Below are 57671 nucleotides of genomic sequence, written 5' to 3'. Positions count from 1 at the left end.
GGCGCCGGCGGCGACCTTGGCGACGCGCTGGCCGGCCGGGACCTTGACGAAGGTCTGGTACTGGCGGTGCAGGTTGGCCGCCTGCTCGGCGGTGAGGTTGCCGCCGCAGCCCCACATCTCGTTGCCGATGCCGAAGTAGGGCAGCTTCCAGGGCTGGTCGCGGCCGTTGCGGCGGCGCTCCTCGGCCAGCGAGGACTTGCCCTCGTAGGTCATGTACTCGACCCATTCGGCCATCTCCCGCGGCGAGCCGCTGCCGACGTTGCCGGATACGTAGGGATCGGTGCCGATCAGCTCGGCGAAGTCCATGAACTCGTGGGTGCCGAAGCTGTTGGGCTCGGTGACGCCGCCCCAGTGGGTGTTGATCTTGACCCTGCGGGTGGCGCGCGGGCCGACGCCGTCGCGCCAGTAGTACTCGTCGGCGAAGCAGCCGCCGGGCCAGCGCACCACCGGTACCTTGAGCGCGCGCAGGGCGGCGACCACGTCGTTGCGGTAGCCGCGGGTGTTGGGGATCTTCGAGTCCTCGCCGACCCAGATGCCGCCGTAGATGCCGTAGCCCAGGTGTTCGGCGAACTGGCCGAAGATGTTCCGGCTGACGGTGTCGCCAGGCTGGTCGGCGCGCAGGGTGGCTTTGGCCTGGACCCGGTCCTGGGCGCCGGCGATGCCGGCGGCGAGCAGGGCGGAGGTCAGCGCCAGCGTGCGCAGGGTCTGCTTCAGCATGTCTTGCCTCGGAGGTTGCGGAGCGGAGGTGGCCGAGCGGCAGTGCCCGGGCGCTCGGTGCGCCCGGGCCGGCGGCTCAGAAGCGGTAGCGCAGTCCCAGGGCGAAGGTCCGGCTGTACAGCGCGCTGCCGAAGTTGTGGGTGCCCGGGTACTGGTAATAGCTCTGGTACAGCTCGTTGGTCAGGTTGGTGGCGTCGAAGGTCACCGTCCAGTCGTCGCTGGCATCGTAGCTGAGCTGGAAGTCCATGCTGCTCTCGGCGTTGAAGTACACGCCCAGCGGGTTGGCGAACAGCGCCGCCTCGTAGTGGTGCAGGAAGTCGTCGCGCCAGACGTAGGACAGGCGGGCCGAGAAGCGGCTCTTCTCGTAGGCCAGGACCACGCTGTAGGAACTGTCGGAGATGCCGAACATCGGCGTGGACTGCGAGCCGACGACCTCGCCGGCGCTGTTGGTGACCGGGATGTCCTGGCTGGAGTCCAGCGCGGTGTAGCTGGCCTGCACGCCCAGGCCGTCGAGCAGGCCGGGCAGGTTCTCCGGGAAGTAGACCAGGCCCAGCTCCAGGCCCTCGAGCTTGCCGTCGGAGGCGTTGTCCGGCTGGGTCAGGATGTAGTCGTAGCCGTCCCAGGTCACCCGCCGGCGGAAGTCGCTGACCATGCCCTCGATGTCGCGCCGGAACAGGGTGCCGTAGATCGCGCTGCCCGGGGCGAAGTACCACTCCAGCGACAGGTCGTAGTTCTTCGACTCGGTCGGCTTGAGGTTCGGGTTGCCGCCGCTGGCGGTGCCGTAGCCGATGTTGGTCACGTCCTCGACGTAGATGATGTTGGGGTTGAGCTGGGCGAAGCCGGGGCGGCGCAGGGTCTGGCCGTAGGCCAGGCGCAGCATCAGGTCGGGGGTGAAGCTGTAGCGCAGCATCAGGCTGGGCAGCAGCTTGGAGGCGCTGGCCGAGGCACTGCCGGCGCCGAAGGTCATGTCGGTCTCGACGTTGACGTAGCGCAGGCCGACCTGGCCGTCCAGGCCGAACTCGGTGGCGAACTCGCCCTGCAGGTAGGCCGCGGTGGTGGCCTCGCCGACGTTGAAGTTCTCGGCCAGGACCAGCTGGTCGCTGGTGTCCAGGCCGTACAGCTCGCGGAAGGCGTCGGCGTTGGCCCGGATGTAGTGGCCGTTGGGCACGATCCACGAGGTCGGCACGTCGGAGCGGCCGTCGAAGAAGCCGCTGTTGACCCAGGCCAGGCCCGGGTTACCGGCGAAGGTGCAGGCGGCCAGGGCGCGGTCGCAGCCGCCGGCGTCGGCGGTGCGCTGGCCCTCGCTGGCGTTGCGGTCGTCGTGGCGCAGGCCGAAGGTGATCCGGTGCAGCGGACCCCACTCCGCGGCGTAGTCGCCGTCGAAGGTGAAGGTGGTGGCGTCGCCGCGCGAGTAGTTGGCGTTGTCGTAGAGCTGGGCGATGCCCCATTGCGCCGGGTCGGCGCTGTTGCTCTCGTCGATGTCCGGGGTGGCCGGGTCGTCGTTGAAGCCGAAGCCGGGCACGCCGCCGCCCTGGTTGAAGTCGACCCAGACCTCGCGGGTCACCCGGTCGGCGCGCATGGCGAAGAAGTCGGACTCGAAGTCGCTTTCCTGGTAGGTCAGCTCGGACTTGAGCTTGAGCCGGTCGCCCACCTCCCACTTGCCGCCCAGGGCGTAGAGGTAGCTGTCGGTCTTGCCGGTGGACAGGTCGCCGCTGGTGAAGTTGTAGGGGAAGCCGACGGTGCGCGACTTCATGATGTTGGTGCCGGGGATCAGCTCGATGCTCTGGGCCGGGTTGTCGCCCAGCGCGCCCCACCAGTCGACGAAGGAGAACAGCAGCGAGTTGAACGACTCGTTGCGGTAGCCGTTGTAGAAGGCCTCGAACAGGTACTCGGAGCGCTCGTTCGGCGCCCACTGAAAGGAGACGTTGGCCGCCGGACGCTCGCGCTTGCCGGTGAGGTCGCTGGCGAAGATCGCATCGCGCGACAGCAGGTATTCGTACTGCTCGCCGTTGACCGGCACTGTGGCGCCGGCGTTGTACGGCAGGCCCGAGACCAGGCCCGGCTGCCACACTTCCTGGCCGTTGATCGAGGTCGGGATGCGCTCGTACGGCACGAAGCCGGCCGGTGCCTCGGCGCCGAAGAACGGCACCATCGCGCCGGCGGTCACGCTCTGGTCGCGGTAGTGGGTCTCGGCATAGGAGATGTTGGCCAGGGCGCCGAAGCGGCCGTTGCCGGTGTTCCAAGTGTTGGAGAACAGGGCGCTGACGTTGGGGTCGGCCTTGCCGGCCTGCTCCTGGTAGATGGTGCGCGCGGCCAGCACGACCTTGCTGCCGTCGAAGTCGAACGGGCGGTGGGTATGGATGTCGATCACGCCGGCGATGCCGGTCTCGATCAGGTCGGCCGAGCGGGTCTTGTAGATCTCGGTGCTGGCCAGCAGGCTGGCCGGGATGTCGGCCAGCGCGACCGCGCGGCCGGAGGCGGTGAAGATGTTGCGGCCGTTGATGGTGGTGGTGACGTCGTTGAGGCCGCGGATCGAGACCGTGGTCACCTCGCCGCCGCCGCGGTCGGTGGTCTGCACGCCCATCACCCTCTGCAGGGCCTCGACCAGGTTGTTGTCCGGGAACTTGCCGATGTCCTCGGCGACGATCGCGTCGACCAGCTGCATCGAGCCCTGCTTGAGCGCCAGCGCGCTCATCATGCTGGCGCGCATGCCGCGGACCTCGACCTTGTCCAGCTCGGTGGCGTCGGCGTTCGCCGCCGGGCAGGGGGCTTGCGGGTCTTCCGCGGTGGGGCAGAGGCGGGGCGCCTGCTGGGCCAGGGCCGGTGCGGCGGCCAGGGCCATGGCCAGCGCCGCGGGCAGGGCGGCCAGGCGCAGGGAACGCGGGTTCGGACGGTTCATCGCAGGGACTCCAAAAGCGTTGGGTGGATGGAGACGTGCAGCCGGGACGATGCGTTGGCGGCACCGTGCGGGCGATGGCCGGCGATGCCCGCAGGCATGCGGCGCGGGCGCCCGGGGACGTGCGGAAGCGACGGGTCGGAACCCGGGAAAGGCATGGGAAGGGCATCCGCGCCAAGGGCGCGCGCCGGGAGCGGCAGGACGGACGGCAACAGTCCGCCAGCGCGGCATGCACGCATGCCGTCGTCTATGAGCGTCGTCAACTCAACCCCTCCCGGTCTACTGCAGACGCGATCAACCCGAGTTGTCGCCGGGCGCATGGATCATGGCCGGCGTGTCCATCCGTGAATCGACGCACGGATTCGGCGCGTACGGGGATGGAGCAGGGCCGAGCATAGTGGCGCGTTCTATAACCTTCCAATGAATTTACGGAAGGCAAGGATGCAGGAACGGATATCGTTATCTGCCGCTATCCCGGTGGACACGGCCACCGGCGCCGGGATGCATTCCGGCGCACCCGCGATGCCCGTGCCGGCATGGTTGCGGCGCGGCGTGCCGACTATCCTTCTGGCCGCCGGAAAGGCCGGCCAGCAGCGACGCGGAGCGGGAATGGAACGGATCCGGCCTTTCGGCCAGCTCGACGACGGCACCGCGGTGCACGCCTACCGGCTCGGCGACGGCGACGGCCTGTGCGCGCAGATCCTGGACCTGGGCGGGATCCTCGCCCGGCTGCAGTTGCCGGTGGCGGACCGCCGGATCGACCTGGTCCTGGGCCTGGCCGATGCGCGCGCCTACTTCGCCGATCCGGGGTACCTGGGGATCCTGGTCGGGCGCTACGGCAACCGCATCGGCGGTGCGGCGTTCGCACTGGATGGCCGCGATTACCAACTGGCGGCGAACGAAGGCCGCCACCACCTGCACGGCGGCCTGCTCGGCTTCGGCCGCAGGCTGTGGACGGTGCGCGAGCATCGCCGCGACCTGCTGGTGCTGCATTACCGCTCGCCGGATGGTGAGGAAGGCTACCCGGGCAACCTCGAGGTCACCGCCAGCTACCGCCTGCATCCGGACCGGCTCGACCTGCGCTTCGAGGCGCGGACCGATGCGGCCACGCCGTTCAATCCCACCCACCATCCCTATTTCAACCTCGCCGGCGATCCGGCGGTGCCGGCCGCGGCGCAGTGGCTGCAGGTGCCTGCCGCCGGCTACCTGCCGGTGGACGCCGCGCTGATCCCCACCGGCGCGGTGGCCGCCGTGGCCGGCACGCCGTTCGACTTCCGCCGCGCGGCCACGCTGCACGCGAACGCCGATCCGGCCGATCCGCAGCTGCGCGCCGGCGGCGGCTACGACCACTGCCTGGTGCTGGACCCCGGGCACGGCTACTGCGCCGCGCTGTATTCGCCGCACAGCGGAGTGGCGATGCGCATCGACTGCGATGCGCCGGCGTTGCAGCTGTACGGCGGCCACGGCCTGGACATCCAGCATCCGGGCCTTGGGCGCGGCCTGTGCCTGGAGCCGCAGGACTATCCGGATGCGCCGAACCGGCCGGCGTTCCCGCCGGCGATCCTGCGCCCGGGGCAGACGTACCGGCGCGACATCGGCTACCGTTTCGCGGTGCCGGGGCGCGACCGCGACTGGAAGGCGGTGGCCGCGGCGCTCGAACTGCCCTGAAGGAGGCGCGCCGCATGGCCACCGACCGCGATTTCGTCGACTACGTGAGCGAGCAGGCCGGGCTCGGCGCGCGCCTGTCCAGCCGCAGGATGTTCGGCGAATACGCGTTCTACCTGGACGGCAAGGTGGTGGCCTTCGCCTGCGACAACAGCCTGTTCGTCAAGCCTTCTGCGGCGGCCGAGGAGCTGGCGCCCGACCTGCCGCGAAGACCGCCGTATCCGGGCGCCAAGGACTATCCGGTCGCCGACGAGCTGCTGGACGACGGCGAGGCGCTGCGCCGATTGCTCCTGCGCACGGCCGAGCTGATGCCGGCACCGAAGCCGGCCAGGCCCAGGGCCAAGCCCGCCACCACCGGGCGCAAGCGCTGAAGGACGGCCGCTGCGGGCGCCGGCTCAGTTCACCCAGGGCCGGCCGATCGCCAGCTTGACCGCGCGCACGCCCGGCTGCGCGCGCAGGGCGTCGAGCAGCGGCGGCGCCACCCGCACCGAATTGGCGCCGTTGAGGTCGAGCACGCCGCTGGCGGCCTGGCCCTTGCGCCCGACCTGCAGGTGCAGGCGCAACGGGGTGGAACCGGGGCGGTGGCGGGCGAGCACCTCGTCGATCCTTTGCCAGGTGTGGGCGTCGCGCAGGTCCACCCGCAACGCCAGCCTCTGCGCGTGCTGGGCGCACAGCTGCTCGAAGTCCCAGGCCTGCTTCAGCCGCAGGCTGTAGCCGCCGTTGAACTCGTCCTCGCGCAGGCCGCCCTGCACGACCAGCACGCGGTCGCGCACCAGCAGGCTGGACAGCTCGGCGGCGGCCTCGGCGAACACCCCGCATTCCAGCCGGCCGCGGCCGTCCTCCAGCTGCACGAACACCTGGCTGTCGCCCTTGCGGCGCAGGCCGACCACCAGGCCGGCCACCACCACCTGCACTTCCGGCCGCCAGCTGCGCTTCTCGTTGGCGCCGCTGGTGCCGGCGGCCCAGAGCTTGTCCAGCTCGCCCAGGTCGTTGCCGACCAGGCCGCGCACTTCCTCGCGGTACGGGTCGAAGGGGTGGCCGCTGAGGTAGTGGCCGAGGGTCTCGCGCTCGCCGTCCAGCAGCTGGCGCAGGGGCCATTCGTCGCACTCGGGCAGATCGAGCTTCAGCGCCGGACCTTCGTCGGCCGAGGGCATGCCGAACAGCGAGACCTGGCCGGCCGCGGCCTCCTTGGCCATCTGGTCGGTGGCCTTCATCACCTCGGGCAGCTGCTGCATCAGGGTGGCGCGGTTGCGGCCCAGCGCGTCCAGCGCGCCGGCATTGACCATCGCCTCCAGGGCGCGGCGGTTGAGCTTGGTCGAGTCCACCCGCCGGCAGAAGTCGAGCAGGTCGCGGTAGTCGCCGCCCTGCTCGCGCTGGGCCACGATCGCCTCGCACAGGCCGCGGCCCACGCCCTTGATCGCGCCCAGGCCGTAGCGGATGGTGTCGGGGGCCACCGCCTCGAACATGTACGGCGAGTCGTTGACCGTCGGCGGCAGCACGGTCAGGCCGAGGCCGCGGGCCTCGTTGAGGAAGCCGACCACCTTGTCGGTGTTGTCCATGTCCGAGGACAGGGTCGCGGCCATGAACTCGGCCGGGTAGTGGCGCTTGAGCCAGGCGGTCTGGTAGCTGACCAGGGCGTAGGCGGCGGCGTGCGACTTGTTGAAGCCGTAGCCGGCGAACTTCTCCATCAGGTCGAAGATCTCGTCGGCCTTGGCCTCGCCGACCCCGCCCTTCGCCGCGCCCTCGCGGAAGATCTCGCGGTGCTTGGCCATCTCGGCCGGCACCTTCTTGCCCATCGCCCGGCGCAGCAGGTCGGCGCCGCCCAGCGAGTAGCCGCCGACGATCTGCGCCATCTGCATGACCTGTTCCTGGTAGACCATGATCCCGTAGGTCTCGCCCAGGATCGCCTCGGTGCGCGGGTCGGGATAGACGATCTCCTCCTGCCCGTGCTTGCGCGCGTTGAACGAGGGGATCAGGTCCATCGGCCCGGGGCGGTAGAGCGACACCAGCGCGATCAGGTCCTCGAAGCGGTCGGGGCGGGCGTCCTTGAGCAGCCGGCGCATGCCCGAGGATTCGAACTGGAACACCGCGCCGGTGTTGCCGTTGGCGAAGATGTCGGTGTAGGTCGGGGCGTCGTCCAGCTCCAGCGCGGCGATGTCCAGCGGCGGGATGCCGGCGCGGGCGTGGCGGACGTTGATCGCCTTCACCGCCCAGTCGATGATCGTCAGCGTGCGCAGGCCGAGGAAGTCGAACTTGACCAGGCCCACCGCCTCGACGTCGTCCTTGTCGAACTGGGTGACCGGGTTGCGGCCCAGGCCGTCGTGGTCGTGTTCGGCGAACAGCGGGCAGAAGGTGTGCAGCGGCGTGGGCGCGATCACCACGCCGCCGGCGTGCTTGCCGGCGTTGCGGGTCAGGTCCTCGAGCTGGCGGGCGAGGTCGATCAGGTCGCGCACGTCCTCCTCGGCGCCGTAGCGCTGGATCAGCTCGGCCGAGGCCATCTCGCTGTCCTTGCCTTCGCCCATCGCGTCCTTGAGCGTGATCCCGAGGATGTTGGGGATCAGCTTGGCGACCGAGTCGACGAAGCCGTAGGGGCAGCCGAGCACGCGCCCGGAGTCGCGCACCACCGCTTTGGCCGCCATGGTGCCGTAGGTGATGATCTGGCTGACCCGATCGCGCCCGTACTTGCGGGCGACGTAGTCGATCACCTCGTCGCGCCGGTCCATGCAGAAGTCGATGTCGAAGTCGGGCATCGACACGCGTTCCGGGTTGAGGAAGCGCTCGAACAGCAGGTTGTACGGCAGCGGGTCCAGGTCGGTGATCTGCAGCGCCCAGGCCACCAGCGAGCCGGCGCCGGAGCCGCGCCCCGGGCCGATCGGGATGCCGTGGTTCTTCCCCCACTGGATGAAGTCGGCCACGATCAGGAAGTAGCCGGGGAAGCCCATCTTGATGATGGTGTCGAGCTCGAAGTCCAGGCGCTCGATGTAGTCCTGGCGGGTCCTGCCGGGCGCCAGCGGGGTCTTCGCCAGGCGCGCTTCCAGGCCCTCGTGCGACTGCTTGCGGATCCAGCTGTCCAGGGTTTCATCGTCGGGCACCGGGTAGTCCGGCAGCGCGTACTTGCCCAGGGTCAGCTCGAGGTTGCAGCGGCGTGCCAGTTCCAGCGTGTTGGCGACCGCGTCGGGCACGTCGGCGAACAGCTCCGCCATTTCGGCGGCCGACTTCAGGTACTGCTCGGGGCTGTAGTCGCGCGGGCGCTTGGGGTCGTCCAGCACCCGCCCGGAGGCGATGCAGACGCGCGCCTCGTGCGCGTCGAAGCCGTCCTTGTCCAGGAAGCGCACGTCGTTGGAGGCCACCACCGGGATCCCGCGCGCGGCCGAGGCGTGCAGGGCGAAGGCGTTGAACGCCTCCTCGCCGTCGCGGCCGGTACGGGTCAGCTCCAGGCACAGGTTCTCGCCAAAGGCGCTGCGCCAGTCGGCCAGCTGCTGCTCGGCCAGGTCGTGGCGGTTCTCCGCGGCCAGGCGCCCGGCCAGGCTCTCGCGCCCGGCCAGCAGGACCAGGCCGGAGGCGCAGTCGCGCACCCATTCGGGCCGCACCGCCACCCCGCCCTCGGCGCGGTGGCCTTCCATCCAGGCGCGGGTCAGCAGCCGCGACAGGTTGAGGTAGCCGCCGTGGTCGCGCACCAGCGCGGTCAGCCGCCACGGCGCCTCGCCCGGGCCGCCGGCCACGGCCAGGTCGGCGCCGGCGATCGGCTTGACCCCCACCGCCTCGGCCGCCTTGTAGAACTTGATCAGGGCGAACAGGTTGTTGAGGTCGGTGACCGCCAGCGCCGGCAGGCCCAGCTCGACCGCGCGGCTGAGCAGGTTGGCCTGCTTGGCCTTGGCCGGGTCGGCCTGGTCCGGTTTCTCAGGCACGCGGATGGTCGAGTCCGCAAGCGAATACTCGGTGTGGACGTGGAGGTGGACGAACCCGGACATGCGCGGAGGAGGGTACCGGCGGGGGGGAGGGGGAACAAGGCTTGACGACGGCGCCGGGTGCCACCGGGGAGGCCGTCGTAGGCGGTGGCGGCCGGATCGGCCATCATGCCCGGCCCACGCAACGGAACCCCGCATGGCCCCCGCCACTCCCCTGCAGCCGGTCGCCCCCGGCGAGCGCGTCGCCACCCTCGATGCCCTGCGCGGCTTCGCCCTGCTCGGCATCCTGCTGATGAACATCGAGGGCTTCGTCGGGCCGATGCTGGCCTCGACCACCGGCATGGATCCGGCCCTGGCCGGCGCCGACCGGACGGTCGATGCGCTGGTCTACTTCTTCGTCCAGGGCAAGTTCTTCACCCTGTTCTCGCTGCTGTTCGGGATGGGCTTCGCGGTGATGTCGCACCGGGCCGAGGCTGCCGACCGGCCGTTCGGCGGGCTGTACTGGCGGCGCGCGCTGGTCCTGCTGGGCATCGGCATCGTCCACGGGGTGCTGGTGTGGTCGGGCGACATCCTGATGATCTATGCGCTGCTGTCGCTGTTCCTGCTGGCGTTCCGGCCGGCGCCGCCGAACTGGCTGGCCTGGCTGGGCGCGCTGGCGTTCCTGTTGGCGCCGGCGATGATCCTGGCATTCGGGGCGCTGGCCTGGCTGATGGCGCTGTCGCCGGAATCGGCGGCGGACTGGAACCGGGCCATCGCCGAACAGGGCGCGCGCATGGCCGCGCTGATCGAGGCCGGGCGCCAGGCCTACGGCTCGGGCAGCTATGCCGAGGCCACGGTGCAGCGCCTGCGAGACCTGGGCACGGTGCTGTCCGGGCTGCCGGTGCTGGGGGCGCTGGTGTTCGGGATGTTCCTGCTCGGGGCGGCGTTCATGGGCAGCGGCGCGATCGCCGCGCCGGCAAGGTTCCCGCGCCTGTTCGCGTGGCTGCGCTGGGGCGCCTTGCCGCTGGGCCTGGGGGCGATGGGACTGTCGTTCGCGCTGGAGCCGAGCGTGCCGCCGGATCGCTTCGACCTGGAGGTGGCGGTGGCCCAGGCCTTGTGGATGCTGGCCAGCGGATTGATGTGCCTGGGCTATCTGGGCTGGCTGGTGAGGGCGTTCGCGGGCGGTACGGGGGCGCGGCTGGCGGCTTGGCTGGCGCCGGCCGGGCGGATGGCGCTGAGCAACTACCTGCTGCAGTCGCTGGTGTGCACGGGAGTGTTCTACGGCTACGGGCTGGGGTTCTTCGAGCGCCTGCCGCGGGCGTGGCAGCCGCTGTTCGTGCTGGCGCTGTTCGTGGTCCAGGTGATGTTCAGCCACGCGTGGCTGGCGCGTTTCCGCTTCGGCCCGGCCGAATGGCTGTGGCGCTCGCTGACCTACCTCAAGCCGCAGCCGATGCGCCTGGCTCCCTTGTAGGAGCCGGCAAGACCCCTACAAAAATCGGCGGCAACGGCAACGCTTTCCGCTGCAACGACGTATGCCCTGGCCGACCGCACCGACGGGCCTGGCGCCGCCCTACAATTGCCGCGGTGAATTCCCCCCACGACGACGTCCTCATCCTCGGCGGCGGTGCCATCGGCCTGGCTACCGCGCTGGCCCTGCTCGAAGCCGGCCGCGGCGTGCGCGTGCTGGAAGCGGCCACCGTCGGCGGCGCCACTTCGCACGGCAACTGCGGCACGATCACCCCCAGCCACGCGCCGCCCCTGGCCGCGCCGGGCGTGCCGTGGCGGGCGCTGAAGTGGATGCTGACGCCGGATGCGCCGCTGTACCTCAAGCCGCGGATCGATCCGGCCCTGTGGCGCTGGCTGCTGGCCTTCGCCGGGCGCTGCAACGCGCGCGACTGGCGGACCAGCACCGCCGGCCGCGCGGCGATCCTCAACGATTCGCGGACGCGGCTGAAGGACTGGATCGGGCGCTACGGACTGCAGTGCGAGTTCGGCGAGACCGGGCTGGACTACGTGTTCCGCGAGCGCGGCAACTTCGAGCACTACGCGGCCGAATGCGGTCCGCTCAACGAGCTGGGCATCGCCACCGAGGTGATCGACGGCGCCGACTACCTGCGCCAGGAGCCAGCCCTGCGCGAGGGCGTGGTCGGCGCGGTGCGCTTCCCCGACGACGCCCACCTCCGGCCTGACCGCTACGTCGCCGAGCTGGCGCGGGTGGTGGGCGAGCGCGGCGGGATCGTCGAGGAGGGCTGCCGGGTGGAGGCGCTGGAGCCGCAGGCCGACGGCGTGCGGGTACGCGTGGCCGGCGGTGGCGAGCGCCGCGGCCGGGATGCGGTGGTGGCGATGGCGGCCTGGACCCCGGCGCTGGTCCGTCCGCTCGGGCTGAAGCTGCCGATCCAGCCGGGCAAGGGCTACTCGATCACCTATTCGCGCCCGGCGCTGGCGCCGCGGCGGCCGTTGGTGCTCAAGGACCGCTCGGTCTGCGTCACCGCCTGGGGCAGCGGTTTCCGCCTGGGCAGCACCATGGAATTCTCCGGCCACGACACCGCGCTCAATGCGGTCCGCCTGGGCGCGCTGGAGCGCGCGGCGCGCGAGTACCTGCACGAGCCGGTCGGCGCGACCGTGCAGGAGAAGTGGTACGGCTGGCGGCCGATGACCTGGGACGATCTGCCGGCGCTGGGACGCTCGCCGCGGCATCCTCACGTCTGGTTGGCGGCCGGACACGGCATGCTCGGCATCAGCATGAGCGCGGCCAGTGGCCAGCTCATGGCCGACCTGATGACCGGGCGCGCGCCCGCCATCGATCCCTTGCCCTACCGGGTGGAGCGGTTCCAATAGCGAGCCCCCCTCGCACCGTCAGGAGTCACGCATGAGCCAGAGCCAGGACCGCAGCATGCCTCCCCAGGCGGAGTTCGATCTGGTGGTCCTGGGCGGCGGCTCCGGCGGTCTGGCCGGCGCCTTCCGCGCCGCCCGCCACGGCGCGCGGGTGGCCTTGCTGGAACCGGCCGAGCTGGGCGGCACCTGCGTCAACGCCGGCTGCGTGCCGAAGAAGGCGATGTGGCTGGCGGCCGAACTGGCCGCGAAGATTTCCCTGGCCGGCGAGCTCGGCTTCCAGGTGGCGCCGCCGGCGCTGGACTGGCCGGCCTTCGTCGCCCACCGCCAGCGCTACATCGCCAACATCCATGCCAGCTACCGCCGCGGCCTGGACCAGGCCGGTGTAGCGTGGATGGCCTGCCGCGGCCGCCTGCTCGACGCCCACACCGTGGTCACCGACACCGGCGTGCGGCTGCGCGCCGGCCACGTCCTGGTCGCCACAGGCGGCCATCCGCGCAGGCCCTCGATCCCGGGCGCGGAGCTGGGCGGGGTGTCGGACGATTTCTTCCGCCTGGCCGCGGCGCCGGAACAGGTGGCGATCATCGGCGGCGGCTACGTCGCGGTGGAGCTGGCCGGGGTCCTGCAGGCGCTGGGCAGCCGGGTCGAGCTGTTCGTGCGCGGCCCGCGGCTGCTGGCGGAGATGGATGCCGAAGTGGTCGGCCAGCTGCAGGACGACATGCGCGAGAACGGCGTGCGCCTGCACCTGGACGCGCCGGTGCACGCGCTGGCGGCCGAGGGCGAACGCGTGCGCGTGCTGCACAAGGGCGGCACCGAGGATGTGGTCGCCACCGCCTTCGACCGGGTGCTGTTCGCCACCGGGCGCGCGCCGAACACGGCCGGGCTCGGCCTGGAGGAGGCCGGCGTGGCCTTGGGCGAGAAGGGCGAGATCGTGGTCGACGCATACCAGGACAGCTCGCTCGCCGGCGTGCACGCGGTCGGCGACGTCACCGCCGCGCCGGCCCTGACCCCGGTCGCGATCGCCGCCGCGCGGCGGCTGATGGACCGCCTGTTCGGCGGCCAGGCGGAGGCCAGGCTCGACTACACCAACGTGCCGACCGTGGTCTTCGCCCATCCGCCGCTGGCCACCGTCGGCCTGTCCGAGCAGCGCGCGCGCGAGCTGCACGGCGAGGCGGTGACGGTCCACACCTCGCGCTTCCACGCCATGGTCCATGCCCTGGCGCGCTCGCCGCAAAGCAGCCTGTTCAAGCTGGTGTGCGTGGGCGAGGAGGAGCGGGTGGTCGGCATCCACCTGCTGGGCGAGACCGCCGACGAGATCCTGCAGGGCTTCGCGGTGGCGCTGAAGCTGGGCGTGACCCGGCGCCAGCTGCAGGACACGATCGCGATCCACCCGACCTCGGCCGAGGAAGTGGTGCTGATGCCCTGAGCGGGACCTGCGGCAGCCCAGCGCGAGCCAGCGGGCAGGCGCCGCCATGGGGAATCCCCGATGCCGGGATGCCTGCACGTTCGTGGTGCGCGTTTCGCGCCGCGGGCACGCATCGGGTGCGCGGCACGGCCGCGGCGGAGTCCGGCGGAAACAGAAAAACCGTTGCCGTGCCTTGGTTGCGCCTGCCGCGCCTGCATCGGCGATGGCTGGCATGGCCCTTGCGTAGACCCGGGTGCGGATGCAACGGCGCATCCGCGACAACCCGATCCCGGCGCGCCGCCAACGGCGGTGGCGCGCCTTCCGACAAAGGCGTCTTCCGGCCAGGGCCGGGAGGCGCCTTTTTTTCGCGCACCGCCTCCCCCCACGGCGAGCGGCGACGCGGGCCAACCGTCACGAGGAGAGCAGCAATGGGCTACGTCGTTCCGTCAGACCTGGCGAAGAAGATGATCGACGCGGGCGAGGCGAAGGTCTTCATGTCCACCCGCGACACCCTGATCCGCGCCTACATGGCCGGCGCGATCCTGTCGCTGGCCGCCGCGTTCGCGGTCAGCATGTCGGTCAAGACCGGGGTGCCGCTGATCGGTGCTTTACTGTTCCCGGTCGGCTTCATCATGCTCTACCTGATGGGCTTCGACCTGCTGACCGGGGTGTTCACCCTGGTGCCGCTGGCGCTGATCGACCGCCGCCCCGGGGTGACGCTGCGCGGGGTGCTGCGCAACTGGGGCCTGGTGTTCGCCGGCAACTTCGCCGGCGCGCTGACGGTGGCGGTGATGATGGCGATCGTCTTCACCTTCGGCTTCAGCCAGGCGCCGGACGAGGTCGGGCAGGCGATCGGCCACATCGGCGAGGGCCGCACCCTGGGCTACGCCGCGCACGGCGCGTCCGGGATGCTCACCCTGTTCATCCGTGGCGTACTGTGCAACTGGATGGTCTCCACCGGCGTGGTCGGGGCGATGATGTCCACCTCGGTGTCGGGCAAGGCGCTGGCGATGTGGATGCCGGTGATGCTGTTCTTCGCCATGACCTTCGAGCATTCGGTGGTGAACATGTTCCTGTTCCCGTCCGGGCTTTTGCTGGGCGGCAACTTCTCGCTGATGGACTACCTGGTCTGGAACGAGATCCCGACCGTCTTGGGCAACCTGGTCGGCGGGCTGGCCTTCGTCGGCCTGGCGATGTACTCCACCCATGCGCGGTCGCTGCCGGCCCGGGCGAAGCGCGCCGCCGCGGCCGACGAGGCCGCCGCGGCCACCCCGCTGTCCTCGCCGGGCCAGGCCTGAGCCCGAGCGGCGCCTGCTCCGCGGGCGCCGCTTACAATGCCGGGCATGGATGCCCCCCCCGTTTACCGCTTGCACCAGGGCAACGCGCCCTTGCTGGTGAGCCTGCCGCACGACGGCACCGGCCTGCCGGACGAAATCGCCGCGCGCCTGACCGCCAGCGCCCGGCGCGTGCCGGATACCGACTGGCACGTCGCCCGCCTGTACGACTTCGCCCGCGCCCTGGGCGCCTCGATCCTGGTGCCGCTGCACTCGCGCTATGTGGTCGACCTCAACCGGCCGCCGGACGACGCTTCGCTGTACCCGGGCCAGAACACCACCGGCCTGTGCCCGACCGTGCAGTTCAGCGGCGAGCCGGTGTACCTGCCCGGCGCCGGGCCCGATGCGGCCGAGACCGCGGCGCGGGTGGAACGCTACTGGCGTCCCTACCACGACACCCTCGACGCCGAGCTGGCCCGCATCCGCGGCGAGCACGGTCGCGCGGTGCTGTGGGAAGGGCATTCGATCCGCGGCACTTTGCCCTACCTGTTCGAGGGCGCGTTGCCGGACCTGAACCTGGGCACCGCCGCCGGCGCCAGCTGCTCGCCGGCGCTGCAGGCCAGGCTGTCCGCGGTGCTGGCGGAGCAGGACGGCTACTCGCACGTGGTCAACGGTCGCTTCAAGGGCGGCTACATCACCCGCCACTACGGCGATCCGGAAACCGGGGTGGACGCGGTGCAGCTGGAACTGGCGCAGCGCACCTACATGGACGAGGCCAGCTTCGAATACCTGCCGGCGCGCGCGGCGCGGCTGCAGGACGTGATCGCCCGGCTGCTGGAGGCGGCGCTGGCGTGAGCGGAAGGCGAGGCGGGCAGGACGGCTGCGCAGGCGTGCACGCCGATCCCGGCGCCGCGCCGGCCGAACCGGCGATGGCGACCGCCGCGCTGGATCCGGAGGCGGCGGGCGATGACGTGGCCGCATCGCCCTCCCACCGCCTCTCCGGCCTGTTCTTTGCCGCCGCCGGCGCGATCCTGTTCTCGGGCAAGGCGATCATCGTCAAGCTCGGCTTCCGCTACGGCGCCGACGCGGTGACCCTGCTGGCCCTGCGGATGCTGGTGGCCTTCCCGCTGTTCGCGCTGATGGGCGCCTGGGCCGCGCGCCGGGCGCCGGCGCCGCTGTCCGCCGGCGACCGCTGGCGGATCGTCGGCCTGGGCTTCTTCGGCTACTACCTGGCCAGCTTCCTGGACTTCGCCGGGCTGGCCTACATCACCGCGACCCTGGAGCGGCTGATCCTGTACCTCACCCCGACCCTGGTGCTGCTGATCGGCTGGCTGTGCTTCGGCCGCCGGCCCAGCCGGCTGCAATGGATCGCGCTGGCGGTCAGCTACTTCGGCGTAGCCCTGGCCTTCGGCCACGACCTGGAGGCCGGCGGCGGGGGCATCGTCCTCGGCGGCGCGCTGGTGTTCGGCAGCGCCCTGGCCTATGCGCTGTACCTGGTCGGCAGCGGCGAGCTGGTCGGCCGGGTCGGCGCGGTGCGCCTGACCGCCTACGCCAGCAGCGTGGCCAGCGTGCTGTGCATCGGCCAGTTCCTGGTGCTGCGGCCCTGGTCGGCGCTGCAGCTGCCGCGGGAGGTGTACTGGCTGTCGCTGGCCAACGGCACCCTGTGCACGGTGGTGCCGGTGCTGATGGTGATGCTGGGCGTGGCCCGGCTCGGCTCCGGCCTGGCCTCGCAGATCGGCATGCTCGGCCCGGTCTCGACCATCGTCCTCAGCCTGCTGATCCTGGGCGAGCCGATGGGCCCCTGGCAGGTCGCCGGAACCTTGCTGGTGCTGGGCGGCGTGCTGCTGGTCTCGCGCAAGCCCGCACCGCGTCCCGGGCGAAGCTGAGATGTCCGACCTCCCTTCGCCCGAATCCGCGCCGACGCCGCGCCGCAGCCCGTGGCGCGCACCGGCCCGCTGGCTGGCTGATGTGCCAATCGCCGATCCGGTGGACCGGCGCAACGCGCCGATGGTGCAGGTGGTGCTGGCCCTGCTGGGCCTGTTCCCACCCCTGTTGTGGGGCTACCGCCTGCTGGCCGTGCCGCTGGCGCTGCAGCCGGGCGAACACGTGGCGCTGGCCAGCAGCATGTCGCTGTCGGGCCTGGCGCTGTTCGCCTGGTGGCTGGTCCGGCGCGGCCGGTTCCGCCTGCCGGTGTCGCTGCTGCTCGGGGCCCTGGCGCTGGCGGTGATGGCCTCGAACCTTGCCGGCGGCCTGGATGGGGGCCGCCACGAGTTGCCCCTGCTGGCCGTATGGCTGGTGATGGCCGGCCTGCTGCTGGGGCGCCGTGCCTTGTGGCTGATGTATGCCTGGCTGGTGGCCGCCTTCGTCGTCGGCACCGCGGTGGATATCGGTCGCGGCCACGAGAAGTTCGGCGCCGGCGATCTGGCAGTGGGTGGCGTCGTGCAGGCGTTGGTCTTCCTGTTCGTGGCGGTGGTCATCGACCGCAGCGTGACCGCGCTGCGCGAGAGCCTGCGCCTGGCCACGGAGCGTGGGGACGCCCTGGCGGCCAGCAACCGGCAGCTGCAGGAAGAGATGAGGCGGCGCGAGCGGGTCCAGGACCAGCTGGTGCAGGCGCAGAAGGTCGAGGCCGCCGGCCGGCTCGCCACCGGCCTGGCGCACGACTTCAACCACCTGCTCACCCTGGTGCTGGGGCATGCCCGCCGTGGGCGCCGGCTCGCCGGCGATGCGGCCGTGGTCGAGGCCTTCGAATGCGTGGAAGCGGCCGCACGGCGCGCCGATGCGGTCAGCCGCAAGTTGCTGAACTTCAGCCGCATGGAAACCGCCGACATGCAGGTGTTCGATGCCGGCGAGGCGATCACTGGGACCGTGCCGATGCTGAAGCAGCTGTTCGGGCCGCAGGTGCGGCTGCAGGTGCAGGTGCCGGAGGCGCCGCTGCCGGTGCGGTTCGATCGCGGCCAGTTGGAGCTGATCGTGCTCAACGTCGCCGCCAATGCCGCGCAGGCCATGCCGGACGGCGGGCGCTTCGACCTGGTCCTCTCCGCCGCGGAGGATGGCGGCGCCCGCCTGGAGATGGCCGATAGCGGGCATGGCATGCCGGCGGAAGTACAGGCGCGGATCTTCGAGCCGTTCTTCACTACCCGGCCGGCGGGGCAGGGCACCGGGCTCGGCCTGTCGGTGGTGCGCGATCTGGTGACCGAAGCCGGCGGCGGCATCGAGGTGGACAGCGCGCCGGGGCAGGGCACCACCCTGCGCCTGCGGTTCCCGGCGGTCGTCCACTCCGCGCCGTAGTCCGGCGTTCTAGTCCTCTTCCTGCTTCGGCTTCCACGCCGCCGCCAGCTTCTGCTGCATCGCCGGCGGCACCGCCTCGTAGTGGCTGAACTCCAGGGCGTAGCGGCCGCGGCCGGCGGTGAGCGATTTCAGCTCGGCGGCGAAGCCCTCAAGTTCCGACAAGGGCACCTGGGCGTGGACCACGGTCTCGGCGCGGCCGCCGTCGCCGCTGCCCGAGGTGCCGGTGATGCGCGCGCGTCGCGCCGACAGGCTGCCGGTGACGTCGCCCAGCTGCGCGTCCGGGGCCGCCACCTCCAGGTCGACGATTGGCTCCAGTACCTGCGGCCGGGCCCTGGACACCGCGTCGAGGAAGGCCTTGCGCCCGGCGGTGACGAACGCGACCTCCTTGCTGTCCACCGCGTGGTGCTTGCCGTCGTGGACCACCGTGCGCAGGTCCTGCAGCGGGTGCCCGGACACCGCGCCGGCCTGCATCGCCTGGCGTACGCCCTTCTCCACCGCCGGCATGAACTGGCCGGGGATGGTGCCGCCCTTGACCGCATCGACGAACTCGAAGCCCGCCCCGCGCGGCAAGGGTTCCACCCGCAGGAACACCTCGCCGAACTGGCCGGCGCCGCCGGTCTGCTTCTTGTGCCGGTAGTGGCCCTCGGCCGGCACCGAGATGGTCTCGCGATAGGCGATCCGCGGCGGCCGCGCGCTGACCTCCACGCCGAAGCGGGCCTTGAGCCGTTCCAGCATCACCCGCAGGTGCAGCTCGGACAGGCCGCGGATCACGGTCTCGTTGAGCTCGGCGTTGTGCTCGACCGCGAACGCCGGGTCCTCCTCGGCCAGCTTCTGCAAAGCCTGCGCCAGCTTCTGTTCCTGGCCGCGGCTGGCCGCCTGCACCGCCAGGCCGAACATCGGCCGCGGCAGGGCGATCGGCTCCAGGCGCACGCCGTCGTCCTCGCGGCTCTCGTGCAGGACCGCGTCGACGTGGACCTCGTCGATCTTGGCCACCGCGGCGATGTCGCCGGGGATGGCCTCCTCGATCTCGGCGTGCTCGCGCCCGCGCAGCTTGAACAGGTGCCCGACCTTGAACGCGCGCTTGCCCTCGTCCACGAACAGCTGGGTGTCGCGCCGCACCGTGCCCTGGTAGACCCGGAACACGCCCAGCTTGCCGACGAAGGGGTCGTTGACGATCTTGAACACGTCGGCGATCACGCTGCCGCCGGTGTCCGCGTCCAGCAGCAGCGGCTCGTCGCCATGGCCGTTGCGCTTGAGCAGGGGCGGCGGGTTGGCTTCGGTGGGGTCGGGGAACAGCCGCTCGGCCACCGCCAGCAGCTCGGCCACGCCCACGCCGCTGCGCGCGGAGACGAAGCACACCGGCAGCAGGTGGCCCTCGCGCAGGGCCTTCTCGAACGCGTCGTGCAGCTCCTGCGCCGACAGCCCGGCCTCGCCGTGCTCCAGGTAGCGCTCCATCGCCGCCGGCTCGGCTTCCACCACCTGGTCGAGGATGCGCTGGTGCCAGGACGCGACCGGGCCCAGGTCCGAGTCGCCGGCGTCGTTGCCGAAGCAGTCGACCACCCGGGTGCCCCAGTCGGCGGGCAGGTTCAGCGGCAGCACGCCCGGGCCGAAAGCCTGGCGCAGCTGGTCCATCACCTGCGGGCAGTCGGCGTGCTCGTGGTCGATCTTGTTGACCACGATCGCCCGGCACAGGCCGCGTTCCTTGGCCCGTTCCATCAGCCGCAGGGTGCCGTGTTCCACCCCGGTGTCAGCATCGACCACGATCACCGCCGTTTCCACCGCCGCCAGCGCCGAGAGGGCAGGGCCGCGGAATTCGGGATAGCCGGGGGTGTCGATGAAGTTGAGGTGGTAGGCCTGTCCCTGGCCTTCGGGCGCGTGGTCGATGCTGGCGATCGCGATGTCCATGGAGTGGCCGCGGGCCTTCTCCATCGGATCGAAGTCGGACACGGTGGTGCCGCGTTCGACGCTGCCTGCCGTGGTCAGGGCGCCGCCGGCATGCAGCAGGGCTTCGAACAGGGTGGTTTTGCCGGCGCCGGGGTGGCCCGCAAGGGCCACATTGCGGATGTCGTGGGTAGCGTAGGGCATGAGGCCATTCCTCCCGAGATGGGTACTGAAGGGCCGTCATGGCTGTCCGGGCCGGGCGACCCTCCCCAGGGTGTGGAACCCGGCGGGCGGTCATGGCGGACGACCACCTTAGGCCCGTCCCGCGACGGCTGTCGCGCTGCGCTGCACAAGGGGCCGGCCGGCTCCCACAGGGCGCTAACGGCCGCACCGCTAGGCTGGCCGTCCCTTTCAACCGGACAAGGAACCGACATGGGCATCTCCCGCCACGCCACCGCGCACTGGGAAGGCGACCTCAAGAGCGGCAAGGGCAAGCTCGATACGCCGCAGAGCGGCCTGCTCGCCGACACGCCGTACGGCTTCAACAGCCGCTTCGGCGACCTCAAGGGCACCAACCCGGAGGAGCTGATCGCCGCCGCGCATGCCGGCTGCTTCACCATGGCGTTGTCGGCCAAGCTCGGCGAGGCCGGCTTCACCCCGACATCGCTGGATACCCGCGCCGAGGTCGACCTGTCTTTGGAAGGCGGCCCCAGCCTGTCGCACATCAGGCTGAAGCTGAAGGCACAGATTCCGGGCATCGACGAGAAGCAGTTCCGCGCCATCGCCGACGACGCCAAGCAGAACTGCCCGGTATCCAAGGCGTTGTCGGCGGTGCCGATCTCGCTGGAGGCCGAGTTGGTCGCTTGACCCAGCTACCTCCACGGCCTCGCTTCCACCATGTAGGAGCCGGGAGACCGGACATTCGTCCGTGGAAGAGCGCCGGCGACCGCCATCTGAAACCGCCTGCCAGCGATCCGTCAGCCATGGCGGTCGCCGGCAAGACCGGCTCCTACAAGTGAACGTTGCGCGATGCCGTATCTGCTCCTCATCCCGCATCCGGGAATTGCCCACCCCCGCATCGCGCCGGCATAGTCGCAGCCTGCCGCCGACCGGAGCCGCCAATGCGCGCCCGCGCCTTCTTCGCTCTCTCCCTGCTTGCGGCTGCCTGCATCGTCCTCGATGCGCACGCAGCCACCGACACCGCCGCCGCGCCCGGTGCTACTGAACCCGAAGCCGCCGCCGTCCTCACCGCGCGCCGCATCCACACCGAAGACCCCGCGCAGCCGCAGGTCACCGCCATCGCCTGGGACGCGCAGGGCCGGATCCTCGCCACCGGTGAAGCGAAGCAACTGCGCGCCCGCTATCCCGTCGCGCGCCACGTCGATGCCGGCGACGCCACCGTCGTCCCCGGCCTGATCGACGCCCATGCCCACCTGATGGAGCTGGGCTACGCCCTGCTGCGCGCCGACCTGTCCGGCGCGGCCAGCAAGGACGAGGTCCTGCAGCGCCTGCGCGTGTTCGCCGCCAGCGCGCCGGAAGGCGCCTGGATCGAGGGCTGGGGCTGGGACCAGAACCGCTGGCCGGAACAGACCTTCCCGACCGCCGCCGACCTCGATGCCGCCTTCCCCGATCGCCCGGTGTGGCTGCTCCGGATCGACGGCCACGCCGGCTGGGCCAACAGCGCCGCCCTGCGCGCCGCCGCCACGGCCGAAGGCGCCCGCGCGCTCGAAGGCGACTGGCAGCCCGACGGCGGCCGCATCGTCCGCGAGGGCGGGCGGCCCACCGGCGTGTTCGTCGATGCGGCCATGCGCCTGGTCGAGCGCGCCATGCCCGCGCGCAGCGAGGCCTACCGCGCTGAAGCGCTGTCGCGCGCGCTGGCCGCGGCGGTGGCCAACGGCCTGACCGGCGTGCACGACATGGGCGTCTCGCGCGAGGACCTGGCGCTGATGCGCCGCTTCGCCGATGAAGGCCGCCTGCCTTTGCGGATCGACGCCTATGCCGACGGCGACCGCGAGGCGCTGGCCGACCTGTGCGAGCACGGCCTCTACCGCCACCCCGCCGGACGCCTGGAAATGAGGGGCGTGAAGCTGTTCATGGACGGCGCCCTCGGCAGCCGCGGCGCCGCCCTGCTGGCCGACTACAGCGACGAGCCCGGCAACCGCGGCCTGCTGGTCACCGACCCGGCCGCGTTCGGCGCCGCCGTGGTCAAGGCCCGCGACTGCGGCGTGCAGGTGGCCACCCACGCCATCGGCGACCGCGGCAACCGGATCGTGCTCGACACCTACGAGCACGCCTTGGCCGGGCAGGGCGCGCCGCCGGACCACCGCTGGCGGGTCGAGCACGCCCAGGTGGTCGCGCCGGAGGACATCCCGCGCTTCGCCCGCCTGCGCCTGGTCGCCTCGATGCAGCCGACCCACGCCACCTCGGACATGCCCTGGGCCGAAGCCCGCCTCGGCCACGACCGCCTGGCCGGCGCCTACGCCTGGCGCCGCTTCCTCGACCTGGGCGTGACCCTGGCCCTGGGCTCGGACTTCCCGGTCGAACAGGTCGACCCGCGGCTGGGCCTGCATGCCGCCGTCACCCGCCAGGACCGCGCCGGGCAGCCGCCGGGCGGCTGGCTGCCCGGCCAGCGGCTTACCGCCGCCGAGGCCCTGCGCGGCTTCACCGTCGATGCCGCCCGCGCCGGCCACGACGAGGCCCGGGTCGGGCGCCTGGCCCCGGGCCTGCGCGCCGACTTCGTGGTCCTGGACCGCGACCCACTGGCCGTCCCGGCCGCCGAGCTGGGCGACCTCGAGGTCCGCGCCACCTGGGTCGACGGCCAGCCGGTCCATACCGCCGACTGACCCGTCGTCCGGCTACTTCTGCCCTTCCGTCGAGCGCCTAAGGCACTGGGTCCCGGCGTTCGCCGGGACGACGGGGGCGTTCATGCTGCGGGTGGCCGCGGCCATCCAAAACCCGGATAATCCGCAAAAGCCGGTCGGGGCCGCTCTCTTGGGAGCCCACCCGCCCGGCTTTTTCCGTGTCTGGACTCCCGCGATGCCCGAAGCGCCCCGATGGCGTTTCGCCAGGGCAGGACGGCGATCCAGCTACGGCCCCAACCCCGCGGCCCCGATGGCCGCAGATGAAGAGGAGTCACCCGTCATGGGTCAGTCTGTTGTCGTGATCGGCGCCCAGTGGGGCGATGAAGGCAAGGGCAAGATCGTCGACCTGCTCACCGAGGAGATCGGCGCCGTCGTGCGCTTCCAGGGCGGCCACAACGCCGGCCACACCCTGGTCATCAACGGCAAGAAGACCGTCCTGCACCTGATCCCGTCCGGCATCCTGCGCGACGACGCGCTGTGCCTGATCGGCAATGGTGTCGTTATTTCTCCAGCCGCCCTGATCAAGGAGATCGGCGAGCTGGAAGCGGCCGGCGTGGAAGTGCGCAGCCGCCTGAAGATCAGCCCGGCCGCCCCGCTGATCATGCCGTACCACATCGCCCTGGATCAGGCCCGCGAGAAGGCCGCCGGCAAGGGCGCCATCGGCACCACCGGCCGCGGCATCGGCCCGGCGTACGAGGACAAGGTCGCCCGCCGCGGCATCCGCATCGCCGACCTGCATTATCCCGACCAGCTGGCCGAGAAGCTCAAGGCCGCGCTGGACTACCACAACTTCGTGCTCACCCAGTACCTGGGCGTGGAGGCGGTGGACTACCAGAAGACCTACGACGAGGCGCTGGCCTTCGGCGAGTACGTGCAGCCGATGAAGTCCGACGTGGCCGGCATCTGCCACGACCTGCGCAAGCAGGGCAAGCGCATCCTGTTTGAAGGCGCGCAGGGCGCCCTGCTCGACATCGACCACGGCACCTACCCGTACGTCACCAGCTCCAACACCACCGTCGGCGGCGCGCTGGCCGGTACCGGCGTGGGCGCGGACGCGATCGACTACGTGCTCGGCATCGCCAAGGCCTACGCCACCCGCGTCGGCGGCGGCCCGTTCCCAACCGAGCTGGACGACGAGATCGGCCAGGGCATCCGCGACCGCGGCGCCGAGTACGGCGCCTCCACCGGCCGCCCGCGCCGCTGCGGCTGGATGGACATCGTCGCCCTCAAGCGCGGCGTGGCCATCAACGGCATCTCCGGCCTGTGCATCACCAAGCTCGACGTGCTCGACGGCATGGAGAAGCTCAAGGTCTGCATCGCCTACGAGTACCGCGGCAAGCGCACCGAGTACGCCCCGCTGGACGCCCAGGGCTGGGACGAGATCACCCCGGTCTACCTGGAGTTCCCCGGCTGGAGCGAGAACACCCACGGCGTCACCGAGTGGGACAAGCTGCCCCCGGCCGCCCGCGCCTACCTGCGCGCGCTGGAGGAGCTGGCGGGGTGCCCGATCTCCATCGTCTCCACCGGCCCGGATCGTGATCACACGATGGTGTTGCAGGATCCGTTTGCTTGATCCTAACGGAACAGTAAGACTGAAAGCCCCGCGAATGCGGGGCTTTTTCTTGCGAGATCGTTGGAGAGTGGTTGGCTTATTTTCCAATTTGCCAGTTTGCTTGGTAGTTCGGCCCGTCCGAATGCGGCTTCACGGTAGGTGCTTCGATCTGAACTGTCAGCGGAATTGGAAAGTCAGCTCCGATGATTGCTGCTTCACCTGGTTTCAGATTTGGTAGGAACGACGACGCAGAGCGGTCAATCTCACCGCAGGCGCGCTCAACAACATCGCGATCGCGATCATTTGTAAGTCGATGGACTACTAGGGTTCCCATTTGACTAAGGACGCCCTCGGTAATATCTCGAGGGCGTTGGGTGGATAGACAGATTGTCAGGCCATATTTACGCCCTTCCTTGGCGATGATCTCGAAAGCGTCGAGCTTTGCGATGGTGTCGTCATTTCCGATGTGGCGCCCAAGGAAATTATGAGCTTCGTCAACAACTGCGATCAGTGGCTTCTGTCTAAATGAGCCGGAACGGGCCATGCGTAACAGGTGTCTGCCTATTACGTTCGAAATGATCTCCCTCGCGTTGTACTCGAAGGAAACACCCCCAACACATATGCGAAGGAGGCGTTTCTTGCTCTTCATGAATGCATCTATGTAGGCGGTGAGAGACTTCTCAGTGGATCGAAATACGCATTCAAAAGCTGGCGAGGTGAGTACACCGTTGATTCGAGAGACGAGCGCAAGGCAATAGGAGAACTCGCCGGACTCGCTGCCCCATTTCGTCGAATCCTTGTTTCCTTTGCCGACGCCAAAGCCTTCAGGGTAGACGCACTCCTGTTCGATCTGGGCTACGAGCTTGGACACATCAAAAGGTTGGCTCGGGTCGTCAAGTAGCTCGGACACCCCAGGTCGTGCCTCTTCGGTCAGAACGCTGGATTTCGATTGGTCGATCTTTCTAATGAAGCCATTCCAAGAGATTGACGGAGCTAGAGCTGCTAGACGAAGGCTTCGTATTGCGGCTCGCAACTTTGGGCCTTGAACCTTTCCAGATGGCTCAAATAGGGCAATGAAATCTGATTCTATGAACGACGTCGGGGGCAACGAGCACGGTAGCGATTTCGCTGCCTTGTCCGTTGGGCTGCCAAGGTGGAGATGTGCCACGTACTCGCCACCAATTGAGCGGTACTCGCTAGTGGCATCCAAAAGGATAATTTTTGAGTTGAACTTGATGCATTCCTCGATGATCCGCGCAGTGGTCCAGCTCTTGCCGCCGCCGGTCGATCCCAAGATGGCGCAATGCCTCCCGAGAAGCTTCTCCGGCTTGATCTCGATATTGCCCTCCGGGTCGCCGTTAATTGATCCGAGTCGAAGGAATACATCGTTGGACTGTTCTGCGTCCATGAGCCTGGGAAGGCTCGCGATAAAGGGGTGCGGTGCCGCATAGACTCGGTCACCCAGTCTTGGGAACTGAGCGATGCCAGGCGAGATCTTTAGGTTGTCCATCGCAACCGTACCCAGAAGCTGAATGGAGCCGATTCCATCGAACTGGCTTTTCTCTTTGCGCGGGACAGTATCTGAGTGCCTTAGATCTGGGGTTCGCGCATCGATCATTCTTCCAAGAATTAAAGCAGTCTGCCCTTCTATGAGTACGAACTCCCCGACCTCTCCGTTACCGTATCGAGAGCCAAGGTAGTGTGAGCCGCTATTGCGCCCTGCCGCGGTGAGGCTCAGGGATGCGGATTGAGCTGATATCGCACATAGCTGGCCGATATATAGCTCTGGCCTCAAAAGGCCGCCAAGATTTTCGAAGGGAGACATGGCTAGGTGCCCGTTGCCATCTTGATGTCACGAAGAAGTCGGTCGCCCGGAGTAAGTGACTTCAGGTCGGGGATGAGTTCCGAGAACTGCTCAAATGTTGCGTTTATGAGCCATATATCGCTCCCCTGCTGTGACAGCTTCTTAATTTCTCGCCAGTATCGATTTGTCGCTGCGCTCGTCAGCTCTTGCGCACGTGAGTCGACGACTATCAGCCGCATATGGGGGTTGGTTCTGGCAGCCGAGAGAATCGGCTCAGAAAGATGGTCGTCATTAAATCCAAAGCCGGCAACAATCAGGCAGGTGTTCGGCTCCCTCAGTGCGCTCAGGTACTGGGAGACTAGCTCAAGGTGTGGTTGCACATAGGACTGCTGATACTTGCCTCTAGCGGGATATATCAGGCAGGCGGTATTCGCTGTAGTGCGCTGCATGATGATTTCGCCATCCTCTTGGCGATCCCAGTTCGTTGATCCGTGAAGTTTGTATAGATGAAAGACGCCTTCCAGTGGGTTCGAGGATTCATCTCCGATGGCGGGGCGTCTCACTATGTCATAGGAGAAGAATCTTGGGTCGAAGCGGCGCGGAAAAGAGAAAGAAAACCCGTCAATAACTACTAGTCCTTGCTTTCCTGCGGCGGCCTCGAAGCAAAGGTCGTAGTTAGTGGTGAAGAGCTTCATTCGAGAGTCGCGGGCTCGCCGACGTGAAAGTCTGTGTAGGAACAAGCGGTGACTGGAGAGCCTAGCGTCCTCTGCATCTTGGAGGAAGGAAGAGCACATATCTAAGATTATTGTTCTGGCACTTCTTACGAAGTCGGATACATCCTCGCTGTCCTTGACCTGCAGATAGGCGTCGCACCTGGATAGGAGCGCTTCGATGTTCTCGTCATCCACGTCGATCCTGTATCCGACCTCGTTTATGACATCAAGCGCTTGCTCTGAGAATTCTCGCTCGTCTTTGCTTCCTGCGTTTGAGTTGACGCAGTGGTCCCATAGGGTCCACATGGAAGGGCCGCCTATCCTCCCGAGTGATGTGCCGCTACCGGCGAGCGCGACGACGTGCTGCATCTGCATTGATGACAGCAGTGCGCTCTTGAGTTCATTAGTTGCTTGATCAATGCGTGAGATTTCTTCTGTTGATGTTTCGCCAGTGCCTTTTTTCTCTGGGTCGAGTGTTTTCCACTGAGCGAAATTCGGGCCGAACACAGATCTTGTGGTCATGTCTATTCCGGTCTGGCTATCACAGATGCTTGTCTTGTTGGGAAAGATGGATATAACACCCCTTCATTCCCCGGCTCATCAGTGTTTTGTAGGTGTTCCGCACGATCAGCTCCAGTCGTTCGCGAGTGGCGTCCGGGTCCTGCTTCATCTTCTTCTTCCAGCCCCGCACCGAGCGGTCCATCCGCGAGCGTGACTCGGGGAAGACTGTCGGCTTGCCCTCGATCCAGCGCAGGTCCGGGCCGATGATCACGCCGACGTAGTCCAGCTCCAGGCCCTGGCAGGTGTGGATGCAGCCGACCTGTTCGACCGAGTCGGGGGCGATGATCCAGAGGCTGCCGTCCTTGTCGAGGTTCCACTGCGCCTGGTAGTCGTGCTCGGGGATCTCGATGTCCCAGGCGTCCGGGTTCTTCTTGCTCTTCCAGTCCCAGCAGTAGCCGGCGACGACGCGGGCCTTGTTGTTGAGCTGGTTCTTTTCGCGGATCAGGTTGTGCAGCTCGACCGGGGAATCGACGATGCGGAAGTCGAAGGCGTCGCGGTCGAAGTCCGCGTTGGCGGTTTCGCGGATGCCGAGAAAATTGTCCAGCCAGGCGATGTAGCCGTCCGAGCCGGCGCAGCGGAACTGCGAGGCCAGCTCCAGCTGCGTCACTTCGGCGTCCATCTGCTGTGCCCACTGGGTGAGGGCGTCGATGCGGCCGATATCGGACAGGGTGACGATCTGGTCGTCGTCGGCGAAGAACACGGTGCAGCGGGCGCTGCGGATCAGCTCCATGATCTGGTTCTGGCCGAGGTTGCCGTACAGGCCGCTCTTCTCGTTGAGACGGTGCGCCTCGTCCACCACCAGCGTGTCGAACACGTTGGGGTCGCCCTCGTGGAAGGTGCCGGAGCCGGAGAACAGGTTGCCGATCTCCACCTGCCGCAGCTGGCCGGCCAGCTTCTGCTTGTAGACCGCGCGGGGGGCGGCGTTCTTGGAGACGTACTTGGTCAGCTGGCCGCGCTTGGTCAGTTCGACCAGCAGGTTCACCGCCACCACCGACTTGCCGGTGCCCGGGCCGCCCTTGACGATCACCACCTGCTTGCGCGTATCGCTGGCCTGCGCGGCCTTGGCCAGGCAGGTCTCGTAGACCAGCTTCTGGTCGTCCACCAGCACGAACTCGCGGTTGCCCTTGAGCATCTTCGCCAGGCTGTCGGCCAGCATCTTCGACGGGCGGATGCGGCCGGCTTCGATTTCGTACAGCAGCTCGCCCTTGTCGCCGGTGCGCACATGCTGGCGGATAAAGGCGCGCAGCTTGGCCAGCTCGTCCTCGCCGCGCAGGAACACCGGTGCCTTGTCCAGGTAGGCGGCGTAGTGCGGGTGGCGGATCACGCCGTCGTCGGTGTAGTTGTGCAGGTAGGCGCAGGGCTTGAGCGCGGTGTTGGACTCGTACACCGCCTCGTTGAAGCCGGTGAGCAGCGCCGCGTAGGACCAGGCCTGGTAGCTGGGATGCGGGCCTTCACGCTCCGCGCTGCCGCCGCGGTTGGCCCAGACGATGCCGTCCTTCTCACTGATGCGCGAGGTGGACCACTGCTTCAGCTCGACGATCACCACATGCGGGGTGCCGTTCTCGGCGTGGCCGGTGAGCACGAAGTCGATCCGCTTGGCCGTCTGCGGGATACCGAACTCCACGCCCACGCCGATGTCGTCGTCGATGCCCTTGTCGCGCAGCACCCGCGCCATCTCGGTCAGCGAGTGCTGCCAGGCGCGGGTTTCGGCGTGCGGTGCGTACTTGCCGGTGCGCTTGAGGTAGGCGCTGCTGATGACGTCCTCGATGTTGCGGTTGTCCGCGTCCTCGAGGAACTTCGATTTGGTGCCCTGGTAAACGATCACGCCGGTACTGCCCCCTTGGCTGGCCGGTACGTAAATCCAATGCGCGTCACACTTTCCCCATGCCGCCCCGGTAGTATAGGCGGGGTGGGGACGGGCTTCACCTCGCTGAATCAGTGGCGGGCCTGGGCCGTAATGCGTCGGTCGGGTGCCGCCCAACGGGGCGCCCTTGGCGTGCAGGTCAAAGCCCCCCACGCCACGCAGGTCGCCATCTGGACGACGCGACACGCGGGGCCGCCATTAACTACGGCCCGCCACGCAGCCCTCGCAGGTTCCACCATGGCGCCCCCATCCGCTACGATGCCCGCCTGAAGGGGAGTAGCTCCGCGCGCGGACGTCGTCATTACGGGCCATCGGCCCCGGCGCCGCGGCAGGCCAGGCGGCCTGTGAGTCAGACCTTCGCCCATGGCGGCGAAGCGTGGACCCCTTCCGGATCTCCGGACCATGCCCGCTGCCGCTCGCGAAGCAGCCGACAACCGGAGTGATGCATGGAAACGATTGGGACGCCCCTGCTGTGGGGCATTTTTGCGGTGCTCGTGGTCCTGGCCTTGCTGGTGGACCTGGTGTGGATGCGCCATGGCGGGCCGCACCGGGTGAGCTTCCGCGAGGCCGTCGGCTGGAGCCTGGCCTGGGTGGCGCTGGCGCTGGTCTTCAACCTGTGGCTGTGGTGGTACACCGGCCAGCAGCTGGGGCCGGAGGCTGGTGGCCGCATCGGCATGGAGTTCCTCACCGGCTACCTGGTCGAGAAGTCGCTGGCGATCGACAACATCTTCGTGTTCCTGATGATCTTCGGCTACTTCGCCGTGCCGGAGGTGCAGCGCCAGCGCGTGCTGGTGATCGGCATCATCATCGCGGTGGTGCTGCGCGCCATCCTGATCCTGGCCGGCGCGATGCTGCTGGCGCGCTTCCACTGGATCCTCTACCTGTTCGGCGCGTTCCTGCTGCTGACCGGCATCAAGATGCTGCTGGCCGCCGGCAAGGAACCGGACCTGGAGACCAACCCGCTGCTGCGGTGGATCACCCGGCACGTGCCGATGACGCGCGGTTACGAAGGCAGTGCGCTGTCGGTGCTGCGCGAGGGCAGGCGGCTGTACACCCCGCTGTTCATCGTGATCGTGATGATCGGCATCACCGACGTGATCTTCGCGGTCGATTCCATTCCGGCCATCTTCGCCATCACCAGCGACCCGTTCATCGTCCTCACCTCGAACGTGTTCGCGGTGCTGGGCCTGCGTGCGATGTTCTTCCTGCTGCAGGGCATGGCCGACCGCTTCCACCTGCTGCCCTACGGCCTGGCCTTGGTGCTGATGTTCATTGGCGGCAAGATGCTGCTGGTGGACGTGTACAAGGTGCCGATCACCGTGTCGCTGGGCGTGGTGGTGGCCACCATCGGCGCGACCATCGCGCTGAGCCTGCTGCGGCCGGCGAAGCAGGGCGCGCATGCCTTGCCGCCGGCCGACACCGGCGATGCGCGACAGGACGCGGAGCAACCGCGCGGCCGCGAACGGCCCTGATGGGAGATGGCAGCGCCGGGCAGGCGGCCCGGGCTCGCAATGCGTGCAAGCGGCCTGCCGCGGGCGCTTGCTCCGCCCGGACATGGGGGGCATCATGCGTTGCAATTGCAACGCATGAGGTGTCCCGATGAAAACCGCGACCCTGCCTTCGCTGCGCGTGGACCCGGCCCTGCGGGAAGCGGCCGAGTCGGTGCTGCAGGAAGGCGAAACGCTGTCCAGCTTCGTGGAGCAGTCGGTGCGCGCGCAGGTGTTGCAGCGGCAGCAGCAGGAGGCCTTCATCGCCCGTGGCCTGGCGTCGCGGGACAAGGCGCAGGCCGCCGGGCGGTACGTGGATGCGGCCGATGTGCTGGCCGGCATCGATGCACGCCTCGCGCGGGCGCGCGACGGGCGTATGCCGGGATGAGCTACCGCGTCCGCTTCACGGAGGAAGCGCGCGATGACCTCCACCGGCTGTACGACTGGCTGCTGGAACGCGCCGGGGGCGACACCACCACCGCGGTGCGTGCACGCCAGGCCATCGCCGATGGGCTCACCGTGCTGGCGCTGGCACCGCTGAGCTGCCGCAAGGCGATGCCGGGCAATCCGTTCCTGCGCGAGCTGGTGATCGGCTTCGGCGCCAGCGGCTACGTGGCGCTGTTCGAGGTGGAGGACGCGCAGACGGTGACGGTGCTGGCGGTGCGCCACCAGCGCGAGGACGATTACCACTGACCATGCGCCCGCAACGCCTGCTCCCGCTCATCGTCGCCACGGCCCTGTTCATCGAGAACATGGATTCCACGGCCATCTCCACCTCGCTGCCGCAGATCGCCGCCGAGCTGGGGGTGGAGGCGGTGGCGCTGAAGCTGGCCATCACCACCTACCTGCTGGCGCTGGCGGTGTTCATCCCGGTCAGCGGCTGGGTGGCCGACCGCTTCGGCGCGCGCAACACCTTCGTCTGCGCCATCGCGGTGTTCCTGCTCGGCTCGCTGGGCTGCGCGGCCAGCCAGGGGCTGGGCCAGCTGGTGGCCGGGCGCTTCGTGCAGGGCATGGGCGGGGCGATGATGGTGCCGGTGGGGCGGCTGGTGCTGCTGCGTTCCATCGACAAGGCCGGGCTGGTCAAGGCCCTGAGCTGGCTGACGGTGCCGGCCATGCTCGGGCCGATGCTGGGCCCGGTGCTGGGCGGGGCCATCACCACCTACGCGCACTGGCGTTTCATCTTCCTGATCAACCTGCCGATGGGCCTGCTGGGCATGTGGCTGGCGTGGCGGCATATCCCGCGGCTGCAGCAGGCGGTCAAGCCGCTGGACGTGCGCGGCTTTGCGCTGTCGGCTGGCGGGCTGGGGCTGGTGATGTTCGGCCTGTCGGCGGTGGGGCGCGGGCTGATGCCGGGCACCACGGTGGCGGCCTGCGTGGTGGTGGGGGCGGGCGTGCTGTTGGCCTATGTGCGCCATGCCCGTGTGCATCCGCATCCGCTGCTGGACCTGTCGCTGCTGCGCATCCCCACGTTCCGCGCGGCGGTGCTGGGCGGCTCGCTGTTCCGGGTGGGCATCGGCGCGACGCCTTTCCTGCTGCCGCTGATGCTGCAGCTGGGCTTCGGCCTCAACCCGCTGCAGTCGGGGCTGGTCACCTTCACTTCCACGGCGGGGGCGCTGGTGATGAAGTTCGCCGCGCCGGCCATCCTGCATCGCGTCGGGTTCCGCCCGGTGCTGGTCTGGAACGGGCTGGTGGCGGCGCTGGCGATGTGCCTGTTCGGGCTGTTCCGCGCCGATACGCCGTACTGGCTGATGGTCGGCGTGCTGCTGACCAGCGGCCTGCTGCGCTCGCTGCAGTTCACCAGCATCAACGCGATCGCCTATGCCGACATCGACCAGGCGCGCATGAGCCAGGCCAGCAGCCTGGCGGCGATGGCCCAGCAGGTGGCCCTCGCCCTGGGCGTGACCCTCGGCGGCTACGCCCTGAGCCTGGCCGGCACGCTCACCGGTCGCCCGGGCGACGACCCGGTCAACTTCACCTTCGCCTTCCTCGGCGTCGGCCTGGTCTCGGCGCTGTCGGTGCTGGAGATGCGTCGGCTGCCGCGCGACGCCGGCGCGGAGATGGCCGGCCATGCCGAGGCCGGGCGCGAGGTGGCCGAGCCGAAGGTGGAGGCGCGGCCGCAGGCGTGAGCGGCATGCCGGAAATCAGCGGCGGTAGCTGCTGCGCTTTTCCTGCACCTTGCCGCCGTGCGTGGACTTGATCCGGGGGCGCAGCCATTCGGCGAAGGCGGCTTCGTCGAGGCTGCCTTCGGCCAGGCCGATCATCGCCAGGTACTTTTCCTTGCCGCTGGCCTCCAGCTCGGCGTCGTTGAGGGCCAGGAACACGCGATAGGCGACGTGCGCGGTGCGCTTGTTGCCGTCCACGAACGGATGGTTGCGGGCCAGGTCATGGGCCAGGCTGGCCGCGAGGTCGGCCAGATCCGGTGGTGGCTCGCCGTAGGCATGGCGTTGCTGCGGGCGGGCCAGGGCCGAGTCGAGCAGGCCCTCGTCGCGCACCCCAGTGCCGCCGCCGTGCTCGGCCAGCTGGCGGTCGTGGATGGCCAGGGCCAGGGTGCGGTCGATCCAGACGATCATCGCCGTGGCCTCACTGCGCCAGCTTGTGCAATACCTGCCGGTCCTCGCGCATGATCCGCTCGGCCACTTCCATCTGCGCGGCCAGCTTGGGGTCGTACACGGTCAGGCGGATGCCGTCGGGGGTCTCCAGCGCATGCAACTCGTCGCCCTTGTCCACGCGCAGCCGGGCCAGCAGTTCCTTGGGCAGGATGACGCCGGCGGAATTGCCGATGGTGGTGATCTTGAGCTTCATGGCGATATCCGGGCCTTGTTATAACGGTTGTTATTATGGCCCGGTCCGGCGGTGGGGGCAAGGTCAGCGCGGGCGTACCTCGACGAATACGGGATTGGAGTAGAACCACAGGTCCTGCCACGGATCCTCGCCTGGCGTGTCGGGCTGCGGCGTGGCCTCGGCGTTGCTGCTGCCGCGCACGCGGACGAAGCCGCCGGCTGGTGGCGCGGGCAGGTTGCGTTCGATGGCGATCCACTCTCCCTCGCGCTGCCACTGTCCGGATTCGATCCGTTGCACCTGCATGCGCGGTCCGGCCTCGCCGGGTTCGCCGACGATCAGGTCGACGTGGTCCAGTCGCGGGGACTGGCCGTTGAAGTTGGGCCGCCCGGGCTGGCGCAGGCGCAGCCGCACGCGCAGGGTTTCGCCGGGACGCGCGACCAGGGTGCCGCCCATGCCGGCATGCCGGGCGGGGTCTTCGGCGGCCTGGACGTGGAATTCCAGCGCATCGACCAGGTCGCCGGTCGTCGCGAACATGCGGCCGTGGCGGAGGCCGTCGAGGATGTCGCCGGCCTCCGGCCGCGCCCACACCCAGGTCTTGCTGTACTCGCCCGGGTCGAAGTCGTGGCCGCCGTCGCGGCGGTTGATGTGCGAGTCGGAACTGGTGGTGATCCAGAAGCGCCGGCCCTCGGCCAGCAAGGCGTCCCAGACCCCGCCGACCTGCGCGGTCATCTGGTCGAAGCCGCCGAACGTGGGCGCGGCGGGGTTGCGGTAGAAGCCGCGGCGGTCGCTGGCGGTGGCCTGGTGGCCGGGCGCGCCTTCCATGCCGACCAGTACCTCGGGTGCGGCGTCGTGCCAGGCGCGCAGTTCGGCCGGATCGACTTCGCCCCAGGCGCCGATGCCGGCAGCGGTGCGCGAGGGATGGTTGACGATCACCAGCGGCGGCGTGGGCAGGGCGCGCATGTGGACCAGGGCGTCGAGCATGGCCTGGCCGTCGTCGCGATTGCCGTGCACGGGTTCGCTGCGGCCGTAGTCGCGCTCGATCGCCACCAGTTCGTCGCGTTCGCGCGGACCGGGGGCGACGATCACGGTGGCATGTTCGGCGCCGGGGACGTCGAATTCCATGCCGTTGAACTGGACCAGCTCCGGCACCTCGCGCCGGGCCTGCTGCAGCGCCGGCCAGGCATGATCGCGAGTCACCGCCGAGTGGCCGGGGCCGCCGTGGTCGGTGTGCACCATCCAGGCCAGGCCATGGGCCAGCGCCCGGCGTGCGTTGCGGCCGCGGCTGTAGGGCGAATCGCCGCCGCGGGCCGGGGTGGGCGGGGTGGTGGAACGGTCCCAGTCCACGCTCCACTCGCTGTGCACGTGGTGGTCGCCGGCCAGCCAGCGGCGGTCGCGATCGCCGCGATCATTGCCGGCGATGGCGGCAGCGGGCAGCGTGGACAGGACGCATGAGAGAAGGAAAGCAGCGGGAATGCGCATGACGGTTCCTGGCAGGTAGCCGTTGGCGGGCAATGCAGCGGATGCACGCCGCAGATACGCCGGCGACGGCGCCTCATGGACGCCGTCGCCGACACGGACCGCTATGCCTCAGAAGTCGGCGCGGATGCCCAGGCTGATCCGCCGGCCCGACAGCTCGTACATGGTCGGGAACGCCGGATCCATGGTGTAGCCGGTGGTCGCCCCGTTGGTGAGGTTGATCGCCTTCAGGCTCAGCTTGAGCGCATCGCTGATCCGGTAGCCGACGGACAGGTCCAGCTGGCCGTAGGCGTCGCGCCAGATCGGGTACATGTTGTAGCCGATCGACTCGACGTACTCGTCCTTGTGGTTGTAGGACAGGCGGGCGTCGAAGCGCGCGTTCTCGTAGTAGGCGGTCAGGTTCCAGGTGTTCTCGGCCAGGCCCGGCATCGGGGTGGCGATACCCAGGTCGGACTCGCCGGCCAGCGAGCTGTCCAGCCGGGTGTAGTTGGCGTTAACGCCGAAGCCTTCCAGCGCCGGGTGCAGGGCCGACAGCGGCAGCTGCGCGATCAGCTCGATCCCGTCCACGTCGTAGGAGCCGTCGGCGTTCACCGGCTGGTAGACGTCGAAGTCGTAGATCCCGTTGAGGCTGCCGTTGGCGTTGTACACCGCCACGTCCTCGACGGTGCCGGTCAGGGCGTTGACCACCACCCCGTCGATCTTCTTGCGGAAGTAGGAGCCAGCCAATAAGCCGCCGTTCTCCAGGTACTTCTCCAGGCCGATCTCCCATTGCCTGGCGTAGGTCGGCTGCAGATCCGGGTTGCCGTCGGTGAAGCGGAACGAACTCCAGCTGGCGGTGCGCTTGTAGGCGATGTCGGTCAGCGCCGGGCGCATCAGGGTCTCGGAGGCGGCCGCGCGCAGCAGAAGGCCGTCGGCCAGTTCGGCGCTCAGGTTCAGGCTGGGCAGGATGTCGTCGTAGCCGCCCTTCTTCGATACCGGGTCGTCGGTGTAGCCGGTGCTGCCGTCCGGGTTCTGCACCGGGTGGTAGCCGAAGGACAGCACCGAGGTGTCGACCCAGCGCGCGCCGGCGTTGACCGCCACTGGCACCGCGCCGACGTCGAAGGCCATGTCGGCCATCGCGTACAGGCCCAGCACCTCCTCGTCCACGCGGTAGTACTGGCTGTCGTCGAACGGGGTGACGAAGCCGTCGTAGCGGAAGAACTCGCGCGCCCAGGCGTTGGAGACCTGCTGCCAGTCCAGGTCCTTGACGCTGTAGCCGCCGCCGGGGACCAGGTCGCTGATCCACTGCAGGGGGCTGTCGGCCAGGGTGCGGGTGTTGACCCAGGCGGTGCTGCCGGCGGTAGGGCCTGTGATCTTCAGCTCGCCGTAGCGGCGCTCCTTGGACTTGTCGGTGTAGCGCGCGCCGAAGGAGACGCTGCGCAGGGCCGGGAACGCGGCCAGGTCGAAGGCGCGGCCGAAGTCCAGCTGGGCGGCGTACTTGTCGTCGCTGACTTCCTCCAGGGTGGTCTCGTAGGCCTCGAACAGGTACTTGTCGGCGGCGTCGTACATGTCGATCGTGGCCGGGTCGGCGCTGGGCACGGTCTCGCCGCTCCTGCCGGTCCAGCGGGTGCGCGAGGGCGCGTAGGCCACGTGCTTGAGGTTGGAGTAGTCCTGGGTCTTGTCGGCGCCGGAGTAGCCGAGCATCGCGTCGATGTCCCAGGCGCCGGGCTTCCAGTCCATGGCCAGGCTGAACTGGCGGTAGTCGGTCTCGTTGATCCGCTGCTTGCTCAGGAACTCGTGCTGGGTGGCGGTGTAGGAGACGTCGCTCAGGACCACGATGCCGTACTGCGAGAGGGTGTCGGCGTCGTACGCGTGGATGGTGTCCAGGGTGCTGCGGCTGGAGGCCGAGTAGGCCGCGGCGTCGTATTCGTCCTCGGTGGCGTCGTAGCCGCCGAGCATGGCGTCGAAGGTCAGGCTGAAGCTGCTGCTGGGGCGGTACTGCAGCGAGGCGGTGGCGCCCCACTTGTCCTGCTCGTTGAGGTAGACGCGGTCGCCGACCTTGTCCTGGAACACGATCAGGTTGGTCTCGGCGCTGTCGGCGCGGTTGTCGATGGCCAGGCCGGTGTCCCGCTCGTACACCGCCTCGGCCTGGCTGCCGCGGGTGCCGGAAGCGGAGAGGAAGCGGGTCAGCGGGCGGAAGTTGATGCCGGAGGTCGAGTCGGTGCGGTTGGTGCGCTTGCCGCCGGAGAAGGACACCAGTGCGCCCCAGTCGCCCCAGGTGTCGCTGGCCAGGAACGAGAACTTCGGGTCGGTCTCCTCGGAGATCGAGTTGTACGCACCCTCGGCCGAGGCCACAAGCTTGCGCCCGCGGTAGTCGAACGGGCGCGCGGTGGAGATCTGCACCGAGCCGGCGATGCCGCCCTCCTCGTCGGCGGCGGTCGGCGACTTGAGCACGGTCACCTGCTGGATGATCTCCGAGGCGAAGATGTCGAACTCCACGTCGCGGCCACCGCTGCCCGAGGCGGTGGCCAGGTCGTTGATCGAGACGTGGGTGTACTCGGAGGGCAGGCCGCGGACGTTGACCCGGGTGCCCAGGCCCTTGCTGCGCTCGATGGTCACGCCCGGCATGCGCTGCAGGGCCTCGGCCAGATTCTGCTCGGGGAAGTCGGCCACGTCGGTGGCGACGATCGAATCGGAGAAGCCGGTGGTGGCGCGCTTGATGTCCACCGCCCGCTCCAGGCTGCGGCTGTAGCTGCCGACCACCTCGATGCTTTCCAGTTCCTGCGCGGCCAGGCCGTCGGCGGCGGTGGCCGGGGCGGCTGCCGCCGGCATCGCGGCGGGCGCGGAGGCCGAGGCTGGCGCCGCCTGCGCCGTGGCAGGCTCGATCGTCACCGTGGTCGGGTTGAGGTAGCGGTGGCGCAGGCCGGTGCCGTCGAGCAGCCGGCGCAGGGCCTCGTCCGCCGGCAGCCCGGCCGGCACCGCACGGCTGCGCGCCTGGCCGGCGACCTGGGCGGCATAGACGAACTGCAGTCCGGTCTGGCGCGAGAGCGCGTCCAGCGCGGCGTCCAGCGACTGGGCGGGGATGGCCGCGCTGGCGACTGCGCGGTCCTGCGCGGTGGCGGTGCCGGCGTGCAGGGCGAGGGCGATGGAGAGGAACAGGATCTTGCGCATGGTGGGGCCTGTGGTGGGGAAGGGCACGCGGCCGCAGCGACCGCGCATGCCCCACTACGACGGCGCACGGAGCGGATCGGGTACCGCCTGGCCGATGAATTTTTTTTGACAGCGCCCGGGCGATGCGGCGCGGAGTCGCGGATCGACCTCAGCGCGACGCCGGCGAAGCCGCGCGCGAGCCGACGTGGATCCTTCCGTCCTGCAGGTGCGTGGCCAGCGACGGCTGCTGCCGCAGGAACGCGTGCAGCGATTCCACGTCGGCGGCATCGAGGTTGCCGGTCAGGCGCAGGGCCCCGGCCATCGGGTCGTCGACCTGCAGGCGCACGCGGTTCATCCGGTTGAAGCGTTCGGCGACCTCGTGCAGGGGTTCGTCGCGGAAGCCGATGCGCCGCCGCCACCAGGCGTTCATCGCCGCTGGATCCTCGTCGGCGAGGACGACCGCGCGGTCGGCGTAGCCGATGCGCGCGCCGTGGCCCGCGCCCAGGTCGGCCAGCAGGCGGCCGTCGCCGGCGTCGTCGAACACCTGGACCCGGCCGTCGGCCACGCCGATCCGTGCCTGGTCGCGCTGCAGCCAGACCTCGAAGGTGGTGCCGATGTCGCGCACGCGCAGGCCGGCGGCGCGCACCGCGAACGGGCGCAGGCCGTCGGCGACGACGAAGCCGGCCTGGCCGCGGACCAGCTCCACCTGGCGTCCCCAGGGCGTGTAGCGGGCGGTCAGCTCGCTCTCCGCGTTCAGGTGCACGCGGGTGCCGTCGGCCAGGACGAAGCTGCGCGGCTGGCCGTGGCCGGCGACGTGGTGGCTGGTGCGCGGCCAGCCGGCGTGTACGCCCAGGGCCAGGCCCAGCAGCACGGCGGCGGCCGAGGCCAGCCGCGGCCAGCGGCGCGCCGGCGCGGCTACGGCCGCGGCCCGTGGCGTGGCCGTGCGGGCGAGCGGCAGCCGGACCACGTTGCCGCCGTCGCCGTCCGCCTCGGCGGCGCGCAGCAGCGCGTCCACGTCGTCGGGCGCCGCGCGCAATGCCTCGCCCAGTTCGATCGCGACGTGGCCCACCGCCAGGTATTCGCGCAGGTGCGCCGGCGAGGCCAGCAGCCAGTCCATGAAGCGGGCCTGCTGTGCCTGGTCGAGCACGCCTTCGCGCTGGAGCGAATACCAGCGCGCCGCCTCGAGCACGGCGTCGCGCGCAGCCGGGCCGTGCGCGGCCGGAGGAAGAGTGGCGCTCATGGCTCGACTTCCGCCTCGGCCAGCGCCAGCCGGCAGGCCGCCAGCCCACGGACCACGTGCTTCTTGACCATGTGCGGCGATACGCCCATGCGCTCGGCGATCTGGCGGTAGCTCAGGCCGTCGCGGTACTGCATCACCAGCACTGCGCGGGTGCGCTCGGGCAGCGACGCCAGCTGCGCCTGCAGCCGCCGCTGCCTCTGCGCGCGCTCGGCCGCGTCCACCAGGCATTCGCCGCTGGCCAGCTGCGCGGCGAGCGATTGCAGTTCGTCCAGGCGCAGCGGCGTCTGCCGCCTGCGCGCGGCCTGCTCGCGCGCCAGGTTCAGCGCCACCGTGAACAGGTAGGCCTCGGGGTTGGCGATGCCTTCGCCCCGGTCATGGTGGGCGCGCAGCAGGCGCAGCCAGGTTTCCTGCACCAGGTCCTCCGCGTCCTCATGGGCGCCCCGGCGCGCGAAGAAGCCGCGCAATACCGGCCCCTGCTCGGCGATGATCCGCGCCAGTCCCCGTCGCGCCTGCTCGGCCAAACCGCACGCTTCCCCTGAAAGATGCGGCACGGTAGGGCAGCGTTGTGACGCGGGTATGACGCAGCGGCGCCGGTCATGCATCGGCGGCGGCTGAAGCCTCGTTGTCATGTGCGCGCATTAATTTGCCGCCACCATGCCAAGCCTGCATTCCATCCCGACCGGCGCCTCGCTGCTCGAACGCGCGCTCCGTCCCGGAGGGCTGCACGCGGTCTACCAGCCGATCGTGCGTCTGGAGGATCGCTGCGTGGTCGCCCACGAAGGGCTGATGCGGCACGCCGATCCACAGTGCACGCCGCTGCACCTGCTGGATCTGGCGCGCGCGGGCGGCCGCCTGGGGGAGCTGGAGATGGGCGCGGTGCGGACCCTCGCGCACGGATTCGACTTCGACCGCGGCGGCCGCCTGCTGCTCAACCTCAGCGCCCAGGCGATCCTGCAGGAGGCGGTGCGGCCGCAGCAGCTGATCGACAGCCTGCGTGCTTCCGGGCGCGACCTGGGCCGCTTCGTCATCGAGATCACCGAGCGCGACGTGGTCGAGGACGTGGCCCGGCTGGCCGACGCGATCGGCTACCTGCGCGCGGCCGGCGTCCGCATCGCCCTGGACGACTTCGGCAACGGCCACTCCAACTTCTGGATGTGGCACGAGCTGAACCCGGAGTACGTCAAGATCGACCGCTGCCTGGTCCACGGCATCGCCCAGAGCCCCGGGCGGCTGAGCATCGTCAAGGCCCTGGTGCAGGTGGCCGAGAGCCTCGGTACCGAACTGGTGGCCGAGGGCGTGGAGCACGGCCGCGACCTGATGATCGTGCGCGACCTCGGCATCCGCTACGCCCAGGGCTTCCTGCTGGGGCGGCCGCAGGCGGCGGTGACCACCGCCGTGCCCGAGGAAGTGCAGCAGGCCGCGCCGCAGAAGCTGCCGGTGTGGCCGGCGGCCGGGCGGCGCGCGTCGTTCCCGCGGATCACCGCCGCCCACCTGCTGATCGAGGCGCCCTCCGTGGGCGAGAACGCCAGCAATGGGGATGTGGAGCAGGTGTTCCGCCAGCACCCGGACCTGCCGGCGCTGCCGGTGGTGGACGACAGCCGGCGGCCGCTGGGGCTGATCAACCGGCGGGTGTTCAACGAGCGCATGGCGGTGCCGTTCGCGCGCGAGCTGCTGGGGCGCAAGTCGTGCATCCCGTTCATGCACGCCTCGCCGATCATGGCCGACGTGGGCCAGGGCATCGACGCGATGTCCGAGATCCTGATGGGCGAGGACCAGCGCTACCTCTCCGACGGCTTCATCATCACCCGCGAGGGGCGCTACGCCGGGGTCGGCACCGGCGAGGCGCTGGTGCGGCGGGTCACCGAGATGCGGATCGAGGCGGCGCGCTACGCCAACCCGCTGACCCTTTTGCCGGGCAACATCCCGATCGCCGAGCACATCGGCCGCCTGATCGAGGCCGGCCAGCCGTTCGTGGCCGCGTACTGCGACCTCAACCACTTCAAGCCGTATAACGACCAGTACGGCTACTTCCGCGGCGACCGCATGATCCGCCTGGTCGCCGCCACCCTGGTGCGCCACGCGGAGCCGAGCTGGGACTTCGTCGGCCACGTCGGCGGCGACGACTTCGTGGTGCTGCTGCAGAGCGAGGACTGGGAGCGGCGCTGCCGCGAGGCGGTGGCCGAGTTCGATGCGGCCAGCCGCGCCCTGTTCGACGAGGCCGACCTGACGCGCGGCGTGCTCGAGGGCGAGGACCGCGCCGGCCGTTACGCAACCTTCCCGCTGACCACCCTGACCATCGGCGTGGTCCGGGCCGCGCCGGGCGTGTTCGACAGCGCCGACGAGGTCGCCTCGCAGGCCGCGGCGGCCAAGCGCCGGGCCAAGCGCCTGGGGCTGAGCGTGTACGTGCTCGATCCGGAGCCCATGCCGGCCTGAGCGGCCGCGTGAGACGCTTGCCGGCAGGTCCTAGAATGCGCGCGACACCCGGACGGCAAGGGAATGCGATGCGTAACGACCTGCGGCGACATGGACCGGCACCCGCGGCCGCCAGCGCACGGCCGCGCCACCGCCGGCGTCCGGCGGCGGGCCTGCTGCTGGCCTGGCTGCTCTCCACATGCCTGTTCTCCACCTGCCTGTGGTCCGCACCGGCGATGGCCGCCGGCGGCTCGTGCCCGCAGCGCGACGGCGACGCCTCGCGCCCGCGGGTCGGCCTGGCCTTGGGCGGTGGCGGCGCGCGCGGCATCGCCCACATCAGCGTGCTGCGCAAGCTGGAGGAACTGCGGATCCCGGTGGACTGCATCGCCGGGACCTCGATGGGCTCGCTGGTCGGCGGCCTGTACGCCTCGGGCATGAGCGTGGACCAGCTCGAGGCGCTGGTAGTGGACACCGACTGGAAGGCGATCTTCGACGACTCGATCGAGCGCCGCGAGCGCAGCTACCGGCGCAAGCAGGACGACCGCGACGGCCTGGCCACGATCGGCGTGGGCGTGCGCGACGGCAAGTGGAGCGTGTCGCCGGGCGTGCTCCAGGGCGAGCGGATCCTCTCGCTGATCGAGCGCAGCACCCTGGGGGTGAGCGGTACCGACGACTTCGACGACCTGCCGGTGCCGTTCCGTGCGGTGGCCACCGACATCAACACCGGCGAGGCGGTGGAGCTGGGCTCGGGCAGCCTGTCGCAGGCGATGCGCGCCTCGATGTCGCTGCCGGGGATTTTCCAGCCCCTGCTGATCGACGGCCACGTGCTGGTGGACGGCGGCATCGCCCAGCAGGTGCCGGTGGACACGGTGCGGCGGATGGGCGCGGACATCGTCGTCGCGGTGGACGTGGGCACGCCGCTGGCCGCGCTGGACGCCGACGCCGGCGTGCTGCAGGTGATGTACCAGCTCACCGGCCTGCTGACCGTGCGCAACACCAGGGCCTCCACCGACAGCCTCGGTCCGGGCGACGTGCTGGTGGTGCCGGAGCTGGGCGGCGAGGTCGGCACCGGCGATTTCGCCAAGGCCGCCGACGCGCTGCGGATCGGCAGCCAGGCCGCCGCGGACGCGCAGCCGCGGCTGGCCGCTTTGCCGCGCTGGCGCGGCCCGGCACCGGTGCGCGAGCCGGGCGATCCGCGCCCGGTGGTGGAGTTCCTGCGCCTGGAGAACGACAGCGGCTACGCCGACGCGGTGCTCGAGTCGATCCTGGACGTGCCCCTGGGCCGGCCCCTGGACGCCGCCCGGCTGGAGGCCTCGACCCTGCGCATCTACAGCCTGGGCACCTTCGCCAGCGTCGGCTACGACGTGGTCCGCGAGGACGGCCGCGCAGGCGTGGTGGTGCGCGCGCGGGAGAAGAGCCAGGGGCCGAACTACCTGCAGCTGGGCTACCGCCTGCAGACCGACTTCAGCGGCACCTACGACTCCAGCCTGCGCGCGGCCCTGGTGCGCGCACCGGTGACCCCGCTCGGCGCCGAGGCCCGGGTGACGGTCGACCTGGGCAGCGAGCCGGCCGTGCGTGGCGAGTACTACCACCCGTTCGACCCGCAGGCGCGCTGGTACTTCCACGGCATCGCCGGGGCCTGGAACGACAACGTGCCGCTGTTCGATGCGGGCGGCCACCGCGTCGCCACCTACGACGCGCGCCTGGCCAGCGTGGAGCTGGGGCTGGGCCGCACCTTCGGCCGCTACGGCGCGGTGGTGGCCGGGGTGGAGCGCACCGCCGGCAAGGCGCAGGTCGAGATCGGCGACCCGCGCCTGCCGGAGGTGGAGGTGGCGTCGGGCGTGTGGTTCCTGCGCGGCGCGATCGACCGCCTGGACAGCCTGTATTTCCCGCGGCGCGGCTACTTCGTGCGCGCCGACTACCGCGCCACCCTGGCGGCGCTGGGCGACGACACCGACTTCGAGCTGGCCGGGGTGGAGCTGCTGGGCGCGCGCGCGTTCGGCCGCGGCGCGGTCCAGGCCGGGCTGACCTGGCGCAGCACCCTGTCGGGCGAGCTGCCGCTCAACGAGCGCATCACCATGGGCGGGCGCGGCAACCTGGTCGGCTTCCACTACAACGAGCTGACCGGCCAGAACGCGTTGGTGGCGATGCTCGGCTACAGCTGGCAGCTGGCCTCGGTGTTCGGCCGCTCGGCGGTGATCGGCACCACCCTGGAGTACGGCAACGCCTGGGAGCGGCGCGCCGACATGCGCTGGGGCGGCGGGGTGTTCAACGGCAGCGCCTACATCGGCTTCGATTCCTGGATCGGGCCGATGCTGTTCGGCTACGGCCTGCGCGAGGGCGGCGAGGACCTGCTGTTCCTGGAGATCGGCCAGCCGTTCTGATGCTGCATCGATGTGAGCGATATCACCCACCGTCGCCGGCGAAGCCGGGTTAACCTCGCCCTTCACGCATAGGAGGGAGGGAGACGTGAAATCGATCCTGATGACAGCGCTGGCCATGTCGGCCGCGATCCCGGTGCTGGCCGCCGAAGGCGTCGCCGCGGGCGATGCGGTCACCATCTACACCACCGCCCAGGGCGCGTCGCAGCAGATGGTCCGCAGCCATTCCGCGCCGCTGCAGCCGGGCCACGCCCTGACCGAAGCCGAGAACTCGGTGTTCGTCGAACCGGGCAGGAAATTCCAGTCCTTCCTCGGCATCGGCGGCGCGATCACCGACGCCACCGCCGAGACCTTCGCCAAGCTCGACGAGGCCCGCCAGGCCGAGCTCCTGCGCGCCTACTACGACACCGAGCAGGGCATCGGCTACAGCCTGGCCCGCACCACCATCCACAGCTCGGACTTCAGCAGCGGCAGCTATACCTACGTCAAGGAAGGCGACAAGGCGCTCGAGACCTTCTCGGTCGAGCACGACCGCCGCTACCGCATCCCGCTGATCAAGCGCGCCATCGCCGCGGCCGGCGGCACCCTGCCGATGATGGCCAGCCCGTGGAGCGCGCCGGCGTTCATGAAGGACACCCGGCACATGCTCCAGGGCGGCAAGCTCCTGCCGCAGTACCGCGACGCCTGGGCCACGTACTACACCCGGTTCATCGCCGCCTACGAGGCCGAGGGCATCCCGATCTGGGCGATCAGCCTGCAGAACGAGCCGATGGCCAAGCAGACCTGGGAGTCGATGCTGTACACCGCCGAGGAGGAGCGCGACTTCCTGCGCGACCACCTCGGCCCGACCATGGCCAAGGCAGGCTACGGCGACAAGAAGATCGTGGTCTGGGACCACAACCGCGACATGATGGTCCACCGCGCCAACGTGATCTTCGGCGATCCTGAGGCGGCCAAGTACGCCTGGGGCATGGGCTTCCACTGGTACGAGACCTGGGCCGGCTTCGATCCGATGTTCGAGAACGTCGGCAAGGTGCACGAGGCGTACCCGGACAAGGTGCTTTTGCTCACCGAGGCCACGGTCGAGAAGTTCGACTGGTCGCAGGTGCAGCGCTGGGCCAACGGCGAGCGCTACGGCACCTCGATCATCAACGACCTCAACAACGGCGCCTCGGCCTGGATCGACTGGAACATGCTGCTGGACGAGACCGGCGGCCCGAACCACGTCGGCAACTACTGCTTCTCGCCGATCCACGCCGACACCCGCAGCGGCGAGCTGGTCTACACGCCCAGCTACTGGTACATCGGCCACTTCTCCCGGTTCCTGCGCCCGGGCGCGCAGCGGGTCGGTGCGGCCAGCAGCCGCAGCAACCTGCTGGCGACCTCGTTCCTCAACCAGGACGGCAGCCTGGCCACGGTGGTGATGAACCCGACCGACGTGGCGATCACCTACAACTACTACGTCGGCACCGCCTCCACCCAGGTGACCATCCCGGCGCATGCGATCCAGACGCTGGTGAAGTAAGCCGTCGCGCGCCCGCGCGATGGCGCGCTGATGGAACTGCTGCGCCAGCGGATGCGGCACCGGGCTCCCACAGGAAGCTGAAGCCCCCATCTCGCCGGATGCGACCGGAAGGTGTACAAATGTACACCATGAGCCCGGACGACACCCCCGCCGACCTGCCGCCCCAGCGCGCCGCCGTGCTGGCCTTCCTGCGCCGCGAGCTGGCCGCCGGGCGCGCGCCCAGCCTGGCCGAGATCGCGCTGGCGTTCGGCTTCGCCTCGCGCAATGCCGCCCAGAAACACGTGCAGGCCCTGGTTGCCGACGGCCTGATCGAGCAGGCCCAGGGCCGCAAGCGCGGCCTGCGCCTGCCTGGCGGGGGGGCCGACCTGCTGCCCCTGCCGGTGCTGGGCCGGGTCGCCGCCGGCCTGCCGGTCAGCGCCGAGGGCGTGGCCCGGCTCGGCCCGGTCGCCGCCGGCGAGGACGCCTTGTGGCTGGACCGGCGCCTGTTCTCGCCGCGGCCCGATTACCTGTTGCGGGTTCAGGGCGACTCGATGATCGACGACGGCATCCTCGACGGCGACCTGGTCGCGGTGCAGGGCACGCCCGAGGCGCGCGACGGCCAGACCGTGATCGCGCGGGTGGACGGCGAGCTGACGATCAAGCGCTTGCAGCGGACGCGGCGGCGGATCGTGCTGCTGCCTCGCAACCCGGCCTACGCGCCGATCGAGGTCGGGCCTGGCCAGGATTTCGCCATCGAGGGCGTCTACTGCGGCCTGGTCCGGCGCGGTTGAGATGGGCCAGGTGCTCGCCCTCGACGCGATGCTGGCCGCGCGCACGCTGTGGCATGCCGGGCGCCGCGCCGTGGCCGCCGGCGGCGGCGAGCCGAGCGGCCATGCCGAGCTGGACGCGCGCCTGCCGCAGGGCGGTTGGCCGCGGCGGGCGTTGACCGAATTGCTGCTGCCGTCCTTGCCCGGCCACGGACCGTCGCCCGCGGCGGCGGAGCAGGGCGCAGGACCGCCACCGCCCGCGCGCCGGCCGGTGGCGGCCGGCATGGGCGAACTATCGCTGCTGCTGCCCGCGCTGGCGCGGTTGACCGCGGCCGGCGAGCGGGTGGTGCTGGTGGCGCCGCCGTACATCCCCTATGCGCCGGCCTGGCAGGCGGCCGGGGTGGACCTGGCCTTGCTGGAGGTGGTCGAGGCCGATCCGCGCCAGGCCCTGTGGGCGCAGGAGCAGTGCCTGCGCAGCGGCGCCTGCGGCGCGGTGCTGGGCTGGCCGCCGGGCGGCGACGACCGCGCCCTGCGCCGGCTGCAGGTGGCGGCCGACAGCGGCGACAGCTGCGGCTTCGTCCTGCGCGACCGCCGCCACGCGGCCAACGCCTCACCGGCGGCCCTGCGCCTGCTGGCCGAGGACGGCGGCTGGCGGGTGCTCAAATGCCGCGGCGCGCAGCCGCCGGCGGGCGTCCTGCGGCTGGCGCACTGATGCAACGGCCTCTCTTCCTCCTGCCGTGGAATCCGGCGCACCCCGCCGTCCCCGCGGCGTTGCCCCCGATCGATGGCGGCGCCCATCCGGCTGCGGAGGCCGGCTGATGCTCTGGGCCTGCATCCTCCTGCCGCAGCTGGCGCTGGACGCGGTCCTGCGCCGCCATCCCGCGCCCGATGCGCCGCTGGCCCTGGTCGGCGGGCCGGCGCAGCTGCGCAGCCTGCACGCGGTCAACGCCGCCGCCGCGGCGGCCGGGTTGGCGCCGGGCATGCGCCTGACCGCCGCGCACGCCTTGCTGCCGGTCCTGGCCATGGTCGATTACGCGCCGCAGGCCGAGGCGCGGATGCAGCGCTTCCTCGCCGCCTGGGCCTACCGCCACAGCTCCCTGGTCAGCGCGCAGTGGCCGGGCGCGATCGTGCTGGAGGCCGGCGCCAGTTTCCGCCTGTTCGGGCCGTGGCCGCGGTTCGAGCGGCGCCTGCGCGCGGAACTCGACCGGCTCGGCTTCCGCCACCGCATCGCCCTGGCCCCGACCGCGCGCGCGGCGCGGGTGCTGGCCGGGCTGCGCGACGGCATGGCGGTGATGGAACCCGCGGCCCTGCCACAGCTGCTCGACCAGGTGCCGGTGCGGCGCGCGGTGCTGCCCGACGACGCAGGCGAGCGCCTGCGCAGGATGGGCGTACAGACCCTGGGCCAGCTGCGCGCCTTGCCGGGCGACGCCCTGCGCCGGCGCTTCGGCCTGCCGTTGCTGGAATACCTGCAGAGGCTGTACGGCGAAGCCGACGACCCGCTGGACTGCTACCTGCCGCCCGACCACTTCGATGCCAGGGTGGAACTGGGCTACGAGGTCGAGAGCTACACCGCCCTGCTGTTCCCCTTGCGCCGCCTGGTCGGCGACCTGTGCACCTACCTGTCGGTCCGCGACGGCGGGGTGCAGCGCTTCGTCCTGCGGCTGGAGCACGAGCAGGGCCATACCGACGCCGAGGTCGGCCTGCTGGCGCCGGAGCGGATGCCGGCGATGCTGTTCGAGCTGGCGCGCGGGCGCCTGGAGCGGCTGCAGCTGGCAAGGCCGGTGGTCGGCCTGCGCCTGCTGGCGCGCGAGCTGCCGCCGTTCGTGCCGGCGGCGCAGGACCTGTTCGCCCCGCGCGCGCAGCAGGCGCTGGACTGGCCGCGGCTGCGCGAGCGCCTGCGCGCGCGGCTGGGCGATGCGGCGGTGTACCGGGTCGCCCCGCAGGGCGATCCGCGTCCGGAGCGTGCCTGGTGCAGGGTCGAGGGCGAGGGCGGGGAAGGCGCGATCGCGCCGGCGCCGGCGCGGCCGCCGCGCCCGGCCTGGCTGCTGCCTGCGCCGGTCCCGCTGCACGACCCGCGCCTGCGCGTGCTGTCCGGCCCGGAGCGGCTGGAAAGCGGCTGGTGGGACGGGGCCGATGCGCGCCGCGACTACTACGTGGTCCAGACCGGTCGCGGCCAGCGTGGCTGGGCCTTCCGCCCGGCAGGGGTGCGCGAGGGCGGCTGGATGCTGCATGGATGGTTCGCATGAGCCGGGATCCGCTATTCCCGGGCGACGATCCGAACGCGCCGGGTGCGCGCCTGCCGCGCGCCTGGCACGTGGCCGCGCGCCTGCGCAACGCGGCCAACGACGAGGCGGCGCGGGCATCGGAACCGGACGACGACGGCCTGCCGGACTACGCCGAACTGCACTGCCTGTCCGACTTCTCCTTCCTGCGCGGGGCCAGCGACGCGGCCGCGCTGTTCGAGCGCGCGCGGCAGTGCGGCTACCGCGCCCTGGCGATCACCGACGAATGCTCGCTGGCCGGGATCGTGCGCGCGCTGGAGGCCTCGGAAGCGACGCAGGTGCCGCTGGTGGTCGGCAGCGAGTTCGTGCTGGCGGACGGCCTGAAGTGCGTGCTGCTGGTCGAGGACCGCAGCGGCTACACCCGGCTGTGCGAGCTGATCACCTTCGCCCGCCGCGCCGCCAGCAAGGGCCGCTACCGGCTGCAGCGCGAGGACGTGGAACGGGTGCTGGCCGACTGCGAGGCCGGCAACTGCGGCCTGTTCGCGCTATGGCTGCCGGGCGCCGAACCCGACCCGGAGCAGGGCCGCTGGCTGCGCCGGACGTTCGGCGCACGCGCCCACCTGGCGGTGGAGCTGCACCGCGAGACCGACGACGCAGCCCGCCAGGCGCGGCTGCTGGCGCTGGCCGCCGACCTGGGGCTGGTGCCGCTGGCCAGCGGCGACGCGCACATGGCCCGGCGCCGCGACCGGGTGCTGCAGGACACCGTGACCGCGATCCGCCACAACACGCCGCTGGCCCGGGCCGGCGCCCTGCTGTTCGGCAACGGCGAGCGCCACCTGCGCACGCGCCGGGCGCTGGCCAGCATCCATCCGCCGGCGCTGCTGCAGGCCGCGGTGGAACTTGCGCGGCGCTGCCGCTTCTCCATGCGCGAGCTGAAGTACGAGTACCCGAAGGAACTGGTGCCGGACGGCCACACCCCGTCCAGCCGGCTGCGCGAACTGACCGAGGCGGGCATCCGCGCGCGCTGGCCGCAAGGCGTGCCGGACAAGGTCCGCGCGCAGATCGAGGAGGAGCTGGAGCTGATCGCCCACCTGGAGTACGAGGCGTTCTTCCTCACCGTGCAGGACATCGTCCGCTTCGCCAGGAGCAAGGGCATCCTCTGCCAGGGCCGCGGTTCCTCGGCCAACTCGGCGGTGTGTTTCGCCCTGGGCATCACCGCGGTGGATCCCGCGCAGACCCGGCTGCTGATCGCCCGCTTCCTCTCGCGCGAGCGCAAGGAACCGCCCGACATCGACGTGGACTTCGAGCACGAGCGCCGCGAGGAAGTGATGCAGTACGTATACGCCAAGTACGGCCGCCGGCGCGCGGCGCTGGCGGCGACCGTCATCAGTTACCGCGGCAAGAGCGCGGTGCGCGACGTGGCCAGGGCCTTCGGCCTGCCGCCGGACCAGACCGGACTGCTGGCCGAGTGCTTCGGCTGGGGCAACGGCGAGGCGCCGATGGATCAGCGCCTGCGCGAGGCCGGCTTCGATCCGCACAACCCGCTGGTGGCCAGGGTGCTGGCCCTGGCCGGGATGCTCGAGGGCCACCCGCGCCACCTGTCGCAGCACGTCGGCGGCTTCGTGATCTCCGACGCGCCGCTGTCGGCGCTGGTGCCGGTGGAGAACGCGGCGATGGCCGAGCGCACCATCATCCAGTGGGACAAGGACGACCTGGAGTCGATGAAGCTGCTCAAGGTCGACTGCCTGGCGCTGGGCATGCTGACCTGCATCCGCAAGGCGTTCGACCTGGTCGAGCGCCACCGCGGCTGCCGCCTGGACATGGCCACGCTGCCGCCCGACGACGCCCCGACCTACGCGATGCTGCAGGCCGCCGACAGCGTCGGCGTGTTCCAGGTCGAGTCGCGGGCGCAGATGGCGATGCTGCCGCGGCTGCGGCCGGAGAAGTTCTACGACCTGGTGGTGCAGGTGGCGATCGTGCGCCCCGGCCCGATCCAGGGTGGCATGGTCCATCCCTACCTGCAGCGGCGGATGCGCGAGGAGGAGGTCACCTATCCGTCGGAGGGCGTGCAGCAGATCCTCGGCCAGACCCTGGGCATCCCGCTGTTCCAGGAGCAGGTGATGGAGCTGGTGATCCATGCCGGCTACCTGCCGCACGAGGCCGACCAGCTGCGCCGCTCGATGGCCGCCTGGAAGCGCGGCGGCGACATGGAGCCGCACCGGGCGCGCATCCGCGAGCTGATGGAAGGCAAGGGCTACTCGTCCGGATTCATCGACCAGATCTTCGAGCAGATCAAGGGCTTCGGTTCCTACGGCTTCCCGCAGAGCCACGCCGCCTCGTTCGCCAAGCTGGTCTACGTCAGCGCCTGGCTGAAGCGGCACGAGCCGGCGGCCTTCGCCTGCGCCCTGCTCAACGCCCAGCCGATGGGCTTCTACTCGGCCAGCCAGATCGTGCAGGACGCGCGGCGCGGGCACGGCGACCGGCGCGGGATCGAGGTGCGGCCGGTGGACGTGGTCCACAGCGACTGGGACAACACCCTGGAGGGCGGGCATCCGCGCCGCGGGCAGGACGACGGCGGCCAGCCGGCCCTGCGCCTGGGCCTGCGCCAGGTGGCTGGGCTGTCGCAGGCGGCGGCGGAGAGGATCGTGGCCGCGCGCGCGCACGGCGCGTTCGCCGACGTCGCCGACCTGTGCCGGCGCGCCGACCTGGACGCGAAGGCGCGCCAAGCCCTGGCCGAGGCCGGCGCACTGCGCTCGCTGGCCGGACACCGCAACGCCGCGCGCTGGGCGGTGGCCGGGGTCGAGCGGCGCCTGCCCCTGCTGCCGGGCAGCCCGGCCGAGGCGCCAGTGTCGTTGCCGACGCCGCGTCCGGGCGAGGAGGTCCTGGCCGACTACCGCGCCACCGGCCTGAGCCTGGCGCGGCACCCGATGGCGCTGTTGCGTCCGCGCATGGTCGAGCGCCGGATCCTCGGTTCGCGTGAGCTGCAGCAGCGCCGCCACGGCAGCGGCGTGCACGTGGCCGGGCTGGTCACCCAGCGCCAGCGCCCGGGCACGGCCAAGGGCACGGTCTTCGTCACCCTCGAGGACGAGCACGGCATGGTCAACGTGATCGTCTGGCCGCACCTGGCCGTGCGCCAGCGCCTGGCCCTGCTGCAGTCGCGGCTGCTGGCGGTGCGCGGGCGCTGGGAGCGGGTCGACGGCGTGTCGCACCTGGTCGCCGCCGACCTGCGCGACCTCAGCGCCTTGCTGGGCGGGCTGCAGGTCCCGTCGCGGGATTTCCATTGAACGCCGCCGCGCGGGAAGGAGCATGAGCATGGACCTGTTCGCCGCCACCCCGCTGCAGCTGGTGGACGATGCCGAGGGCGGCATCCGCTACTGGCCCGCGTTCGCCGGCGAGGGCGAGGCCGAGGCCTGGTTCCGGGCCCTGTGCGAGGGCTGCGCCTGGCAGCACCAGCGGCGGCCGATGTACGACCGGGTGGTGGACGTGCCGCGGCTGCAGGCCTGGTATCCGCTGGACGCCTTGCCGGACCGGCTGCCGCTGGCGACGATGCTGGCGCGGGTGCGGGCGCAGGTTCCGGGCGACTACAACTCGGTGGGCCTGAACCTGTACCGCGACGGCCGCGACAGCGTGGCCATGCACAACGACAAGCTGCACACGCTGGTGCCCGGCCAGCCGCTGGCGCTGGTGTCGCTGGGCGGCACCCGGCGGATGAACATCCGCGCCAAGGCCGGCGGCCGTGCCCTGGGCATCGACCTGGAGCCGGGCAGCCTGCTGGTGATGAGCCATGCCAGCCAGCTCACCCACGAGCACGGCATTCCCAAGACCTCGCGAACGGTGCCGGCGCGGATGAGCGCGGTGTTCCGGGCGCGGCCGACGGCGCCTCCGGCCGAGCAGGGACCGGGCGAACCGGAGCGGCGACGTGACGGCAGGGGTCGCAGCTTCACTCCGGTGCGCCCGCGATGAGCCGGCGCGGCGGCAGCGCCGACCTGCCCCTGCACGGCGGCCGCGTGCCGCCGTGGCTGGCCGCGCGCATGGCGGCCATGGGCGCGGTCCTGTGCCAGGCGATCGTGATCGAGTACGGGCGCGACGAACTCCTGCGGCGGCTGGCGCATCCGTTCTGGTTCCAGTGCTTCGGCGCGGTGATGGGCATGGACTGGCATTCCTCCGGGATCACCACCAGCGTCATGGGCGCGCTCAAGCGCGGGGTGGCGCCTTTGTCGCGCGAGCTGGGGCTGCAGGTCTGCGGCGGCCGCGGGCGGCACTCGCGGGCCACCCCGGCCGAGCTGCTGGCGGTGGGCGAGCGCACCGGCCTGGACGGCGTCGCCCTGGGCCGCGCCAGCCGGCTGGTGGCCAAGGTTGACAGCGCCGCGGTGCAGGACGGCTTCGAGCTCTACCTGCACGGCTTCATCGTCGCCGACGACGGCCGCTGGGTCGTGGTCCAGCAGGGCATGAACGGCGAACGCGGGCAGGCGCGCCGCTACCACTGGCTGTCCGAAGGGCTGGAGAGCTTCGTCGACGCCCCGCACGCGGCGATCGAAGGGCCCGGCCAGGGCCGCATCGTCAACCTCGCCGACCGCCGCGCGGCGGCTTCGCGCGCGGCGCAGCTGCACCTGCTGGCCGAGCTCGATCCGGCGGCGCTGGTGCGCGAGTACGCGAAGCTGGACGGAAGGGCGACCGGATCCGGACCGGACGGTGCCGGCATGGACGCGGACAGGACGTCGCAGCCGGAGCGCACGCACGCGCCGGCGCAGGTTCGCGCGGCCGATGAGGCCTTGGCGCGCCAGCGTGGGCGCCGCACGCGTGATATCCCCATCCCGGTCACCGGCGATCTGTTCGATCCGGCGCCGGCAACGGTCGTTCCGTCGGCAAAAACGCCGGCCCAGGTTGCGGGCGAGCCTTTGCCGCACCTGTCGCTGCCCGATCACCATGACGTGCGCGCCGGCGACGTGGTCCTGCGTCGCCTGCACGGCGCTCTGGCCGCGGCGGCCGAGTGCGGGCCGCGCGACTTCCCCGAACTGCTGCAGGTGCCAGGCGTGGGCGCGCGCACCGTGCGCGCGCTGGCGCTGGTGGCCGAGGTCGTGCACGGCACGCCCTGCCGCTTCACCGATCCGGCGCGGTTCTCGCTGGCCCACGGCGGCAAGGACCGGCATCCGTTCCCGGTGCCGACCCGGGTGTTCGACCACACCCTGGGCGTGCTCAAGGCCTCCGTGGGCCAGGCGAAGCTGGGCAATGCCGAGAAGCTGCAGGCGATCGCGCGCCTGGACGCGCAGGCGCGGCGGCTGGAGGCGGTCGCCGATGGCCCCTCGCTGGAGGCCTTCATCGCCGCCGAGCGGCGCGAGTCGCATGGGTACGGCGGGCGCAGCGTGTTCGGCTGGGAGCCGGCGTCCACTGCGGATGCGGCCACGACGAATTCCACCCCATCGGAACGGCAGGCGCGAAGATGAGCGCGGTGCCCCGATTCCGCACCCGGCCAAGCCACGGCGATCGCGCGTCGGACGCCGTCGAGGATGCGCAGGCGGACGCGGGGCTGGGCGCCGCCCTGGATGCCGATGTCTCCGGCATCGCCCTGGACGGCCGCTGCTTCGCCTACGTCTTCCCCTGCCAGTGGGAGGACCACTGCAAGATCGGTTTCTCGCGCGATCCCCTGGACCGGATCGCCGCCCTGCATCCGCGCTGGTTCGACTTCTTCTGCCTGGAGCGCGGCGCCCTGGTCCAGGCCGAGTCGGTGCGCGACGCACGCGACCTGGAACTGGAGCTGCGCGCCGGCCTGCGCGCGCACAACTCGCCGCCGCCGTCGGCGGTGCGGGTCCAGGCCGGCGGCGGCAGCGAGTGGTTCCGCGGGATCGAGGCCGCGATGCAGGCGCGGGTGCAGGCGCTGGCAGCGCGCGGCTACCGCACCTGGCCCCTGCATGCCTGGTTGCGCGCCGCGCTGGCCCGGCGCCGCGACGGATTGCACGAGTGGTCGCTGGCGCAGCTGCACGTGGACGAACTGGAAGGGCGGACCGGCCCGACCCCGGCGCAGAGGCGCCTGCGCGATGCGCTGGACGCGTTCGCGGCGCTGGACCTGGCGCCGGAGCCATGCCTGCCGGCGGCCGTACTGGCGTGGTACCGGCGCGGCTGAACGCCGCCGTCGCATCCGCGCGAGTGCTGCAATCGTGTCTTGCCATTGCACAGGGTGTTCACCGCGCCATTGCTAAACCGTGCGCTTCATTCCGCTGCGGAGAACCCCGATGCCGGAGAAGAAGACCCGCAAGGCCGCCGCCCGCGACAAGCGCGAGGGCAAGTCCGCCAGCACCCAGGCCGGCGAATACGTGAAGGAAGAGATCGAGCACGTCCGCGAAGGCAAGCACGGCGCCAAGAGCACCAAGCAGGCGATCGCCATCGGCCTGTCCAAGGCGCGCCGCGACGGGGTGAAGGCCAAACCCTCGAAGACCGCCTCCAAGGCCACCAAGAAGAAGGCCGCGCAGGACACCAAGGCCTCCAAGTCGGCGAAGAAGACTTCCAAGACCCGCTCGGCCGGTGCGAAGAAGGCGCTCAAGACCGCCAGCCGCGGCACCAGCGCGAAGAAGGTCGCCGGCAAGAAGGCGCTGTCCACCCAGGCGAAGAAGGCCGCGACCAAGCGCACCGCGTCCAGCCGTTCGGCGGCGGCGAAGAAGGCGGCGCGGACCAAGGGCCCGGCGGTGCGCAAGGCGGCGGCGAAGAAGGCCGCGCGCACCCGCGCCCGCGCATCCTGATCACCTACCCAGGCGCGGTGACCGCAGCCCGGCCGGTGGCATCCCGCTGCGGGTCCGTCGGAGTCCTCTGGCCGACAGGGCAGCGGATCGGCGCCGGGCGATCCTTGTAGGAGCCGGTCTTGCCGGCGACCGTGGAGGCAGACGGATCACTGGCATCCGGTTTCACGCAAACGCGTCCGCCATGGCTGTCGCCGGCAACACCGGCTCCTACACGGGGAAAACGGCTGCGGGTCGTCAGGCCAGCATCCGCACCTTCGGCTCGCGCGCCCACTGCCGGGTCTTGGCCGCGGCGATGAAGGCGGCGACCTCGCCGGCCTCGACCACGCCGGCGTCGCGGACCACGCCGCCGGCCTTGAGCACCGCCTGCGCGCCGGCGTCGGCGGCGATCGCCTTGAGGTGGCCGAAGGCGTCGCGGACCCAGTCCACCGCCGCCGCTTCCTTGGCCAGCATCGCCCCGGCCTCCTTCGACAGCACCAGCGCCACCGCGTCGAACACCACCGACGGCGTGCCGGCGAGCTGGCCGTCGGCGGCCAGGCGGCGGCCGTTGGACAGGAGCGCGCCGCCGAGCTTCGGGGCCACGATCTTGACCGTGGCCCCGGCCTTCTCCGCAGCCTTGCGCAGGGCCGCGACCGCGGCCGCGTCGGAGCCGTCGTGGACCAGGATGCCGACGCAGCGGCCCTGCAGGGTGTCCTTCATCCGGTCGATGATGCGCAGGGCGGGCGAGGGCGGCAGGTCCTGCGGCGGCACCCGCGCCGGCGGCGCCGGCGGCAGGGCGTCCAGGCCCAGGCCATCGGCCACGCGCCGGGCCAGGTCCGGATCGATATGGCGCAGGTGGCCGACCATGGCCTCGCGCACGTGCGCGGTCTCGACCTTGGACAGCTCGAACACCAGCGCGCTGGCGATGTGCGCCTGTTCCGGCGCGCTCTGGCTGCGGAAGAACAGCCGTGCCTGGCTGTAGTGGTCGGCGAAGCTCTCGGCGCGCAGCCGGACCTTGGCGCCGTCGGCGACGGTGGTATGGGTGCGGAAGCCGGCCGGCGTGGCCCGCGGCGAGTCGGCCTGCAGGGAGCTGGGTTCGTAGTTCACCCGGCCCTTGGGCACGTCCATCTGCATGTGGCCGTCGCGCTGGTGGTTGGCGAACGGGCACTTGGGCGCGTTGATCGGGATCTGGTGGAAGTTCGGGCCGCCCAGGCGCGAGAGCTGGGTGTCCAGGTAGGAGAACAGCCGGCCCTGCAGCAGCGGGTCGTCGCTGAAGTCGATCCCGGGCACGATGTTGGCCGGGCAGAACGCGACCTGCTCGGTCTCGGGGAAGAAGTTGTCCGGCCATCGGTCCAGGACCATGCGGCCGACCACGGTCAGCGGCACCAGTTCCTCGGGGATCAGCTTGGTCGGGTCGAGGTGGTCGAACGGGAACTTCGCCGCGTCCTCCTCGGTGAACAGCTGCACGCCCAGCTGCCAGGCCGGGAACTGCCCGGACTGGATCGCCTCGAACAGGTCGCGGCGGTGGAAGTCGTTGTCCGCGCCCTGCAGCTTGAGCGCCTCGTCCCAGACCGTGGACTGGAGCCCCAGCTCGGGGCGCCAGTGGAACTTGGCGAAGGTGCTGCGGCCCTGTGAGTCGAGCAGGCGGAAGCTGTGGATGCCGAAGCCTTCGATCATCCGCAGCGAGCGCGGGATCGCGCGGTCGCTCATCGCCCACATGATCATGTGCATGGCTTCGGGGGTGAGCGAGATGAAGTCCCAGAACGTGTCGTGGGCGCTGGCCGCCTGCGGGAAGGCGCGATCCGGTTCCATCTTCACCGCATGGACCACGTCCGGGAACTTCATCGCGTCCTGGATGAAGAACACCGGGATGTTGTTGCCGACCAGGTCCCAGTTGCCTTCCTGGGTGTAGAACTTGACCGCGAAGCCGCGCACGTCACGCGGGGTGTCGACCGAGCCGGCGCCGCCGGCGACGGTGGAGAAGCGGGCGAATACCGGGGTGCGCGCGCCGACCTCGGTGAGGATCTTCGCCGTCGTGTACTTGGCCAGCGACCGGGTCAACTCGAAATGGCCGTGGGCGCCCGAGCCGCGGGCGTGGACGATGCGCTCGGGGATGCGCTCGTGGTCGAAGTGGGTGATCTTCTCGCGGAGGACGAAATCCTCCAGCAGGGTCGGCCCGCGCGCGCCGGCGCGCAGCGAGTTCTGGTTGTCGGCGACCGGGATGCCCTGGGCCGTGGTCAGCGGTGGATGGCTGCCGCCGGCCTGCTGCTGCAGTTCGTCGCCGTGGCCGCGCGGGTCGGCGCCGGAGGCGGCGTCGGCGACGGTATCCGGGGACGGCTTCCTGCGCGGGGCACGGGAGGAC

40 protein-coding genes and 1 pseudogene (1 of these 41 running past the window's edge) are annotated in these 57671 nt (G+C 70.5%); 27 read left to right on the top strand and 14 right to left on the bottom strand.

All coding sequences use genetic code 11. From position 1 onward, the window contains the following. Both CSC62_RS11115 and CSC62_RS11110 read right to left on the bottom strand, forming a co-directional pair. On the bottom strand, positions 1-717 hold the 5' portion of the coding sequence (locus tag CSC62_RS11115; protein ID WP_162406288.1) for an alpha-N-arabinofuranosidase. The gene continues 840 nt to the left of window position 1, outside the view; 717 of the gene's 1557 nt are visible here — the first part of the coding sequence; its start codon is at positions 715-717; its stop codon lies off the left edge, out of view. Positions 718-793: 76 nt separating this feature from the next. Beyond that, complete coding sequence (locus tag CSC62_RS11110) at positions 794-3616, bottom strand: TonB-dependent receptor (protein WP_162406286.1); 2823 nt, start codon at positions 3614-3616, stop codon at positions 794-796. Positions 3617-4222: 606 nt separating this feature from the next. On the opposite strand from CSC62_RS11110, the gene CSC62_RS11105 reads away from it, so the two are divergent. Together CSC62_RS11105 and CSC62_RS11100 are read left to right on the top strand one after the other, a co-directional pair. Then, complete coding sequence (locus CSC62_RS11105; RefSeq protein WP_162406284.1) at positions 4223-5281, top strand: aldose epimerase family protein; 1059 nt, start codon at positions 4223-4225, stop codon at positions 5279-5281. A gap of 14 nt (positions 5282-5295) precedes the next feature. Next, positions 5296-5649, top strand: a complete 354-nt coding sequence (locus CSC62_RS11100; RefSeq protein ID WP_162406282.1) for a TfoX/Sxy family protein — start codon at positions 5296-5298, stop codon at positions 5647-5649. A gap of 24 nt (positions 5650-5673) precedes the next feature. On the opposite strand, the gene dnaE is transcribed toward CSC62_RS11100, so the two are convergent. After that, positions 5674-9249, bottom strand: a complete 3576-nt coding sequence (gene dnaE / locus CSC62_RS11095; protein ID WP_162406280.1) for a DNA polymerase III subunit alpha — start codon at positions 9247-9249, stop codon at positions 5674-5676. 133 nt (positions 9250-9382) lie between these two features. On the opposite strand from dnaE, the gene CSC62_RS11090 reads away from it, so the two are divergent. The 7 genes from CSC62_RS11090 (at position 9383) to CSC62_RS11060 (ending at position 17964) form a co-directional block, all read left to right on the top strand. After that, on the top strand, positions 9383-10636 hold the full coding sequence (locus tag CSC62_RS11090; protein ID WP_162406278.1) for a DUF418 domain-containing protein: 1254 nt from the start codon (positions 9383-9385) through the stop codon (positions 10634-10636). Between the two features lie 113 nt (positions 10637-10749). Beyond that, positions 10750-12003, top strand: a complete 1254-nt coding sequence (locus tag CSC62_RS11085) for an NAD(P)/FAD-dependent oxidoreductase (protein WP_162406276.1) — start codon at positions 10750-10752, stop codon at positions 12001-12003. Between the two features lie 55 nt (positions 12004-12058). Further along, positions 12059-13423, top strand: a complete 1365-nt coding sequence (gene gorA / locus CSC62_RS11080) for a glutathione-disulfide reductase (RefSeq protein ID WP_162406392.1) — start codon at positions 12059-12061, stop codon at positions 13421-13423. A gap of 407 nt (positions 13424-13830) precedes the next feature. Next, positions 13831-14700, top strand: a complete 870-nt coding sequence (locus tag CSC62_RS11075; RefSeq protein ID WP_162406274.1) for a formate/nitrite transporter family protein — start codon at positions 13831-13833, stop codon at positions 14698-14700. A 45-nt stretch (positions 14701-14745) separates the two neighbouring features. Further along, positions 14746-15531: an N-formylglutamate deformylase gene (gene hutG / locus CSC62_RS11070; protein ID WP_162406272.1), complete on the top strand. Its 786-nt coding sequence runs from the start codon at positions 14746-14748 to the stop codon at positions 15529-15531. A gap of 74 nt (positions 15532-15605) precedes the next feature. Next, on the top strand, positions 15606-16562 hold the full coding sequence (locus CSC62_RS11065; RefSeq protein WP_162406390.1) for a DMT family transporter: 957 nt from the start codon (positions 15606-15608) through the stop codon (positions 16560-16562). A gap of 1 nt (position 16563) precedes the next feature. After that, entirely contained in the window at positions 16564-17964 is a 1401-nt protein-coding gene (locus CSC62_RS11060; protein ID WP_162406270.1) for a sensor histidine kinase, read from the top strand. A 9-nt stretch (positions 17965-17973) separates the two neighbouring features. Here CSC62_RS11060 and fusA read toward each other — a convergent pair whose 3' ends face one another. Next, positions 17974-20049 (bottom strand): elongation factor G, encoded by a 2076-nt coding sequence (fusA, locus tag CSC62_RS11055; RefSeq protein WP_162406268.1) that lies wholly within the window; start codon positions 20047-20049, stop codon positions 17974-17976. A 228-nt stretch (positions 20050-20277) separates the two neighbouring features. Between fusA and CSC62_RS11050 the strand changes: the two genes are divergently transcribed. The 3 genes from CSC62_RS11050 to CSC62_RS11040 all read left to right on the top strand — a co-directional run bounded on the left by CSC62_RS11050 (position 20278) and on the right by CSC62_RS11040 (position 24279). Next, on the top strand, positions 20278-20712 hold the full coding sequence (locus tag CSC62_RS11050) for an OsmC family protein (RefSeq protein ID WP_162406266.1): 435 nt from the start codon (positions 20278-20280) through the stop codon (positions 20710-20712). Positions 20713-20966: 254 nt separating this feature from the next. Beyond that, the gene (locus CSC62_RS11045; protein WP_162406264.1) at positions 20967-22688 is read left to right on the top strand and encodes an amidohydrolase; all 1722 of its coding nucleotides are present in this window, start codon (positions 20967-20969) and stop codon (positions 22686-22688) included. 298 nt (positions 22689-22986) lie between these two features. After that, positions 22987-24279 carry an adenylosuccinate synthase gene (locus CSC62_RS11040; protein ID WP_162406262.1) on the top strand — a complete coding sequence of 431 codons (1293 nt, stop codon included), beginning with the start codon at positions 22987-22989 and terminating at the stop codon, positions 24277-24279. 76 nt (positions 24280-24355) lie between these two features. Here CSC62_RS11040 and CSC62_RS11035 read toward each other — a convergent pair whose 3' ends face one another. From CSC62_RS11035 to CSC62_RS11025, 3 genes are read right to left on the bottom strand one after another with little or no spacing between them, the layout of a single operon-like run. Then, positions 24356-26083 (bottom strand): ATP-binding protein, encoded by a 1728-nt coding sequence (locus tag CSC62_RS11035; protein WP_162406260.1) that lies wholly within the window; start codon positions 26081-26083, stop codon positions 24356-24358. Between the two features lie 2 nt (positions 26084-26085). Next, a complete protein-coding gene (locus CSC62_RS11030; RefSeq protein WP_162406258.1) occupies positions 26086-27297 on the bottom strand; it encodes an SIR2 family protein in 1212 nt (403 codons plus the stop codon). A 19-nt stretch (positions 27298-27316) separates the two neighbouring features. Continuing rightward, positions 27317-29161: a DNA/RNA helicase domain-containing protein gene (locus CSC62_RS11025; protein ID WP_162406256.1), complete on the bottom strand. Its 1845-nt coding sequence runs from the start codon at positions 29159-29161 to the stop codon at positions 27317-27319. Between the two features lie 485 nt (positions 29162-29646). Between CSC62_RS11025 and CSC62_RS11020 the strand changes: the two are divergent. The 4 genes and pseudogenes from CSC62_RS11020 to CSC62_RS11005 all read left to right on the top strand — a co-directional run. After that, a pseudogene (locus CSC62_RS11020) lies at positions 29647-30600 on the top strand (TerC family protein); the annotation flags it as partial. Between the two features lie 199 nt (positions 30601-30799). Further along, entirely contained in the window at positions 30800-31075 is a 276-nt protein-coding gene (locus tag CSC62_RS11015) for a YlcI/YnfO family protein (RefSeq protein ID WP_162406252.1), read from the top strand. Then, the gene (locus CSC62_RS11010; protein ID WP_162406250.1) at positions 31072-31380 is read left to right on the top strand and encodes a type II toxin-antitoxin system RelE/ParE family toxin; all 309 of its coding nucleotides are present in this window, start codon (positions 31072-31074) and stop codon (positions 31378-31380) included. The genes CSC62_RS11015 and CSC62_RS11010 overlap by 4 nt, the downstream gene beginning before the upstream one ends. Positions 31381-31382: 2 nt before the next feature. Next, complete coding sequence (locus tag CSC62_RS11005; RefSeq protein WP_162406248.1) at positions 31383-32813, top strand: MFS transporter; 1431 nt, start codon at positions 31383-31385, stop codon at positions 32811-32813. A gap of 15 nt (positions 32814-32828) precedes the next feature. Here CSC62_RS11005 and CSC62_RS11000 read toward each other — a convergent pair whose 3' ends face one another. The 6 genes from CSC62_RS11000 to CSC62_RS10975 all read right to left on the bottom strand — a co-directional run bounded on the left by CSC62_RS11000 (position 32829) and on the right by CSC62_RS10975 (position 39834). Then, the gene (locus CSC62_RS11000; protein WP_162406246.1) at positions 32829-33257 is read right to left on the bottom strand and encodes a type II toxin-antitoxin system death-on-curing family toxin; all 429 of its coding nucleotides are present in this window, start codon (positions 33255-33257) and stop codon (positions 32829-32831) included. Positions 33258-33267: 10 nt separating this feature from the next. Then, on the bottom strand, positions 33268-33489 hold the full coding sequence (locus CSC62_RS10995) for an AbrB/MazE/SpoVT family DNA-binding domain-containing protein (RefSeq protein ID WP_162406244.1): 222 nt from the start codon (positions 33487-33489) through the stop codon (positions 33268-33270). Positions 33490-33552: 63 nt separating this feature from the next. Continuing rightward, positions 33553-34947 carry a CehA/McbA family metallohydrolase domain-containing protein gene (locus tag CSC62_RS10990; protein WP_162406242.1) on the bottom strand — a complete coding sequence of 465 codons (1395 nt, stop codon included), beginning with the start codon at positions 34945-34947 and terminating at the stop codon, positions 33553-33555. A gap of 108 nt (positions 34948-35055) precedes the next feature. Further along, the gene (locus CSC62_RS10985; protein ID WP_162406240.1) at positions 35056-38094 is read right to left on the bottom strand and encodes a TonB-dependent receptor; all 3039 of its coding nucleotides are present in this window, start codon (positions 38092-38094) and stop codon (positions 35056-35058) included. A 148-nt stretch (positions 38095-38242) separates the two neighbouring features. Continuing rightward, entirely contained in the window at positions 38243-39313 is a 1071-nt protein-coding gene (locus tag CSC62_RS10980) for a FecR family protein (RefSeq protein ID WP_162406238.1), read from the bottom strand. Further along, complete coding sequence (locus CSC62_RS10975; protein WP_162406236.1) at positions 39310-39834, bottom strand: RNA polymerase sigma factor; 525 nt, start codon at positions 39832-39834, stop codon at positions 39310-39312. The genes CSC62_RS10980 and CSC62_RS10975 overlap by 4 nt, the downstream gene beginning before the upstream one ends. A 133-nt stretch (positions 39835-39967) precedes the next feature. Here CSC62_RS10975 and CSC62_RS10970 point away from each other — a divergent pair, with 133 nt between their 5' ends. The 11 genes from CSC62_RS10970 (at position 39968) to CSC62_RS10920 (ending at position 55333) form a co-directional block, all read left to right on the top strand. Next, entirely contained in the window at positions 39968-41746 is a 1779-nt protein-coding gene (locus CSC62_RS10970; RefSeq protein WP_162406234.1) for a GGDEF domain-containing protein, read from the top strand. Positions 41747-41814: 68 nt separating this feature from the next. Next, positions 41815-44109 (top strand): patatin-like phospholipase family protein, encoded by a 2295-nt coding sequence (locus tag CSC62_RS10965; protein ID WP_162406232.1) that lies wholly within the window; start codon positions 41815-41817, stop codon positions 44107-44109. A gap of 100 nt (positions 44110-44209) precedes the next feature. Next, positions 44210-45631 (top strand): glycoside hydrolase family 30 protein, encoded by a 1422-nt coding sequence (locus tag CSC62_RS10960; RefSeq protein WP_162406388.1) that lies wholly within the window; start codon positions 44210-44212, stop codon positions 45629-45631. Positions 45632-45759: 128 nt separating this feature from the next. Further along, positions 45760-46401 (top strand): transcriptional repressor LexA, encoded by a 642-nt coding sequence (gene lexA / locus CSC62_RS10955; protein WP_162406386.1) that lies wholly within the window; start codon positions 45760-45762, stop codon positions 46399-46401. 1 nt (position 46402) lies between these two features. Beyond that, positions 46403-47089 carry a translesion DNA synthesis-associated protein ImuA gene (gene imuA / locus CSC62_RS10950; RefSeq protein ID WP_162406230.1) on the top strand — a complete coding sequence of 229 codons (687 nt, stop codon included), beginning with the start codon at positions 46403-46405 and terminating at the stop codon, positions 47087-47089. 106 nt (positions 47090-47195) lie between these two features. Continuing rightward, a complete protein-coding gene (locus CSC62_RS10945) occupies positions 47196-48623 on the top strand; it encodes a Y-family DNA polymerase (RefSeq protein WP_162406228.1) in 1428 nt (475 codons plus the stop codon). Beyond that, entirely contained in the window at positions 48620-51883 is a 3264-nt protein-coding gene (locus tag CSC62_RS10940) for an error-prone DNA polymerase (protein WP_162406226.1), read from the top strand. The genes CSC62_RS10945 and CSC62_RS10940 overlap by 4 nt, the downstream gene beginning before the upstream one ends. 28 nt (positions 51884-51911) lie before the next feature. After that, positions 51912-52562, top strand: coding sequence for an alpha-ketoglutarate-dependent dioxygenase AlkB (locus CSC62_RS10935; RefSeq protein WP_162406224.1), 651 nt, complete (start codon positions 51912-51914; stop codon positions 52560-52562). Continuing rightward, positions 52559-54043, top strand: a complete 1485-nt coding sequence (locus CSC62_RS10930; protein WP_162406222.1) for a DUF763 domain-containing protein — start codon at positions 52559-52561, stop codon at positions 54041-54043. Before CSC62_RS10935 ends, CSC62_RS10930 begins: the two co-directional genes overlap by 4 nt. Beyond that, positions 54040-54720 carry a GIY-YIG nuclease family protein gene (locus CSC62_RS10925; RefSeq protein ID WP_246194359.1) on the top strand — a complete coding sequence of 227 codons (681 nt, stop codon included), beginning with the start codon at positions 54040-54042 and terminating at the stop codon, positions 54718-54720. Before CSC62_RS10930 ends, CSC62_RS10925 begins: the two co-directional genes overlap by 4 nt. Before the next feature lie 109 nt (positions 54721-54829). Then, complete coding sequence (locus CSC62_RS10920) at positions 54830-55333, top strand: DNA-binding protein (RefSeq protein WP_162406220.1); 504 nt, start codon at positions 54830-54832, stop codon at positions 55331-55333. 234 nt (positions 55334-55567) lie between these two features. Here the strand turns inward: CSC62_RS10920 and CSC62_RS10915 are convergent, their stop codons facing one another. Continuing rightward, positions 55568-57583, bottom strand: coding sequence for a catalase (locus CSC62_RS10915; RefSeq protein ID WP_162406382.1), 2016 nt, complete (start codon positions 57581-57583; stop codon positions 55568-55570). Positions 57584-57671 lie beyond the last annotated feature (88 nt).

Origin of the sequence: Pseudoxanthomonas jiangsuensis, assembly GCF_010093185.1 — a bacterium.
GTDB classification, from domain to species: Bacteria; Pseudomonadota; Gammaproteobacteria; order Xanthomonadales; family Xanthomonadaceae; genus Pseudoxanthomonas; species Pseudoxanthomonas jiangsuensis.
Note: the sequence above shows the minus strand (reverse complement) of the source record. Positions and strands in the feature narration are given on the sequence as shown.

What these genes read in the sequence shown, in the direction of transcription:
- CSC62_RS11110 (WP_162406286.1), bottom strand. Translation starts at nt 3,616, where the DNA reads ATGAACCGTCCGAACCCGCGTTCCCTGCGCCTGGCCGCCCTGCCCGCG.
- CSC62_RS11105 (WP_162406284.1), top strand. Translation starts at nt 4,223, where the DNA reads ATGGAACGGATCCGGCCTTTCGGCCAGCTCGACGACGGCACCGCGGTG.
- CSC62_RS11100 (WP_162406282.1), top strand. Translation starts at nt 5,296, where the DNA reads ATGGCCACCGACCGCGATTTCGTCGACTACGTGAGCGAGCAGGCCGGG.
- dnaE (WP_162406280.1), bottom strand. Translation starts at nt 9,249, where the DNA reads ATGTCCGGGTTCGTCCACCTCCACGTCCACACCGAGTATTCGCTTGCG.
- CSC62_RS11090 (WP_162406278.1), top strand. Translation starts at nt 9,383, where the DNA reads ATGGCCCCCGCCACTCCCCTGCAGCCGGTCGCCCCCGGCGAGCGCGTC.
- gorA (WP_162406392.1), top strand. Translation starts at nt 12,059, where the DNA reads ATGCCTCCCCAGGCGGAGTTCGATCTGGTGGTCCTGGGCGGCGGCTCC.
- CSC62_RS11075 (WP_162406274.1), top strand. Translation starts at nt 13,831, where the DNA reads ATGGGCTACGTCGTTCCGTCAGACCTGGCGAAGAAGATGATCGACGCG.
- hutG (WP_162406272.1), top strand. Translation starts at nt 14,746, where the DNA reads ATGGATGCCCCCCCCGTTTACCGCTTGCACCAGGGCAACGCGCCCTTG.
- CSC62_RS11065 (WP_162406390.1), top strand. Translation starts at nt 15,606, where the DNA reads ATGGCGACCGCCGCGCTGGATCCGGAGGCGGCGGGCGATGACGTGGCC.
- CSC62_RS11060 (WP_162406270.1), top strand. Translation starts at nt 16,564, where the DNA reads ATGTCCGACCTCCCTTCGCCCGAATCCGCGCCGACGCCGCGCCGCAGC.
- fusA (WP_162406268.1), bottom strand. Translation starts at nt 20,049, where the DNA reads ATGCCCTACGCTACCCACGACATCCGCAATGTGGCCCTTGCGGGCCAC.
- CSC62_RS11050 (WP_162406266.1), top strand. Translation starts at nt 20,278, where the DNA reads ATGGGCATCTCCCGCCACGCCACCGCGCACTGGGAAGGCGACCTCAAG.
- CSC62_RS11045 (WP_162406264.1), top strand. Translation starts at nt 20,967, where the DNA reads ATGCGCGCCCGCGCCTTCTTCGCTCTCTCCCTGCTTGCGGCTGCCTGC.
- CSC62_RS11040 (WP_162406262.1), top strand. Translation starts at nt 22,987, where the DNA reads ATGGGTCAGTCTGTTGTCGTGATCGGCGCCCAGTGGGGCGATGAAGGC.
- CSC62_RS11035 (WP_162406260.1), bottom strand. Translation starts at nt 26,083, where the DNA reads ATGTCTCCCTTCGAAAATCTTGGCGGCCTTTTGAGGCCAGAGCTATAT.
- CSC62_RS11030 (WP_162406258.1), bottom strand. Translation starts at nt 27,297, where the DNA reads ATGACCACAAGATCTGTGTTCGGCCCGAATTTCGCTCAGTGGAAAACA.
- CSC62_RS11015 (WP_162406252.1), top strand. Translation starts at nt 30,800, where the DNA reads ATGAAAACCGCGACCCTGCCTTCGCTGCGCGTGGACCCGGCCCTGCGG.
- CSC62_RS11010 (WP_162406250.1), top strand. Translation starts at nt 31,072, where the DNA reads ATGAGCTACCGCGTCCGCTTCACGGAGGAAGCGCGCGATGACCTCCAC.
- CSC62_RS11005 (WP_162406248.1), top strand. Translation starts at nt 31,383, where the DNA reads ATGCGCCCGCAACGCCTGCTCCCGCTCATCGTCGCCACGGCCCTGTTC.
- CSC62_RS11000 (WP_162406246.1), bottom strand. Translation starts at nt 33,257, where the DNA reads ATGATCGTCTGGATCGACCGCACCCTGGCCCTGGCCATCCACGACCGC.
- CSC62_RS10995 (WP_162406244.1), bottom strand. Translation starts at nt 33,489, where the DNA reads ATGAAGCTCAAGATCACCACCATCGGCAATTCCGCCGGCGTCATCCTG.
- CSC62_RS10990 (WP_162406242.1), bottom strand. Translation starts at nt 34,947, where the DNA reads ATGCGCATTCCCGCTGCTTTCCTTCTCTCATGCGTCCTGTCCACGCTG.
- CSC62_RS10985 (WP_162406240.1), bottom strand. Translation starts at nt 38,094, where the DNA reads ATGCGCAAGATCCTGTTCCTCTCCATCGCCCTCGCCCTGCACGCCGGC.
- CSC62_RS10980 (WP_162406238.1), bottom strand. Translation starts at nt 39,313, where the DNA reads ATGAGCGCCACTCTTCCTCCGGCCGCGCACGGCCCGGCTGCGCGCGAC.
- CSC62_RS10970 (WP_162406234.1), top strand. Translation starts at nt 39,968, where the DNA reads ATGCCAAGCCTGCATTCCATCCCGACCGGCGCCTCGCTGCTCGAACGC.
- CSC62_RS10965 (WP_162406232.1), top strand. Translation starts at nt 41,815, where the DNA reads ATGCGTAACGACCTGCGGCGACATGGACCGGCACCCGCGGCCGCCAGC.
- CSC62_RS10960 (WP_162406388.1), top strand. Translation starts at nt 44,210, where the DNA reads ATGACAGCGCTGGCCATGTCGGCCGCGATCCCGGTGCTGGCCGCCGAA.
- lexA (WP_162406386.1), top strand. Translation starts at nt 45,760, where the DNA reads ATGAGCCCGGACGACACCCCCGCCGACCTGCCGCCCCAGCGCGCCGCC.
- imuA (WP_162406230.1), top strand. Translation starts at nt 46,403, where the DNA reads ATGGGCCAGGTGCTCGCCCTCGACGCGATGCTGGCCGCGCGCACGCTG.
- CSC62_RS10945 (WP_162406228.1), top strand. Translation starts at nt 47,196, where the DNA reads ATGCTCTGGGCCTGCATCCTCCTGCCGCAGCTGGCGCTGGACGCGGTC.
- CSC62_RS10940 (WP_162406226.1), top strand. Translation starts at nt 48,620, where the DNA reads ATGAGCCGGGATCCGCTATTCCCGGGCGACGATCCGAACGCGCCGGGT.
- CSC62_RS10935 (WP_162406224.1), top strand. Translation starts at nt 51,912, where the DNA reads ATGGACCTGTTCGCCGCCACCCCGCTGCAGCTGGTGGACGATGCCGAG.
- CSC62_RS10930 (WP_162406222.1), top strand. Translation starts at nt 52,559, where the DNA reads ATGAGCCGGCGCGGCGGCAGCGCCGACCTGCCCCTGCACGGCGGCCGC.
- CSC62_RS10925 (WP_246194359.1), top strand. Translation starts at nt 54,040, where the DNA reads ATGAGCGCGGTGCCCCGATTCCGCACCCGGCCAAGCCACGGCGATCGC.
- CSC62_RS10920 (WP_162406220.1), top strand. Translation starts at nt 54,830, where the DNA reads ATGCCGGAGAAGAAGACCCGCAAGGCCGCCGCCCGCGACAAGCGCGAG.